Origin of the sequence: Rahnella sp. AN3-3W3, from assembly GCF_003263545.1 — a bacterium.
GTDB classification, from domain to species: Bacteria; Pseudomonadota; Gammaproteobacteria; order Enterobacterales; family Enterobacteriaceae; genus Rahnella; species Rahnella variigena.
Map to the genome: position 1 here is coordinate 1 of NZ_JYDG01000046.1, position 57,671 is coordinate 57,671.

The 57,671-nt window shown below is 50.7% G+C and carries 49 protein-coding genes and 1 pseudogene (1 of these 50 running past the window's edge); 30 read left to right on the forward strand and 20 right to left on the reverse strand.

All coding sequences use genetic code 11. The features are described 5' to 3' along the window. Nucleotides 1-484: 484 nt before the first annotated feature. Together serA and rpiA are read right to left on the reverse strand one after the other, a co-directional pair. A complete protein-coding gene (gene serA / locus UC15_RS13745) occupies nt 485-1,723 on the reverse strand; it encodes a phosphoglycerate dehydrogenase (protein ID WP_112288973.1) in 1,239 nt (412 codons plus the stop codon). Between the two features lie 338 nt (nt 1,724-2,061). Continuing rightward, entirely contained in the window at nt 2,062-2,724 is a 663-nt protein-coding gene (rpiA, locus tag UC15_RS13750) for a ribose-5-phosphate isomerase RpiA (RefSeq protein ID WP_112288974.1), read from the reverse strand. A 227-nt stretch (nt 2,725-2,951) separates the two neighbouring features. Here rpiA and UC15_RS13755 point away from each other — a divergent pair, with 227 nt between their 5' ends. Next, on the forward strand, nt 2,952-3,854 hold the full coding sequence (locus tag UC15_RS13755) for a LysR family transcriptional regulator ArgP (protein ID WP_112288975.1): 903 nt from the start codon (nt 2,952-2,954) through the stop codon (nt 3,852-3,854). Between the two features lie 63 nt (nt 3,855-3,917). Here UC15_RS13755 and UC15_RS13760 read toward each other — a convergent pair whose 3' ends face one another. From UC15_RS13760 to tkt, 12 genes are all read right to left on the reverse strand, one after another. Then, complete coding sequence (locus tag UC15_RS13760) at nt 3,918-6,701, reverse strand: M66 family metalloprotease (protein WP_112288976.1); 2,784 nt, start codon at nt 6,699-6,701, stop codon at nt 3,918-3,920. Nucleotides 6,702-6,948: 247 nt separating this feature from the next. Continuing rightward, a complete protein-coding gene (locus tag UC15_RS13765; protein WP_112288977.1) occupies nt 6,949-7,737 on the reverse strand; it encodes an oxidative stress defense protein in 789 nt (262 codons plus the stop codon). Between the two features lie 123 nt (nt 7,738-7,860). Continuing rightward, nucleotides 7,861-8,478, reverse strand: coding sequence for an arginine exporter ArgO (argO, locus tag UC15_RS13770; protein ID WP_112288978.1), 618 nt, complete (start codon nt 8,476-8,478; stop codon nt 7,861-7,863). 209 nt (nt 8,479-8,687) lie between these two features. Further along, entirely contained in the window at nt 8,688-9,575 is an 888-nt protein-coding gene (gene mscS / locus UC15_RS13775) for a small-conductance mechanosensitive channel MscS (RefSeq protein ID WP_112288979.1), read from the reverse strand. A gap of 135 nt (nt 9,576-9,710) precedes the next feature. After that, nucleotides 9,711-10,979 (reverse strand): MFS transporter, encoded by a 1,269-nt coding sequence (locus tag UC15_RS13780; RefSeq protein ID WP_112288980.1) that lies wholly within the window; start codon nt 10,977-10,979, stop codon nt 9,711-9,713. A gap of 59 nt (nt 10,980-11,038) precedes the next feature. Beyond that, nucleotides 11,039-14,137 (reverse strand): beta-galactosidase, encoded by a 3,099-nt coding sequence (locus UC15_RS13785; protein WP_112288981.1) that lies wholly within the window; start codon nt 14,135-14,137, stop codon nt 11,039-11,041. 149 nt (nt 14,138-14,286) lie between these two features. Beyond that, nucleotides 14,287-15,369 carry a LacI family DNA-binding transcriptional regulator gene (locus UC15_RS13790; RefSeq protein ID WP_112288982.1) on the reverse strand — a complete coding sequence of 361 codons (1,083 nt, stop codon included), beginning with the start codon at nt 15,367-15,369 and terminating at the stop codon, nt 14,287-14,289. Between the two features lie 24 nt (nt 15,370-15,393). Then, nucleotides 15,394-15,774: a lysozyme inhibitor LprI family protein gene (locus UC15_RS13795; RefSeq protein WP_112288983.1), complete on the reverse strand. Its 381-nt coding sequence runs from the start codon at nt 15,772-15,774 to the stop codon at nt 15,394-15,396. A gap of 133 nt (nt 15,775-15,907) precedes the next feature. Beyond that, nucleotides 15,908-16,987 (reverse strand): class II fructose-bisphosphate aldolase, encoded by a 1,080-nt coding sequence (fbaA, locus tag UC15_RS13800; protein ID WP_112288984.1) that lies wholly within the window; start codon nt 16,985-16,987, stop codon nt 15,908-15,910. A 129-nt stretch (nt 16,988-17,116) separates the two neighbouring features. Next, nucleotides 17,117-18,280, reverse strand: coding sequence for a phosphoglycerate kinase (pgk, locus tag UC15_RS13805; protein WP_112288985.1), 1,164 nt, complete (start codon nt 18,278-18,280; stop codon nt 17,117-17,119). A 72-nt stretch (nt 18,281-18,352) separates the two neighbouring features. After that, nucleotides 18,353-19,369 carry an erythrose-4-phosphate dehydrogenase gene (epd, locus tag UC15_RS13810; protein ID WP_112288986.1) on the reverse strand — a complete coding sequence of 339 codons (1,017 nt, stop codon included), beginning with the start codon at nt 19,367-19,369 and terminating at the stop codon, nt 18,353-18,355. A 501-nt stretch (nt 19,370-19,870) separates the two neighbouring features. After that, on the reverse strand, nt 19,871-21,865 hold the full coding sequence (tkt, locus tag UC15_RS13815) for a transketolase (RefSeq protein WP_112288987.1): 1,995 nt from the start codon (nt 21,863-21,865) through the stop codon (nt 19,871-19,873). Between the two features lie 248 nt (nt 21,866-22,113). Between tkt and UC15_RS13820 the strand changes: the two are divergent. The 8 genes and pseudogenes from UC15_RS13820 (at nt 22,114) to UC15_RS13855 (ending at nt 30,442) form a co-directional block, all read left to right on the forward strand. Beyond that, nucleotides 22,114-22,865: pseudogene (locus tag UC15_RS13820) on the forward strand (M48 family metallopeptidase). Between the two features lie 547 nt (nt 22,866-23,412). Continuing rightward, nucleotides 23,413-24,000 (forward strand): fimbrial protein, encoded by a 588-nt coding sequence (locus UC15_RS13825; protein ID WP_112288988.1) that lies wholly within the window; start codon nt 23,413-23,415, stop codon nt 23,998-24,000. An 84-nt stretch (nt 24,001-24,084) separates the two neighbouring features. Next, on the forward strand, nt 24,085-24,819 hold the full coding sequence (locus UC15_RS13830) for a fimbrial chaperone (RefSeq protein WP_112288989.1): 735 nt from the start codon (nt 24,085-24,087) through the stop codon (nt 24,817-24,819). Between the two features lie 40 nt (nt 24,820-24,859). Then, nucleotides 24,860-27,478, forward strand: coding sequence for an outer membrane usher protein (locus UC15_RS13835; protein ID WP_112288990.1), 2,619 nt, complete (start codon nt 24,860-24,862; stop codon nt 27,476-27,478). Nucleotides 27,479-27,509: 31 nt separating this feature from the next. Beyond that, nucleotides 27,510-28,088, forward strand: a complete 579-nt coding sequence (locus tag UC15_RS13840) for a fimbrial protein (RefSeq protein ID WP_112288991.1) — start codon at nt 27,510-27,512, stop codon at nt 28,086-28,088. A 44-nt stretch (nt 28,089-28,132) separates the two neighbouring features. Then, nucleotides 28,133-28,702, forward strand: coding sequence for a fimbrial protein (locus tag UC15_RS13845; RefSeq protein ID WP_232829883.1), 570 nt, complete (start codon nt 28,133-28,135; stop codon nt 28,700-28,702). Nucleotides 28,703-28,752: 50 nt separating this feature from the next. Next, nucleotides 28,753-29,334: a fimbrial-like protein gene (locus UC15_RS13850; protein ID WP_232829884.1), complete on the forward strand. Its 582-nt coding sequence runs from the start codon at nt 28,753-28,755 to the stop codon at nt 29,332-29,334. Next, nucleotides 29,327-30,442, forward strand: coding sequence for a fimbrial protein (locus UC15_RS13855; RefSeq protein ID WP_112288994.1), 1,116 nt, complete (start codon nt 29,327-29,329; stop codon nt 30,440-30,442). Before UC15_RS13850 ends, UC15_RS13855 begins: the two co-directional genes overlap by 8 nt. 84 nt (nt 30,443-30,526) lie before the next feature. Here UC15_RS13855 and speA read toward each other — a convergent pair whose 3' ends face one another. Then, a complete protein-coding gene (gene speA, locus UC15_RS13860; protein WP_112288995.1) occupies nt 30,527-32,509 on the reverse strand; it encodes a biosynthetic arginine decarboxylase in 1,983 nt (660 codons plus the stop codon). A gap of 880 nt (nt 32,510-33,389) precedes the next feature. Here speA and metK point away from each other — a divergent pair. From metK to ruvX, 15 genes are all read left to right on the forward strand, one after another. Continuing rightward, nucleotides 33,390-34,541 (forward strand): methionine adenosyltransferase, encoded by a 1,152-nt coding sequence (metK, locus tag UC15_RS13865; RefSeq protein ID WP_112288996.1) that lies wholly within the window; start codon nt 33,390-33,392, stop codon nt 34,539-34,541. Nucleotides 34,542-35,058: 517 nt separating this feature from the next. Then, entirely contained in the window at nt 35,059-35,799 is a 741-nt protein-coding gene (locus UC15_RS13870; RefSeq protein WP_112288997.1) for a fimbria/pilus periplasmic chaperone, read from the forward strand. A gap of 85 nt (nt 35,800-35,884) precedes the next feature. Then, a complete protein-coding gene (locus UC15_RS13875; RefSeq protein WP_112288998.1) occupies nt 35,885-36,388 on the forward strand; it encodes a fimbrial protein in 504 nt (167 codons plus the stop codon). Between the two features lie 88 nt (nt 36,389-36,476). Then, on the forward strand, nt 36,477-39,170 hold the full coding sequence (locus tag UC15_RS13880) for a TcfC E-set like domain-containing protein (RefSeq protein WP_112288999.1): 2,694 nt from the start codon (nt 36,477-36,479) through the stop codon (nt 39,168-39,170). Then, on the forward strand, nt 39,167-40,279 hold the full coding sequence (locus UC15_RS13885) for a CfaE/CblD family pilus tip adhesin (RefSeq protein ID WP_112289000.1): 1,113 nt from the start codon (nt 39,167-39,169) through the stop codon (nt 40,277-40,279). Before UC15_RS13880 ends, UC15_RS13885 begins: the two co-directional genes overlap by 4 nt. Nucleotides 40,280-40,507: 228 nt before the next feature. After that, the gene (locus UC15_RS13890; protein WP_232829885.1) at nt 40,508-41,497 is read left to right on the forward strand and encodes a CfaE/CblD family pilus tip adhesin; all 990 of its coding nucleotides are present in this window, start codon (nt 40,508-40,510) and stop codon (nt 41,495-41,497) included. A gap of 10 nt (nt 41,498-41,507) precedes the next feature. Then, entirely contained in the window at nt 41,508-42,662 is a 1,155-nt protein-coding gene (locus UC15_RS13895; RefSeq protein ID WP_112289002.1) for a CfaE/CblD family pilus tip adhesin, read from the forward strand. Nucleotides 42,663-42,683: 21 nt separating this feature from the next. After that, nucleotides 42,684-43,427, forward strand: coding sequence for a fimbria/pilus periplasmic chaperone (locus tag UC15_RS13900; RefSeq protein WP_112289003.1), 744 nt, complete (start codon nt 42,684-42,686; stop codon nt 43,425-43,427). Nucleotides 43,428-43,735: 308 nt separating this feature from the next. Beyond that, nucleotides 43,736-45,130 (forward strand): sugar porter family MFS transporter, encoded by a 1,395-nt coding sequence (locus UC15_RS13905; RefSeq protein WP_095924804.1) that lies wholly within the window; start codon nt 43,736-43,738, stop codon nt 45,128-45,130. Between the two features lie 90 nt (nt 45,131-45,220). Further along, entirely contained in the window at nt 45,221-45,742 is a 522-nt protein-coding gene (locus UC15_RS13910) for a SprT family zinc-dependent metalloprotease (RefSeq protein ID WP_112289004.1), read from the forward strand. Nucleotides 45,743-45,834: 92 nt separating this feature from the next. Next, the gene (gene endA, locus UC15_RS13915) at nt 45,835-46,548 is read left to right on the forward strand and encodes a deoxyribonuclease I (RefSeq protein ID WP_112289005.1); all 714 of its coding nucleotides are present in this window, start codon (nt 45,835-45,837) and stop codon (nt 46,546-46,548) included. 101 nt (nt 46,549-46,649) lie between these two features. Further along, nucleotides 46,650-47,381, forward strand: coding sequence for a 16S rRNA (uracil(1498)-N(3))-methyltransferase (gene rsmE, locus UC15_RS13920; protein ID WP_112289006.1), 732 nt, complete (start codon nt 46,650-46,652; stop codon nt 47,379-47,381). An 11-nt stretch (nt 47,382-47,392) separates the two neighbouring features. Then, entirely contained in the window at nt 47,393-48,343 is a 951-nt protein-coding gene (gene gshB / locus UC15_RS13925; protein WP_112289007.1) for a glutathione synthase, read from the forward strand. Between the two features lie 130 nt (nt 48,344-48,473). Beyond that, complete coding sequence (locus UC15_RS13930) at nt 48,474-49,037, forward strand: YqgE/AlgH family protein (RefSeq protein ID WP_112289008.1); 564 nt, start codon at nt 48,474-48,476, stop codon at nt 49,035-49,037. Continuing rightward, entirely contained in the window at nt 49,037-49,465 is a 429-nt protein-coding gene (gene ruvX, locus UC15_RS13935) for a Holliday junction resolvase RuvX (protein ID WP_013576828.1), read from the forward strand. The genes UC15_RS13930 and ruvX overlap by 1 nt, the downstream gene beginning before the upstream one ends. Here the strand turns inward: ruvX and UC15_RS13940 are convergent. Next, nucleotides 49,456-50,493: a type IV pilus twitching motility protein PilT gene (locus UC15_RS13940; RefSeq protein ID WP_112289009.1), complete on the reverse strand. Its 1,038-nt coding sequence runs from the start codon at nt 50,491-50,493 to the stop codon at nt 49,456-49,458. The genes ruvX and UC15_RS13940 overlap by 10 nt on opposite strands. Before the next feature lie 22 nt (nt 50,494-50,515). On the opposite strand from UC15_RS13940, the gene UC15_RS13945 reads away from it, so the two are divergent. The 6 genes from UC15_RS13945 to hemW all read left to right on the forward strand — a co-directional run bounded on the left by UC15_RS13945 (nt 50,516) and on the right by hemW (nt 54,891). Beyond that, complete coding sequence (locus tag UC15_RS13945; protein ID WP_112289010.1) at nt 50,516-51,235, forward strand: YggS family pyridoxal phosphate-dependent enzyme; 720 nt, start codon at nt 50,516-50,518, stop codon at nt 51,233-51,235. 72 nt (nt 51,236-51,307) lie between these two features. Continuing rightward, complete coding sequence (gene proC / locus UC15_RS13950) at nt 51,308-52,129, forward strand: pyrroline-5-carboxylate reductase (RefSeq protein ID WP_112289011.1); 822 nt, start codon at nt 51,308-51,310, stop codon at nt 52,127-52,129. Between the two features lie 158 nt (nt 52,130-52,287). Continuing rightward, the gene (locus tag UC15_RS13960; protein WP_013576832.1) at nt 52,288-52,842 is read left to right on the forward strand and encodes a YggT family protein; all 555 of its coding nucleotides are present in this window, start codon (nt 52,288-52,290) and stop codon (nt 52,840-52,842) included. Continuing rightward, a complete protein-coding gene (gene yggU, locus UC15_RS13965; RefSeq protein ID WP_112289012.1) occupies nt 52,827-53,132 on the forward strand; it encodes a DUF167 family protein YggU in 306 nt (101 codons plus the stop codon). The genes UC15_RS13960 and yggU overlap by 16 nt, the downstream gene beginning before the upstream one ends. Nucleotides 53,133-53,153: 21 nt before the next feature. After that, nucleotides 53,154-53,762: an XTP/dITP diphosphatase gene (locus UC15_RS13970; protein WP_112289013.1), complete on the forward strand. Its 609-nt coding sequence runs from the start codon at nt 53,154-53,156 to the stop codon at nt 53,760-53,762. After that, entirely contained in the window at nt 53,755-54,891 is a 1,137-nt protein-coding gene (gene hemW, locus UC15_RS13975) for a radical SAM family heme chaperone HemW (protein ID WP_112289014.1), read from the forward strand. Before UC15_RS13970 ends, hemW begins: the two co-directional genes overlap by 8 nt. Before the next feature lie 60 nt (nt 54,892-54,951). On the opposite strand, the gene UC15_RS13980 is transcribed toward hemW, so the two are convergent. The 4 genes from UC15_RS13980 to trmB all read right to left on the reverse strand — a co-directional run. Beyond that, nucleotides 54,952-55,686: a DUF2884 domain-containing protein gene (locus UC15_RS13980; RefSeq protein WP_112289015.1), complete on the reverse strand. Its 735-nt coding sequence runs from the start codon at nt 55,684-55,686 to the stop codon at nt 54,952-54,954. Nucleotides 55,687-55,710: 24 nt separating this feature from the next. Further along, nucleotides 55,711-56,637, reverse strand: a complete 927-nt coding sequence (glsB, locus tag UC15_RS13985; protein WP_112289016.1) for a glutaminase B — start codon at nt 56,635-56,637, stop codon at nt 55,711-55,713. 74 nt (nt 56,638-56,711) lie between these two features. Then, complete coding sequence (locus UC15_RS13990) at nt 56,712-57,038, reverse strand: YggL family protein (protein ID WP_095924788.1); 327 nt, start codon at nt 57,036-57,038, stop codon at nt 56,712-56,714. After that, nucleotides 57,038-57,671, reverse strand: partial view of a tRNA (guanosine(46)-N7)-methyltransferase TrmB gene (trmB, locus tag UC15_RS13995; RefSeq protein WP_112289017.1) — the 3' portion only. It continues 86 nt past the right edge of the window; only the last 634 of its 720 coding nucleotides appear in the window; its start codon lies beyond the right edge, outside the window — the gene reads right to left on this strand; its stop codon occupies nt 57,038-57,040. The genes UC15_RS13990 and trmB overlap by 1 nt, the downstream gene beginning before the upstream one ends.

A 57,671-nucleotide genomic window follows, 5' to 3' on the forward strand; every position in this document is an offset into this window, starting at 1 on the left:
AAAAAACACGTGAAACATGCCAAGAAAGCTGCTCCGGTAGCTCAGAAAGCTCAGGCTGCTAAAAAACACGTAAAACATGCTAAGAAAGCTGCTCCGGCTGCAAAAGCAACGCCAGCAGCATAAGAAGTAACGAAGAAGTCTTCGTGAGTATTACTGCTCACTCTTATCAAGACTGTTAATTTAACACCCGGCTCGCCGGGTGTTTTTTTCTCCGGTTTTTATTCTGAGGTACTGACAGATGACACTGCGCCGCTACCAGTTTGAAATCACCCTGTCATCATTGATCCTTTGTGGTCTGGTAGCCCTCTCCTTTTACTTCTGAATGCTTTTTACTTCTGAGTGCTTTTTACTTCTGAATGATTAGTCATCCCGGTAAGATCCCCTCCCGACATTCTTCACTTTCCTGATATCCCTTCTTTATTTCTCTGAAACCAGAAAGCAAAAAACCGCCTTTCGGCGGCTTTAATATTTACGACTGATTTAATCAGTACAGCAAACGTGCGCGGATGGTGCCCGGAATGGCCTTCATCAGTTGCAGCGCGGTAGTCAGCGTATTGATATCCGTTTCTGCATCAATCACCACATAACCGATTTCAGGGCTGGTTTGCAGGTACTGCGCAGCAATGTTGATACCCTGTTCCGCAAAAATCTGGTTGATGCTGGTCAGCACACCCGGACGATTTTCGTGGATATGCAGCAGACGGCTGGCTTTCTCAGTATGTGCCGGCAGAGAGGCTTCCGGGAAGTTAACCGCTGACAGCGTTGAACCATTGTCAGAGTACTTCGCCAGTTTGCCTGCGACTTCCAGACCGATACCTTCCTGCGCTTCCATCGTCGAACCGCCGATGTGCGGCGTCAGCAATACGTTGTCGAATTCACACAGCGGAGAATTGAACGGGTCGCTGTTAGTCGCCGGTTCTTCCGGGAAGACGTCGATAGCCGCACCGGAAAGATGTTTGTTACGCAGCGCATTGCACAGCGCAGGAATGTCGATGACCGTACCACGTGAGGCGTTGATCAGCAGTGCGCCCGGCTTCATCTGCGCCAGCTGCACTTCAGAAATCATGTCTTTGGTTCCGGCTGTTTCCGGCACATGCAGCGTGACGACGTCGCTGGTATTGAGCAATTCTTCCAGTGTGGCAATTGGCTGCGCGTTGCCTAAAGGCAGTTTGCTTTCGATGTCATAATAGAAGACGCGCATCCCCAGGCTTTCCGCCAGAATCCCCAGCTGCGTACCAATGTGGCCGTAACCGATGATACCCAGACGTTTACCGCGCGCTTCAAACGAGCCGACAGCCAGTTTGTTCCAGATACCGCGGTGCGCCTTGGCGTTAGCTTCAGGAATGCCACGCATCATCAGCAGCATTTCGCCCAGCACCATTTCGGCAACCGAACGGGTATTGGAGAACGGTGCGTTGAAGACCGGAATACCGCGACGGGTCGCCGCTTTCAGATCAACCTGATTGGTCCCGATACAGAAACACCCAACAGCCACCAGTTTTTCGGCTGCCTGGAACACTTCTTCAGTCAGCTGAGTACGCGATCGGAGTCCAACAAAGTGCGCATCACGGATCGATTCTTTCAGCGACTCCGTATCTAAAGCACCTTTGTGAAATTCAATATTGGTGTAGCCCGCGGCGCGGAGTGTATCAACCGCACTTTGGTGGACGCCTTCCACTAACAAAAATTTAATCTTGTCTTTCTCAAGTGATACTTTTGCCATTTCCCGACCCTATATTTTTCTGGCTGAAATCGAACTGCTAGGTGACTGCTCACAGTCAACATAACAAAAAATCCGCCATCATCAATACAAACGATTGCCTGACAGGCAGCAGAAGGCTCACCTCGCCAGAGGGTTTTCAGCATTTCATGCTGGTTAGATTTTATGGAGCCAGACGTTCAGGAGGAGAATTTCAGGAATGTGACATAAGTCACCAAATTAAGGCTTTTGAAGAAAAGATGATTCAGCCAGAAAATTATCATCTTCATAACATTGTGTTATGACAGGAGTGTGTCTGGCTGCTTTTATCTGAGCAGCCAGATCTTCTGCTTATCGCTGGATTATTTCAGCTTAACAGTTTTAACGCCTTCAGAAGTCCCGACCAGCGCCACGTCAGCACCACGGTTAGCAAACAGGCCGACGGTCACGACACCGGCGATCCCGTTGATCTTATTTTCCAGCGCGATGGCATCCATAATGCTCAGGTTATGCACGTCGAGGATCACGTTGCCGTTGTCGGTCAGGACATTCTGACGGTACTCCGGCAGACCGCCGAGTTTCACCAGTTCACGCGCAACATAAGAGCGGGCCATCGGGATCACTTCTACCGGCAGCGGGAATTTACCCAGCACATCAACCTGCTTGGAAGCATCCACGATACAGATGAATTTTTTGGCAATCGCCGCAATGATTTTTTCGCGGGTCAGCGCTGCACCGCCGCCTTTGATCATCTGCATTGCGCCGTTGATTTCATCAGCGCCATCAACATACACATCCAGCGAGTCCACTTCGTTGCTGTCGAAAACGTGGATGCCTAAGCTTTTCAGTTTTGCGGTAGAGGCGTCGGAGCTGGAAACCGCGCCTTCAATCTGGCCTTTGATGGAACCCAGTGCGTCAATGAAATGTGCGGCGGTGGATCCGGTACCGACACCGACAATGGTGCCCGGCGTGACGTAATCCAGTGCGGCCCAGCCGACTGCTTTTTTCAATTCTTCCTGCGTCATAATGGCTTCTCTGTCTGATAACACGAAAGTGGCGTGAATGCTTCGATGTAACGAATAGTGCCGGTGATTATAAAGCATGTCCCGCCAATATGGATAAACATCACCGCAGCCAGATCACACTTATTAAGTGCAATTGTGCAGCAAACACAAAGATTTTCCTCACCACAAATCCTGACAATCTGTGGCATAGTGTTCGGATAAAATTAAATCTAAGGGACAGAACTCCGATGAAACGCCCGGACTATAGAACGCTGCAGGCACTGGACGCGGTGATCCGCGAGCGCGGTTTTGAGCGCGCCGCACAGAAGCTTTGCATCACTCAATCGGCGGTCTCTCAGCGCATTAAACAACTGGAAAATTTGTTCGGCCAGCCTTTGCTGGTGCGTACCGTGCCGCCTCGTCCGACCGAGCAGGGTCAGAAATTACTGGCATTACTGCATCAGGTGGAATTGCTGGAAGAAGAGTGGCTGGGCAGTGACAGCAATAATGAAAGCAATGATACGCCGCTGCTGCTTTCGCTGGCGGTGAACGCCGACAGTCTGGCGACCTGGCTGTTACCGGCGCTGAAATCGGTGCTGGTCGATTCACCTATCCGCCTAAATTTGCAGGTGGAAGATGAAACTCGCACGCAGGAACGTCTGCGTCGCGGTGAAGTAGTCGGTGCGGTGAGTATTCAGCCACAGCCGCTGCCGAGTTGTCTGGTGGATCAGCTGGGTGCGCTCGACTATCTGTTTGTCGGCTCCAGGCCCTTTGCGGATCGCTACTTCCCGAACGGCGTGACACGCTCTGCTTTGCTGAAAGCGCCTGCAGTGGCGTTTGACCATCTGGACGATATGCATCAGGCATTCCTGCAACAGAACTTCGATTTGTCACCGGGCAGCGTACCGTGCCACATCGTTAACTCGTCGGAAGCCTTTGTGCAGCTGGCCCGTCAGGGCACCACCTGCTGCATGATCCCGCATCTGCAAATTGAGAAAGAACTGGAAAGCGGCGAACTGATCGACCTGACACCCGGCCTGTTCCAGCGCCGTATGCTTTACTGGCACCGTTTTGCGCCGGAAAGCCGCATGATGCGTAAAGTCACTGACGCGCTGATCGCCCACGGTCATCAGGTGTTGCGTCAGGACTAAAATGTCCTGATAAGCAGAAAACAAAAAACCCGCCTGAGCGGGTTTTTCATTATGGGGACGATATTAATAACTGCCTAAATATTCCCAATCGTCGTTTGACGTACGATTAGTCGGGAAGTACCAATAAGTTGGCGTTTTCAGCATGAAGTAATCCTGCGTTCCCTTATTAGCATTTTTATATAAATCGCCGACCGTATTATTGGTGGCATTACTGTGCCATGGCTTGAATTCGGTTTTGCCATACCATGACAATAGCTGTTGTTCCATACCCTCCTGTGAGAGTTGTTTCATTGTCTCGAGCGTTTTTTCATCACCAATATAATACCAGTCTGCATTGGATTTTTTATTGGTTGGGAAATAATGCCCTGACTTCTTGTTTCGTTGAAGGAAGTACTCCTTATCTTTGTTATAAGGATTTTGATAGACAAATATCTCTCTGTCCTGCGCAGTGGCATGTCTCTGAGACCAGCTAAAAATGGTCTCGCGGGAGAAGTATTTTTTCAGCAAATCTTCTGTGAGATGATTTTTATTGCTATGAGCAAACAATGGCGAAACGTCATTATGAACATATTGTGTCGCTGAACCTACATATCCCCAAACCCTGGTAGACTGCTGGCTGGTTGGGAAATACCAGTAGTTCTTTTGCTTGAGAATGAAATAGTCGCGGGTTTTCGTGTAGGGGTTTTCATAGGCATACAGATCACCCGGCTTACCATTGTCTTTATCTTTTGAACTCCAGCCTTTAATTTCACTTTTACCATAAGAAGCGCGAATATCTTTTTCGAAAGCTTCAACAGTGGCATAACTGTGAGGTTTCAGTTGAGCGTTTTGCTCAAACAATACCGTCTGTTCAAGCACCTGAGTGAAACCCTCTGATTTCCCGATGACGACAGCGGGCGCAGGTTCGACGGTGGCGGGTTCAATAGTACGCTGATCGAGTAATTCAACGCCCATACTGTCATAGCTTTGACCGGCGAGTTGTGCGGCGAAAAGATCGTTCAACGCCTTCTCATTGGTCAGATATTCCCAATCGTTATTACTTTGTGTACCCGCAGGGTAATACCAATAACCCGGATGTTTAAGCTTGAAATAGCGGCCATCGCTGTCGCGGTAAACATCTCCCGCAACACCATTTTTGTCGGCACTCCAGTTCTTAATTCTTTCCACGCCGAAGTAGTCATTTCTCCAGGTATCGTAAGCCGCACTCATATCTTCCTGCGGACAATTCACGGAGACGGATTGTGGGTTGCTCGCGGTTTCAACATTGAAATGGAATTTATTCATGCGCGCGGAATTATGTCTTGAACCTGCCAGCGGATAACGTTGTTTATGATTGTCGGCAAAGGTCACTTCCGCCCAGCATTGCCCCCCGTTCACCACCTGTGGCTCATAGACATAGCCATAACTGCTGGTCATCGGAGGATAAATATAACCTTTCACGTCTTTCGCGGGATCATAAAAACCGACCAGCGTAGTGACGGGAACGCCAAATTTCACCGGCTTGCTGCGGGCAGGATCATTACGTTCAACCATTTCATGCTTATCTTCATCCCAGATCAGATATCCAGAAGCAGCAGCCGCAGATATCACACCGGTCTTTTCCATTCCGGCCTGAATACGTTTTTGAGAATAGCCGGTATACAACGTATAGGCGGAATAAGGCGAACTGGGTACCCCACCAGCCATCGCATCGGTGTTGAAGCGATAGACACCCGCAAATGGTAGCGTGGTAACCCCTTCAGAAACCACATTCCCGTTTTTATCCCAGAAAAAGTTCGCGATAAAACGGTTATTAAAGCTGTCCCAACCCCAGCCGGAATTTTGGTTATGTGTCGACCACATACCGCCACCAGGATAATGGCCTAATCCGTATGCATGTCCAAGTTCATGGCTGAATTCATTACCCGTGGTCTGGGTCAATGTTGCCATCCCGTTCCCGCCGCTCAGGCCATGCTCAACGACACCGTTTTGGTAAAAGCCACAAGCCTCATGCACAGCATAAATATTAAACCACGCCGGCTGCCATTGCGTTGAACCTGCGGAATCATTAATGCCAAAGTTGGCATTATCAATACCCATTGAAATCAGGTTCTTAGCGATATCCTCACGCATATCACCACTGTACACATCCCCGTTGGTATCGCTTTGATAGTCGTAAACCTTGCCATCTGACAGCACAACTTTGGTCAGGTGCAGCGGGGAGTAATTCCCGACAATCAGTCGCGAGACCGGTATTTTCTGGAAATAATCCGCCGCTAAGGTGGAATTGCCCTCAAGTTCATTGGTTTTCGCCGGTTCAGTCAGCATTCCGAGCCGGATATTCTGGATCATGACCTCATTTTCAGCGCCCACATCAATATCAGTGAGCTGACCATTAAGGCCATTTTCATCAGAAATTGAAATAAACATACCGGGTTTAACCAAATCCCAGGGAAGTGTCACGCTATAAGCACTGTCGGAATACACTACGTCAGGATGCGTGCTGTCAGCCGTGTCCTCTTTATCGCTGGCAGGCAATGCGGAAGGCGGGGAAAGGGTAAACGGACCATAGCTGATGCCTTCTTTGTCCGTGATATGTAGGGTGTACTTCGTCCCTTTGCTGTCCGAGTGCGGAATAAACATAAACAGCGTATCACGCAGACTCACCAGGCGAGGCATTTCCTGCACACTATTATTAGCAGGATCAATAGTATGAGTTTGAGCAAATTTAACCTGTCCTTTTAGGGAACCTGACAGGCTGTTAACGGAATCATTTTGCTGATGAAAAACCAGAGGTGCGACGCTGGCATTGGCAGAGAAACTGCCAATGCTTATGACGATTGCCAGAAGTGTTTTATTAAAGTTCATATTAGTCCATTGTTTTATAAAAATAGCTGAGGTGTAATATCATTATTAACCCCTCCATCATTTTCCCTATAGATGCAATATTTTCATACTGAATAAAACATTAAGAATAATTAATATTATGGTGATCTCTATTTCCCTTGCCCACTTTAAAAATCAATGAATAAAAAAATAATAAGGATGAAAATTAATTTTGAATGAATAATAAAAAACCCGCCGTAGCGGGTTTTTCATTTTCACGGCGTCAGGTTTACTGAGCCGGTGCCGGTGCTGGTGCTGGTGCTGGTGCTGGTGCTGGTGCTGGTGCTGATGCTGGTGCCTGCGGCTGCAATTCGAACACCACATCGACCTGATCGTCGAAGTGAATACTCTGCTGCTCATAGGTCTGCGCGACATCGCTCTGCCCTGCGGCTTCGGCGGTTTTATACATACGCGCCACCGGCATTGGCTGGTAGTTAGCCACGTGATAACGAATGCTGTAAACCGGCCCCAGTTTGGTATTGAAGCCTTCAGCCAGTGATTTCGCCTGCTGAGTAGCGTTTTCGATGGCTTTCTGACGCGCTTCATCACGGAATTTATCCGGATTAGCCACGCCCAGTTCAACCGCACGCACTTCATTCAGACCTGATTTCAGTGCGCCATCCAGCAGTTCGTTCAGTTTATCCAGCTGACGTAAAGTCACCTGCACCTGACGCACAGCACGGTAGCCTTTCAGCTGTGAGGTGCCGTCTTTCAGGTAATTGTATTCCGGCTGAGTACGCAGGTTGGCCGCATTGATATCTTTTTTCTCAATGCCGTTTTTTTGCAGGAACGCATAATAGGCCGCTACGCGTTCATCAGCCTGTTTCTTGGCGCTGGCTGAATCATTCGCCGACACGCTGACTTCAATCGCCAGCGTCGCGATATCCGGCGTCGCATCAACACTCGCCGTGCCTGACGTCACCACGTGCGGTCCGGCAGGTAATTCCGCCGCCTGCAACGCCAAAGGTAATGTCCCTAATCCCAACATCGCTGCTACAGCTAATGCTTTCAGTTTCACAGTGCCTCCATTAATCATCAAAGATCTGGCAATAGATAGGTCAAAACAATCTGCGAAACCGTAGCATAATCCGTTACAACTGAAACTAAGATTAGTGACAAAAGCTGATTTAAGGCTAAAAACTTAAAGCACACCGGTCTGGCGAGCCAGTTGTACGGCAATGCCCCACATGATCACGCCAACGATAAAATTGATAACCCGCTGCACTTTGCCGGTATTCAGCCACGGCGCCAGCATCGCGGCGAGGATAGCCAGCCCGAAGAACCACATCACCGATGCACTGACCGCACCGAGCGCAAACCACGAACGCTCATCGGGGCTCAGGCTGCCACCCAGACTGCCGAGTACCACGAAAGTATCGAGATATACGTGCGGATTCAGCCAGGTGACCGCCAGCATGCTGACGACAATTTTCCAGCGGCTTTGCTTCGCCACTTCGGCCTGCGCCAGTTCAGGATTTTTGCTGAATGCGGTACGAAATGCGCCCCAGCCATACCACAGTAAAAACGCCACACCGCCCCAGCTCACCAGTAACAGTAATGTCGGAGATTGACTCAGCAGTGCGCTGCCGCCAAAGATGCCGCCGCAGATCAGCGCGATATCGCTCAGCGCGCACAATCCGGCAATCATCAGGTGATACTGACGGCGGATGCCCTGATTCATTACAAACGCATTCTGCGGGCCAATCGGTAAAATCATTGCGGCGCTCATCGCCAGTCCTTGCAGGAAAATAGCCAGCACGGAGAACTCCTTCGAGAGTTGATAACAGAGGGTTGATGACAAAGTGTTAATAACAAAGATTACGCGCAGTGTAAGGGCTTTGCTGGCATAAGAGGAAATGGATATTTCTAATCGCTCATTAGGCTGGCTTATCAGCGACGAGCTGAAACGTCAGGCATGAAAAAGGCGCCCGCAGGCGCCTGAGAAAATCGGAATCTGGCAGGAATGTGTTATTCGAACGAGCGACGTTCTTCCTGCTGGTTGCCTGCCGCATTCGCGACCTGATAAAGGTGAACATCCATCTGCGGATAGGCAATGTTGATGTTGTTTTTATCCAGTGCGCGTTTGAACGACTCAAGCAAATCCCATTTCACGTTCTGCGCATCACCGTTGCTGGTCCATGCGTACACGATGAAATTCAGGGTTGAGGCTGCCATTTCGTTCAGACGAACCACAACGTCTTTATCTTTCAAAACACGCGGATCGGCACTGACGATCTCGGTGAGGAGTTGCTTCACCAGATCGATGTCAGAGTCATAACCCACGCCAATGGTCAGGTCGATACGGCTTGTCGGTTCACGGGAGTTGTTGATGATGTTACCGGCAATGATTTTACCGTTCGGCACCACAATGATTTTGTTGTCCGGTGTGCGCAGGGTGGTGGAGAAAATTTGTACCTGAGTGACAGTACCCGCCACACCACCAAGGTCAACATATTCACCGGCACGGAACGGACGGAAGATCACCAGCAAAACGCCGGCTGCAAAGTTAGACAGTGAACCCTGCAATGCCAGACCGACGGCCAGACCGGCGGCACCGATAACCGCAATCACGGATGTGGTTTGCACGCCGATCCGTCCCAGAACCGCAATCAGCGTGAACGCAATAATGGCGTAACGCACCATGGCGGAAAGGAAGTCGGAAACCGTAATATCAATGCCACGAACCTTTAAAACCCGGCTGACGGCACCGGAAACGATGCGGGCGATAATCATACCGACAATCAGAATGAAAATAGCGGCCACAATATTCACAGCGTAATGAAGCAGTAAGGCCTGGTTTCTCACCAACCAGTTGCCAGCATTATTAATGCTGCCTACAACGTTCAAATCATCCATTTAAAGTACCCCAAAATTACACCCTGACGGGCTGCAAGAAACCAAAGCCGCCCGACGATACGGGCAGCAAGTGTGCTTTAAGGTTAACTAACAATGCGATGAAGTGCCAATCCTGTAGGAAAGACTTCAGATAAATTAAGAATTTGCGTGACTGTTTTTCAGCGACTCGGGCGTTTTGAAGGCCTGCAATGGCCCGCGACCACTCAGCGTAAAGGCTGAGATTATCGTGAAGGTCAGTGCGACCAAGCCCAGGATCAGATACGTTCCGTGGAAACCGATACGGTCATACATATTGCCCGCGAACACCGACATAAAGATGATTGCCACCTGTTTGAAGAAGCAGAACGTCACCAGATAAATCGTCGCGGAGAAGCGCACCTCAAATACGGACGTAATGTATTTAAAACAACCGACAATCAGGAACGGCACCTCGAACATATGCAGAGTTTTCAGTACCACCACTTCCAGCGGTGATGACGCGAAAGACGAGCCGATGATGCGTACAGACATAATTGTCCCGGCCAGCAGCAGCGCATTCTTGCCACCAATGCGGTTCACAATCAGCGGCGCGAAGAACATGATACAGGCGTTAAGCAGTTCGCCCATGGTGGTCACATAGCCAAAGACGCGCGTCCCTTCAGAAGATGATGTGAAGAACGAGGTAAAGAAGTTGGCAAACTGCTGGTCAAACACGTCGTACGTGCAGGAAACGCCGATGACGTACAACGCCAGGAACCACAGTTTTTTATCTTTCAGCAGTTCGACGGCCAGTTTGAGATTGAACGGTTTGCTGTTCGCGCCCAGTTCGTTAGCCACGCGGGCGCTGGAGGTAACTTCTGGTTTGGCTATCAGCAACAGAATCGCGAGGATCACCGCACAGCCGGAGCCAAGCCAGAACACGAACTCATTGTTGATGGTGAACATGATACCGACTACCGATGCACACAGCGCCCAGCCTACACAGCCAAACATGCGGGCACGACCAAATTCAAAGCTGCTGCGGCGGCTGACTTTCTCAATATAGGCTTCAATGGCAGGCGCACCGGCGTTATAAATCAGGCCAAGGTAAATTCCGCCAACGACCGAACCGAGATAAATATTAATTTTCAGTAACGGGCCAAACACGTAGATAAAGAAGGGTGCGAACAGGATCAACATGCCGGTGATGATCCACAGCAGATGCTTTTTCAGCCCCAGTTTATCGGCGAGTAAACCGAACACCGGCTGGAATAACAGCGAGAACAGCGAAATGCTGGCGAAGATAATGCCGGTGTCGCTTTTGCTGATCTGGTTAATATCATGCAGCCAGATCGGGAAAAACGGGAAGTATGCACCCATGATGAAAAAGTAAAAGAAGAAGAACAGCCCGAACATCCAAAAGTTAGTATTTTTAAGGTAATACATAAGCAGTTTCCTTACGTCTAAATATCGCGCCGCCGGGGATTAAACGGCGGCGCAGGCTGTCAGGCACGTTTCATAGTGAACGAATAATGATACTGACCGGCTGTCAGCAGGAAATCCGGGCTGACGCTCGGGCTCCACGAATCATCGCCGCCGACGCCCATATGGAAGCCGTCGATGTTCAGCCAGGTGCCCTCTTCTTCACGCAGTAAATGACGATGACTGGTCTCCATCAGCTGTTGCAGGCTGTAGCGGCTAAGACCAAAGTGGAAATTACCGCGCAGTTTCCATCCGGCATATTCCAGCTCACGGGTATCCCCGCGCAGGCCGTTTTCGGTCGGAAAAACGTAAGGGGTATAGAGTTCACTAAGTGGCAAAGTCCATCGCCCATGTTGTGCGGCCAGACGGCGATCCGGGTAGTTTTCGTGTGGCCCCAGCCCCAGCCAGCTGACGTTTTCTGCTGTTTCTGCCAGCTGACAGGTCAGGCCAATGCGCCCCGGCGACGGTACGTTTGCTGCCACGCGAACATCGGCACTGATATGTAGCTCGCCCTGATTATCGATGTGGAAAATTTTGCGGCTCAGCAGGCGCATTTCCTCGCCCGCCATAAACGCGTGCGTGGTAATAATCACCACGCCGTCCTGCAACTGATCGGTGGAGATAGTCAGCAGACGCGATTCCAGCTGATACATGCCGGCGGCTTTCCAGCGCTCCACCCAGGCATTCGGATCGATACGCGTGACTTCGCTGACGCCGATATCGTTATCTACCGGCGCACGGACAAACTGGTCGCGCAGTGCGCTAAGCAGGCGCGGCGTTTTGCCATCAAACCACTGTTCCAGCTGGCCGGTTTGCTGACTGAACTGCCAGCGTTGCGCGCCGTGTACTACGGAAATCAGGTCGCCCTGCTGATCCAGAACCGGCGCAGCGGCGGAGATTTTCTCCGGCACCGGCAAGGTCAGCGGCTGCGGCAGTTGCCATTGATCCCATGCGCTGCGATGCCCCGCTTCTGACCACGCAGTTGCCTGCGGCTGGTGTACTGCGACGTTCAGCCACAAATCGCCTTCTGCCTGCGGGATATCGCCCAGCTCTAACGTTTGTTTACCGCATGGCGCGATATTCAGTACCGTTTCGCCCTGCGAGATGACTTCGCCGTCACGTTCAATGCGCCAGACTAACTGTTCGTTATCGCTGTGACGGAACAGGTATTCACTGTGAATTTCCAGCGTCAGCGGCGAGGTGCCGGTCAGGGAGAACTGGAAGAATTGCTGAGCGCGTTGCGCTTCGAACAAGGACGGATGCGGCGTGCGGTCGGCAAATACCAGACCATTCATGCAGAACTGACGATCGTTTGGCGTATCGCCAAAATCGCCGCCGTAAGCCATATAACGTTCGCCGTCTTCGCCGGTACGCAGCAGACTCTGATCGACCCAGTCCCAGACAAAACCGCCCTGCAAGCGCGGGAACTGACGGAAGGCTTTCCAGTATTTATCGAAACCGCCGAAGCTGTTACCCATCGCATGAGCGTATTCGCAGAGGATCAGCGGACGTGTTTCATCCGGCATGCTGATCCACTTTTTAATCGACCATTTTGGTACCGCCGGGAACGGCTGATCTTGCTCAACGCGGGAATACATCGGGCAGATAATGTCAGTTGCAGCACTGTTAGCGCCGCCGCCTTCGTACTGCACAGGACGGGTCGGATCGACAGATTTGATCCAGCGGTACAGCGCGTCGTGGTTTGCGCCATGCCCGGATTCGTTACCCAGTGACCAGATGATAATGCACGGATGATTGCGGTCGCGCTGAACCATACGTGTAACGCGTTCGCTGAAAGCGTTGAACCATACAGGATCGTCCGACAAACGGTTCATCGGTTGCATGCCGTGGGTTTCGATATTGGCTTCATCGACCACATACAGACCGTATTCGTCACACAGCTTGTACCACAGCGGATGGTTCGGATAATGCGAGCAGCGCACGGCGTTAAAGTTGTGCTGTTTCATCAGCACAATGTCACGGCGCATGGTGGCTTCATCCATTACCTGACCGTTTTCAGGATGATGTTCGTGGCGGTTGGTGCCGCGGATCAATACCGGCTGACCATTCACTTTCAGCAGCCCGTTGCTGATTTCCACCTGACGGAAACCGACGTCACAGGCTTCGGCTTCTATAAGCTGACCTTGCGGAGAAATAAGGGAAATCACAGCACGATACAGCGCCGGTTGTTCTGCGCTCCATAAAACCGGCTGGCTGACAGGCAGGCGCAGCGTAGTGCGGTCATATGCCGCCCCGCGCTCATCGATAATTTCGCTGCCTAGCGGTTGCTGATGTTCTGCGACCGGTTTATCGCCCTGCCATAACTGGACACGCACCTGATAATCAGCCGCGTTTTCCTGCGGCACGGCGGCACTGACCTGCACTTCCAGCTCGGCCTGCGTGAAGCCATGGAACAGATGCGTGCGCACCTGGTAATCCGTAATCTGCTCCACCGGTTTATGCAGCAACGTGACATCACGGAAGATGCCGCTCATGCGCCACATATCCTGATCTTCCAGATAGCTGCCATCGCTCCAGCGAAGCACCATCACCGCCAGACGGTTTTCACCCGAGTGCAGCACATGACTGAGATCGAATTCCGCCGGTAAACGGCTGTCCTGCGAATAGCCGATCCACTGGCCGTTGCACCACAAATAGAACGCGGAATTGACGCCGTTAAACACGATGCGCGTCTGTCCGCTGTTCAGCCAGTCTTTATCCACAGAAACTGTGAGCGAGTAACAACCGGTGGGGTTTTCTTCAGGCACAAACGGCGGATTGACCGGGATCGGATACTGTACGTTGGTATAAATCGGTGCGTCATAACCTGCCAGTTGCCAGTTGGAGGGCACCTGTACGGGATCCGCATCCGCCAGATCCTGCTGTAACCATTGCTCCGGCACCGCTTCCGGACGGGTGAAATAGCTGAATACCCATTCGCCGCTCAGGCTGCGGATCCTTTCTGAAGGCTGATTTCCCCTGGCTTCTTGTGCATCACGCCAGCTGTTGAAAGGCGGGTGAGCGGGTAATCTGTTGCACTGCGTCGAGGCAGGTTTTTCCCAGTCACGGCGGGCCAGAACGGTGGCCAGTGATGATAATTTATCTTCCGCTGATGAAGTCATAATTTCTCCCCGGTAAATTGTTATGCGCTCACAATAATACAAACATGCTTAACCGGAGAGAGTAAGTAAAGCGCAGGGATGCGGGAAAGGGACGCGGATCACAAAATCCGCGACATGGACAATTAAATGAGGAACGGACTAAGAGAAGATCAGAGCGCGCTGAGCTGACGGGCGATGCGGATCAGTTCCTGCGACAACGCTTCCTGTGACACATTTTCTGCGCCAGGTCGGGCGGTGGTGTGGCGCTCAACCAGGGACGTGGGCAGCAACAGTGAGTCGCTGTGGTGATCGCTGTGATTATGCAGATGATCCACCAGCCGGTTGACGCTCTCGTGGCCGAGCAGACGGAAATCCTGTTTGATGGTGGTCAGCGGCGGGAAGAAAAAGGCGCTGTCTTCGGTATCGTCATAGCCAATTACCGAGATTTGTTCCGGCACCCGCAGGCCAAACTCGTGCACTGCGCGCAAGACGCCGAGCGCCATCTGGTCATTGGCGACCAGAATCGCCGTCGGGCGCACCGGCTGATTGAGCAGTAATAACGCCTGCTGATAACCCGACGCTGCGCTCCAGTCGCCGTGCTGAACCACACAGGGCCTAATATCGTGCGTCGCCAGCGTATTCAGCCAGCCTTCATAACGCAGGCGCGCTGAGATGGATTCAAGCGGGCCGGTCAGCACCGCGATCTGCTGATGACCTAGCGCCAGCAAATGCTCTACGCCCTGCTTCGCCCCGCAGTGCGGATCGAACAGAATTTTGAAGACGTCAGCTTCTGGATCCACATCCAGAAACAGCGCCGGTAAATTGCCACAAAGCTGTGCGATTGCAGCCGCATCGTCATTCGACAGCGGCACGTTAATCAGCACGCCGTCCACCCGCTGCGACATCAGTTCGTTCACCGCCGTGCGACAGGCGGCCAGACTCAGGTTATCAATCATCGAAATCACGACGTTGAAACCTAACTGGTTTGCGCGGGTTTTCATCGCCGACGCGATTTGTGATGGGGCATGCAGCGCCAGTTCGGTGGTCGCCAGTCCGAGGGTGAAGCTTTGTTTACCCGCCAGTTGCTGGGCAACGCGGTTCGGAACGTAATTGAGCGCAGCCATCGCCTGTTCGACTTTGTTGCGCGTTCTTACCGACACATGCGCTGCCTGATTCAGTACGCGCGAAACGGTCTGATAGGACACACCCGCGTGGCGCGCGACATCATCAAGGGTGACAGATTTTGGCTTCATGGCTTTCTACCTTCAGACTTCATGTTAAGGACAGCTTAAATCGCCTTCTTCGCAGTGCAGAATGTCATTAATTTCTTTGGTGCGCTGCTCGGTTTTCTGTTGCAGACAGCCGGAATAGATCATCGGCTGAACAGAACCCCCGTCAACGCCGGAAGACATAAACGCGCAGTCGTTGTCACGAAATGCAATCCAGCTGCGCTGGGCTGCTTTGAATTTGGTTTGCTGCTCCGGTGAAAGCTGCGCCATTTTTTGTTTGTAGGCCTGATTTAACAACGCATCACTGCGTTTGAAATCCTGTCCGGCACAGATGTTCATATCCATCTGCGTCGTGGCATTTTTACAGTCGGTTTCAGCAGCATGAACAAAAGAAGTCAGGGCAAATAACGCGAACAACGCTATGCGCATAATTTTCTCCGCCAGGGGCGTTTCCGTTAACAGGACTGACATTGTGAAGATAAAACGGGCAATAAAAAAGGGGCCGAAGCCCCTTTGACGATTATCCTCACATTCCGGTGGTCAAGCACCGGAAGCGTAAGAATTACAGTACGTCGATTGCGTTCAGTTCTTTGAATGCCAGTTCCAGGCGAGTCACCATGGAAGACTGTGCAGCACGCAGCCATACGCGCGGGTCATAGAATTTCTTGTTAGGTTTGTCCGCGCCTTCCGGGTTACCCAACTGACCTTGCAGGTAAGCTTCGTTTTTCTTGTAGAACTGCAGGATACCGTCCCAGTTAGCCCACTGGGTGTCGGTATCGATGTTCATTTTGATAACACCGTAGCCTACAGACTCTTTGATTTCTGCTGCAGTAGAACCGGAACCGCCGTGGAAGACGAAGTTCAGGCTGTTGTGTGGCAGGTTGTGTTTCTTGCACACGTATTCCTGAGAATCACGCAGGATCGTTGGAGTCAGTTTAACGTTACCTGGTTTGTAAACACCGTGTACGTTACCGAATGACGCAGCGATAGTGAAACGCGGGCTGATAGCGTTCAGTTTTTCGTATGCGTAATCAACGTCTTGCGGCTGAGTGTACAGTGCAGATGCGTCCATATGGCTGTTGTCCACGCCATCTTCTTCACCGCCGGTGCAACCCAGTTCGATTTCCAGAGTCATGTCGATTTTTGCCATGCGAGCTAAGTACTTGCTGCAAATTTCGATGTTTTCTTCCAGGGATTCTTCAGACAGGTCGATCATGTGTGAAGAGAACAGTGGCTTACCGGTTTTCGCGAAGTGAGCTTCACCTGCGTCCAGCAGACCGTCGATCCATGGCAGCAGTTTTTTCGCGCAGTGGTCGGTGTGCAGGATGACTGGCACGCCGTAATGTTCTGCCATCTGATGTACGTGGTGTGCGCCAGAGATTGCACCCAGAATTGCCGCGCCTTGTGGCACGTCAGTTTTCAGGCCTTTACCTGCGATGAACGCAGCGCCACCGTTAGAGAACTGAACGATAACCGGTGAACGGACTTTCGCAGCAGCTTCGAGAACGGCGTTGATAGAGTCGGTGCCTACGCAGTTAACCGCTGGCAGAGCAAATTTGTTTTCTTTAGCAATAGCGAAAACTTTCTGTACATCATCACCAGTGATAACGCCTGGTTTTACGAAATCAAAAATTTTAGACATAGTTCTTTGTCCTGTATTCGTCGGCCGTAGATGGATTGAATCGGTTTGCTATGTCGCGCGAGTTCCACTGTGCAGCCCCTCGCGCGGCAAAGAAGAACAGGAAGCCGTAAGCTTCCCGCTCAGGGTTCATTACTTCTTAGCACGCTCTTCCAGCATCACAACCGCTGGCAGTGCTTTCCCTTCAACGAATTCCAGGAATGCGCCACCGCCAGTGGAGATATAGGAAATTTTGTCAGCGATACCGAACAGGTCGATAGCCGCCAGAGTGTCGCCGCCGCCTGCGATAGAGAATGCTTCGCTGTCAGCAATGGCCTGCGCCACAATCTCGGTCCCTTTACGGAAGTTAGGGAACTCGAACACGCCTACAGGACCATTCCACAGAATGGTTTTAGCGTTTTTAATGATCTCAGCCAAGCGGTTTGCTGACTCGTCGCCCATGTCGAGAATTTGTTCGTCATCTTTGATGTCTTTAACAGACTTCACAGTTGCAACAGCTGTTTCAGAGAACTCAGTCGCCACGCGAACATCGGTAGGAACAGGAATGTCGCAGGTTTCCAGCAATTTGCTTGCGGTGCCGACCAAGTCTGCTTCGTACAGGGATTTACCAACGTTGTTGCCTTGAGCAGCCACGAAGGTGTTCGCGATACCACCGCCAACGATCAGCTGGTCAGCGATTTTGGACAGGGAATCCAGAACGGTCAGTTTGGTAGAAACTTTAGAACCGCCAACGATAGCCACCATCGGACGAGCCGGGTTACCCAGCGCTTTACCCAGTGCTTCCAGTTCTGCAGACAGCAGCGGACCGGCACACGCGATAGGCGCAAATTTGCCCACACCGTGAGTAGAAGCTTGCGCACGGTGCGCAGTACCGAATGCGTCCATCACATAGATGTCACACAGGGCAGCATATTTCTTGGACAGTGCTTCGTCGTCTTTCTTTTCGCCTTTGTTAAAGCGAACGTTTTCCAGAACAACCAGCTCGCCTTCTGCAACTTCAACGCCATCAAGGTAATCTTTGGCCAGACGCACTGGAGATTTCAGATGTTCTTTCAGGTAGTTAACAACCGGCAGCAGAGAAAACTCTTCGTTATATTCGCCTTCAGTCGGACGACCCAGATGCGAGGTAACCATCACGCGTGCGCCTTGTTTCAGGGCAATTTCGATGGTTGGTAAAGAAGCGCGGATACGTGCATCTGACGTTACTTTGCCATCTTTAACTGGCACGTTCAGATCGGCACGGATCAGTACGCGTTTACCCGCTAAATCCAGATCGCTCATCTTAATAACAGACATGGTGAATCCTCTCGTTGATTCTCTTTAAAGTTGCTTGAAGGCAATTTCGGCCAGAAGGCCGGAACAGCCGTACTAGAAACCGCTAGCGGACATTGCCAATGTTGTATCCAACATTCGGTTGGCAAAACCCCACTCGTTATCGCACCAGACAAGTGTCTTAATCAGGTGCTGTCCACTTACCCGCGTCTGCGTTCCATCTACGATGGCGCTGTGGGGATCGTGGTTAAAATCTGTCGAGACTAATGGTAGTTCGGTATAGTCAACTATACCACGAAAAGCACCTGTTGCGGCCTTTTGCAGCAGCTGGTTCACCTCGTCTACCGTCACAGAACCCTCGACAAATACGCTCAGATCAATGGCTGTGACATTGATTGTCGGCACGCGCACCGAGATCGCCTCAAAGCGATCGCAGAATTTAGGCATGATGCGCGTGATCCCTGCGGCCAGTTTGGTATCAACAGGAATGATGGACTGGCTGGCAGCGCGCGTACGGCGTAAATCCGCGTGGTACGCGTCGATGACCGGCTGGTCATTCATCGAAGAATGGATGGTCGTTACCGTGCCCGACTCAATGCCGAAAGCATCGTCGAGCAGCTTGATCACAGGGATAATACAGTTGGTGGTGCAGGACGCATTGGACACAATGCGGTGCTGACGTTCGAGCAAATCGTGGTTCACACCATAAACCACTGTGGCGTCAAGATCATGACCGCCGGGATGCGCGAACAGAATTTTTTTGGCGCCGGCCGCAAGCTGGGCTTCACCGTCTTCGCGACTGCCGTAAACGCCGGTGCAATCGAGCACCACGTCAATACTCAGTTCGCCCCAGGGCAACTGGCTGGCATCAGGCTGGTGAAGTAAACGGATGGAGTCATCGCCGACGTAAAGGTTTTCACCTTCCTGGCGGACATCCCAGGCGAAGCGCCCGTGGCTGGAGTCGTATTTGAGCAGATGCGCCATGCCTTCAGGGCTGGCGATTTCATTGATGGCAATGACGGAGATTTCCGCCCGACGCCCGGATTCGTATAACGCGCGCAATACGCTACGGCCAATGCGACCAAAGCCATTAATTGCAATACGTATTGGCATACATCTCCCTGTTACACGGTTGTTACTCAATTTCAGTAACACCTATAGTAATGCAGCGTGCGTTTACGGTGAATCACCATCGTCATCTGTCAGCACGATGCGTGCAGCAGAAAAATTTCAGTTTCCGGCACGATAACAACCTGGTGACGATGTTAAGCTCAAATAGCCCGACTGAAACGGTTCAGCTGAGAATAAACCAAACCATGAATAAAAGGAATAATTCGTCAGCCGCAGAGGCATTAATCGCGCCGAACGCTTAAAAAAACATCAGCCAATTCCGTGTATTCACAGTGATTTTACTTTTTCATCACCTTTTCGACAGTGATTATTCTCAAAAACCGACGGATTGAAACAGCGTCAGAATGCAGGGAGTTTAGCTGAGTCCGCAGCGGAAGGGTTTGACCTGCGTCATTTCGCGCGAAACTGAGAACCGGCGCATGAAATTGCAGGCGAAAAAAAAGCACCCGAAGGTGCTTTTAAGAAGCTTTTAAGAAAGCGGAATTACTTCAGTAACGCCTGTGCCTGAGCAACAACGTTATCAACAGTGAAACCGAACTCTTTGAACAGCAGATCTGCCGGAGCTGATTCGCCGAAGCTATGCATACCGACGATAGCGCCGTTCAGGCCAACATACTTGAACCAGTAATCCGCGATACCCGCTTCAACAGCAACACGGGCTGTCACGGCTTTCGGCAACACAGATTCACGGTAAGCCGCGTCTTGTTTGTCGAAGGCGTCAGTTGAAGGCATGGAAACCACACGCACTTTGGTGCCCGCAGCCGCCAGTTTATCAGCCGCTTCCACGGTGATACCGACTTCAGAACCGGTCGCGATCAGGATCACTTCTGGTGTGCCGTCGCAATCTTTCAGCACATAACCGCCGCGCGCCACGTTTGCTAATTGCTCAGCGGTACGTGGTTGCTGGGTCAGGTTCTGACGGGAGAAGATCAGGGTAACCGGGCCGTCGTTACGCTCAATTGCGTATTTCCATGCCACAGCAGATTCAACCTGATCCGCAGGACGCCAGGTGCTCATGTTCGGCGTAACACGCAGGCTGGCGATTTGCTCAACCGGCTGGTGCGTCGGGCCGTCTTCGCCCAGACCGATGGAGTCATGGGTGTAAACGAACACGTTGCGGATTTTCATCAGCGCAGCCATACGCACGGCGTTACGCGCATATTCCACAAACATCAGGAAGGTCGCAGAGTACGGCAGGAAACCGCCGTGCAGCGCGATACCGTTGGTGATGGCGGTCATACCGAATTCACGCACGCCGTAATGGATGTAGTTACCCGCCTGATCGTCGCCGATAGACTTAGAACCAGACCACATTGTCAGGTTGCTTGGTGCCAGGTCAGCAGAGCCGCCCAGGAATTCTGGCAACACTTTACCGAAGGCTTCCAGCGCGTTCTGGGATGCTTTACGGCTGGCGATGTTTGCAGGGTTTGCCTGCAGCTGTTCGATGAATTTCTGTGCTTCGGTTTCCCAGTTCGCTGGCAGCTCGCCGTTCACACGACGTTTGAACTCTTTTGCCAGTTCCGGATGCGCTTTAGCGTAAGCATCAAACTTGTCGTTCCACGCAGCTTCTTTCGCTTTACCGGCTTCTTTCGCATCCCACTGAGCATAGATATCTTGCGGGATTTCAAATGCAGCGTATTTCCAGCCCAGCGCTTCGCGGGTTGCAGCGACTTCAGCAGCACCCAGCGCAGCACCGTGTACATCGTGTGTACCGGCTTTGTTCGGTGAACCGAAACCGATCACGGTTTTGCACATCAGCAGGGATGGCTTATCAGTCACTTTATGTGCTTCTTCGATAGCCGCTTTGATGGCGTCAGGATTGTGACCATCAACACCGTGGACTACGTGCCAGCCGTAAGCTTCGAAACGTTTAGCCGTATCATCGGTGAACCAGCCTTCTACGTGGCCGTCGATGGAGATACCGTTGTCATCATAAAACGCGGTCAGTTTGCCGAGTTTCATGGTACCGGCCAGAGAACACACTTCGTGAGAAATGCCTTCCATCATGCAGCCATCGCCCAGGAATGCATAAGTCTGGTGATCGACGATGTCGTGGCCTGGTTTGTTGAACTGTGCTGCCAGCGTGCGTTCTGCGATAGCAAAACCGACGGCGTTAGCGATGCCCTGCCCCAGCGGACCGGTGGTGGTTTCAACGCCAGCGGTATAACCGTATTCCGGGTGGCCCGGGGTTTTAGAGTGCAGCTGACGGAAGTTTGCCAGTTCGCTCATCGGCAGATCATAGCCAGTGAGGTGCAACAGGCTGTAAATCAGCATTGAACCATGACCATTGGACAGTACGAAGCGGTCGCGGTCAGCCCAGTGCGGGTTTGTCGGGTTATGGTTCAGGTAATCGCGCCACAGCACTTCGGCAATGTCTGCCATGCCCATAGGGGCGCCAGGGTGGCCGGAATTCGCTTTCTGCACGGCATCCATACTAAGTGCGCGAATAGCGTTCGCAAGCTCTTTACGAGAGGACATGTTCTACTCCAGGTCGGATTAAAAAAGCAGTCAAGAAATTCATTTTCTCAGACTCGGCATTAAAACGGCAATCTCTAATCACTCTCGTGATTAAGTTCACAAAATCCGCTTTTAAATCAGTGCGTTTTTTCGGACTTACACTATAGATCGGGTGCTGCTAAAAACCTACCTTAACGCTATCCTTACAGTCAGGGTCTTTTTGTGACTGCTTTTCAACCTTTGCTTATCTTCTCTGGGAATCTGAACTGATGAAATTTCGTCCTGTTATGTTGAGTCTTTTTGCCGCGTCACTGGTCAGTGGCTGTGCAACCGTCAATACCGATACCTTAATGCAGTCCGGCGCGCAGGCTTATCAGGCGTATACGCTGAGCGATGCCGACGTCAAAACGCTGAGCGTGCAGTCTTGTGAAGAGATGGATAAAAAGCACAGATTGCTCCCGACGACAGTGAATACGCACAGCGCCTGAAAAAAATCTCGGCAGCACTGGGCGATAACATCAACGGCACACCCGCCAACTACAAGGTGTATCTGACCAAAGACGTCAATGCCTGGGCGATGGCCAACGGCTGTATCCGCGTTTATAGCGGCCTGATGGATATGATGAACGACAATGAAGTGGAAGGCGTGCTCGGCCATGAAATGGGACACGTGGCACTCGGCCATACCCGCAAAGCCATGCAGGTGGCTTACAGCGCGACAGCGGCGCGCTCTGCGATTTCGTCACTCGGCGGTGTCAGTGCCACATTGTCACAGTCGCAACTTGCCGATCTGGGCGAGAAATACGTCAACGCGCAGTTCTCGCAAAAACAGGAATCAGAAGCGGACGATTACTCGTTTGATTTGCTGAAAAAACGCGGCATTGATCCGACCGGTCTGGCAACCAGTTTTGAGAAGCTGGCAAAACTGGATCAGGGAAGCAGCATCGGCTGGTTTGACGATCACCCTTCTTCAGAAGCACGTGCTAAACATATCCGCGAGCGTATTGCTGCCGGGAAGTAATTCATCAATTGATGAGAGATGTATCGTGAGGTACATCTCTGAAATCCCCCTGGTTCGTTATTCTTCCTGCACATTATCACTGAGTATTCAGGCGCCCCAGTAGCCTTGATATTCTTTTTTCTTTCCTAATCTCGCCCTTCTCTTTGCCCGGAAAATAGCACAATCATGTCTATTCTCCCTCAATAGCACAATTTGTTTATCATTTTCATTGATCATAAATAAATACACATCACTAATTATTATGTTTATTTTTCAAAGCTTAGCTTTTTAATTAATAAAAATGATCCTGACGATCTTTGTATTTTATGGCGAATATCAATCTCGAGAAAAAAATACAACATGTGCAAACTTAAACATTAAATACAGTTTACTTATTAACACACTCCTACAGAATTATTTCGTTACATCCATTCTGCAATTTCCCTAATTTGATCTCTGCAACATCGATATTTATACTCCGCTCAAGTAAGCCCTTGAAAAGGCTTATTCAAATCACTAATCCTTTATTTTAAGTTTTCTGTTGTTTTAATAATGAAAAGGACATTTCATGAAAAACATTAAGACTCTCTTCCCTTTATCTGTATTTTGTCTGGCATTCGGTAGCTTATCTGCACAGGCAGCGGATGTTGGGTTAATTACGTTTGATGGTGCGGTGTCTGACACGACCTGTGAAATCACCACTAACAACGGTGTTGCAGCGAATAATGTCACTATCTCCATGCCTGTTGTGACGAAAGCGGCGGTAGATGCAACAACCCGCGCAGCTGGCGGTGTCGGGGGCAAAGAGTTCGAATTAATGCTGAATGACTGCGCAGAATCCGTGACCAAAGCCTCCGTCAGCTTCTCTTCACAGCAATTTGCAGAATTGTCCAGCGGCACGCTAAAACCTGACACCACGGTATCTGGCAGCGCGCAAAACGTCAGTGTTGCTCTTTACAACAACACAACGACCGACGTGAGCCAGGTTCTGATCGGTGATCCGACCGATGTGGCACAAAGCGTGACGCTGGTCGATGGCCGTGGTGTTTTTGCCTACAAAGCAGCCTACGTCCCAAGCGCTGACTGGTCTGCAACGAATAGTGTTCAGGCAGGTAAAGTGAATACTAACGTCACCTTTACGATGAATTACGAATAATAATTAATGTTATTTAATTAATGATTCAGCGTGCCCGAAAAATCATTGGGCACGCTTTTATTATAAAATTTGATAGAGAGAAACATGAATTTTATACCTACACGAAAAATAATTTCGTTTAGCCTTGCAGTGCTGGGGCTTATTGCTTTTGATGTCTGTGCAGATGTTGTCATCTCTGGCACCCGAATTATTTATCCGGCGCAAGCGAAAGAGATTACAGTGAAACTGGATAATCGCGGAGAAAAAGCCTTACTGGTTCAATCGTGGCTGGATGATGGTCGCGAAGATGTAAATCCGCAGGAGATGAAAATTCCTTTCCTGGTTACCCCCCCGATTTCACGCATGAACGCTAAGCAAGGCCAGACGGTGAAAATTGCCAGTCTCGGCGGTGAATTGCCAAAAGATAAAGAAACTGTATTTTGGTTTAACGTGCTTGAAGTTCCCCCTAAAGCTAAAAACAATACCGATGAAAATTTGCTTCAGCTGGCTTTTCGTACCCGCATAAAGTTGTTTTATCGTCCTGAGGGCCTGAAGGGTTCATCTGCTGAAGCAGCGACCGCCTTGTCATGGAAAATAGTGAAAAACGGTCAACAGGCATTTGCTGAGGTAAAAAATGCTTCCCCTTATTTTGTCACAGTAAATGAAGGTTTTCTGAACGCGAACGGCCGCAAGTACGAAATTGAGAAAAAAATGATCGCCCCCGGTTCCACCCAGTTGATGAAAATCGATGGACTGACGACGCCGGTGAGCACAGGGAAAATAAATTATACCGCAATTAATGATTATGGCGGAAATATACAATATGAAACATCCCTTTAAATAAGACCTTTTTCGCTACCTGACTGAAAACAGTAATATTATGAAAAAAAATAAAATCACAACGGGATTATTACTGCTTCCATTGACTTTAGGCGTGAGCGCTATATGGTCACCTTTGTCCGTGGCGGAAACGGCGGTTACCAATGATGACAGTGAGGATGATGATGAGAATATTGAGTTTGACAGTCAGTTTCTTTACAACACCTCCAACAGTGACAAAATAGACACCCGCCGTTTCAGCAAGGGAAACCCTGTCATGCCGGGCGTTTATAGCGTCGGTGTTTTTATTAATGGTTCGTTAAAACTCAATTCTAAAGTCACTTTCATTGATAACGGAACGAATATTGCAAGCCCATGCCTCACCCAAAAATTACTTGAGCAGTTAGATATCCTCATCGATAAAAACGATGTTGCAGATATCTCGCCGGAAGACGCGGAAACAACGTGCTTAAATTTGACTGAAAAACTCCCTGAGTCAAAGGTCAAATTTAATTCTTCGGAACAACGGCTGGATATTATCATTCCGCAGATTTATCTTGCCAAACACCCTTCTGGATATGTGAATCCTGCTCTATGGGAAGAAGGCATCCCGGCGTTCATGCTGTCTTATGACATGAATGCCTACCGTTCAACCGCTGACGGGGAATCCCGTGACAGCGCCTACGCCGGGTTGAATTATGGTGCCAACTTCGCTGGCTGGCGCTTTCGTGCCAGAGGTTCAACTAACTGGGATCAGGATAATGGCCTGTCCTATTCCAGTCAGGATGCTTATGTTCAGCACGATATCACTGCATTAAAAGCCCAATTCGTTTTGGGTGATACTTATACGCAGGGTGATGCCTTTGATTCCATTAATCTGAGAGGGTTAAGGATATTCAGTGACACCCGCATGCAGCCGGGCGCAGATAACAGTTATGCGCCCGTGATACGCGGCACCGCAAACAGTAATGCAAAAGTGACTGTCAGCCAAAGTGGTTCGGTGATTTATGAAGTGACGGTTCCTCCCGGCCCTTTTGCGCTTGATGACATTAATCCTACCGGCTATGGCAACAGTCTCGACGTAACCATAGAAGAGTCTGATGGCAGCAAACGGACTTTCTCTATGCCTTTCTCATCGGTTACGCAAATGCTGCGCCCTGGGAATGCCCGCTGGGATATAGGATTCGGCAAACTTAACGAGAGTTCCTACAGCGATTCCCCCGAAGTGGCGGTGCTGACAGGCTATTACGGCATTAATAATACCTTCACCGGCTATGCGGGTGTTGAGGCTATGTCATCAGACTACGTTGCCCTGCTGACGGGGCTTGCTATGAACACTCCGGTCGGCGCATTTGCCTTCGATATTACGCATTCCCGTGCAGATATCGAAAACAATGAGTCACTAAACGGTCAGAGCTATAGGATTTCTTACAACAAGCTGTTGACCGAAACCAATACGTCACTGAATGTTGCCGCTTACCGGTTTTCAACCCAGGACTATCTGAGCTTGCGCGATGCAGCTTCACTTCAGGATGAACTCAGTCAGGAGCCGGTCAATAAAGAAGAAACTTTCAAAAATTACGACAGAATGAAAAACCAGATACAAATTAATATCAATCAGCCTCTGGAATATGGTGAACAAAACTACGGTTCTCTTTATATGACGGGCAGTTGGGAATCTTACTGGAATCAGAGTAAAAAAACGTCTCAGTTCTCAGTCGGATATAATAATAGTTATCGTTGGGCGAATTACAGCATTTCGTTACAGCGTGAATATAACGAAAATGGTGATCAGGATAACCGCCTTTATATTAACCTGAGCATTCCTTTAGAAAACCTGTTTGCGCAGGGTAAACGTCCTGGTGGATTTACCAATCTGAATACCGGCTTAAGCACTGACTTTAAAGGTACATCGCAACTGGACATGAGCGCTGGCGGTTATAGCGAGGATAACCGCTATAACTACAGTGTTAACACGTCATCTTCACTGGCTGATGCCCAAAGCTTAAATCAGATTGGTGGATACGGAAGTTATAACAGCGCATATGGCCCAGTGAGTCTTTCAGCCTCTTTAACCGATGACGGAGGACGGCAGGCTTCCTTTGGTTCCAGCGGAGGCATGGTTGTTCACGCTGGCGGTCTTACTTTTGCACCCGGAAATATCAACGACACTGATACGCTCGCGCTGGTCAAAGCCAAAGGTGCAAGAGGCACAAAGATGAGTATAGGTGAAGGCCGGATTGACAGTAACGGGTATGCGGTAACCCCTTATCTTTCGCCTTATCGGGAAAACACGGTCGGTCTGGACATCAGCACACTGGAGGCGGACGTTAATATTGTTAACACCAGTACGATTACCTATCCGCGCAGCGGTTCAGTGGTATTAGTTAATTTCGAAACTGATGAAGGTCGCTCGGTTATTATGGAACTGCAGCGTTCCGATAACGGTTTTATTCCTTTAGGCGCGGATGTCTTTAATGACAAAAACGTCCTCGTCGGAAATATGGGGCAAGGCGGAAGGGCTTTCATTCGTGGTATTGACGATAAAGGAATACTCCATGTTGTTTGGGGAAGTGAGTCTGACCAGTCCTGTCAGATTAATTACTCTATTTCAGAGAACCCGGAAAAAGTTAACCTGACGGTCATGTTAAAAAATATCGCTTGTAAAATGACACACTGATATCTGAAAAAATGAATAAACAGGAGGGGAAATGATAACGGAATACAGAACATTATTATCATCATGCGCTATCTTATTTTTCGGCATGAATATGCCACTGATTCACGCACAAAATGTCAATGTGAATTTTAGCGCCAACATTCTTGAAACAACGTGTGAAATGAAACTGGAAGGCGGCTCAGGAAATGGTATCAACAATACTATTCCTATTGGTTCCGGCGGAAAGGTAAGTTTAGATAAAATCATTGCGGGAGATAATGCCGCCACCGCGACCTTCAAGATAAAAATGGTGGAATGCCCCGCGGGAATAACCTCGATTAAAACAACGATCAGGGGGACGCCATCCAGTTATGTCAATACGTTACTCGTCAATGGGACTTCAGGTGAAGGTTCCTCCTCCTTTTTGGGCGTTTCTATTGCGCGCGCCTCAGCGTCAAACCAGCCTTTTGTCATTAACTCCACAAATGACAGTCAGCGGCTGAACTGGAGTAGCGCAGAAATCAATGCTAAAGAGGTCGCCCTGGTTTCAAGACTGCAAGAAACACAAGCCAATAAAGGGACAACCGGTACTTTCAGTGCCGTTGCCACTTTTAACTTTAACTATGAATAACGTAGAAAAAACAGGTTAAACAGATCTGCATGGAGAAAAGTAACGTGAAAACCAATAATTTTTTACTGCTGTCAGCTGCATTCCTCGTGACATTTTCAGCGCACGCGGTTGAGCTCACGCCGACAGAAAATTTAACTGCCACCTTTACTTCTACCATTGAAGCCGGGACTTGTGCTGCCCAGATTCAGAATTCATCAGGGACACCGACATCCGCCATTGACTTTAATGATGTCTATAAATCAGAACTGAAACAGAAAAGTAAAATTCAGCCTTTTAAGCTTGTTTTCAGCGCGTGCTCGGGCGTTAAATCGGCCGATATTACGGCCAATCCAACGTCAGGGGGCTGTTCGGGCGCGGACTCAAATGGTGATTCTTTTGCCAATAACGGCGGCACAGCCTCCGCCGTCGCGGTCGAACTCTGGCGTAATGCACCCGACAGCGGGAATCAATTTAGTTGTGCGAACAGAGCCACACCACAAACCATCGCGCTTACCTCCGCAGGCACAACGTTGAATATGAATGCCCGAATGGTGATTGCGGCAGGCCGCACGATATCAAATGTCACTACCGGGAGTTTTATTGCACCGATCACGTTTGTGATTATCTATCAATAAATCGCCGAGCAAAGACTAATGGAAGGAATATGATAAATCACACGGTGAATATGAATAATACATTATTACGCTTGTTAACGGTATTAGCCGTGGGGTTTCCTTTCGTCACCATTGCGGAAAGTGATCTCAACATGAATATACAGGCTAATATTCTCGAGACGACCTGTCAGTTAACTGTACAGAATGGCGGCGCGATTCATTTACCCACCGTCAGCGTCAATTATTTTGATGATCGCGGTTCCTCGCCAGCCCCCATATTACCTACCGATCCACTGGGCGGTTATCCGTTTACTGTTAGCCTGAGTGAATGCACGGATGTGATTGAGAATGTTCATTTCAGTTTCGCCCCGCAGTCAGGTAATTTCGCATCGGGCTCTAAACAGGTATTTATCAGCGAAACTGATGGTGCAGCGGATGGCGCAAAAAACGTGGGTCTGGTGATATTTTCTCAGGAATACAATACCAATGTGCTGGAAACGGACGGTTCTTCCGATGTGAATTTCCCGATAAACGCTGCAACGCCCATTGCTGAAAAAACGGACTATCACTTCTATACCCGTTATCAACATACAGGTGCAGTCTCAGCCGGCCGCGTTACATCAAAAGTATTAGTGAGTGTTAGCTATGAATAATCATTTATCTTGTAATGCAGTGACGATACGCTCATCTCGTTTCATCTTCATATTCACTTTTATCGCATTATGGATGCTGGCAGAATGTTTATCCCTTAAAGCGGCCTATGCGGCAAGAGAATGTTATTTTTCAAACGCTCCTTTCACCACAACAATATCCCTTAGCAACGGTCCCGAGATTAGTTTACGTCCTCATATAACCACGAATTATATGCTCAGTAAGGATAATTTAGCGAACTCATCATGGGGTCTTCATTCTGATTGCCGAACTGGGAATGATGGTGAAAATTTATTTGGTAAGAAAGGCAGTGTTGCCCAGATAAGTTCTTACAATATGGGTTATTCATATCTTGCAGGATTATATGCCACGAATATACCTGGAATTCTCTATGCTGTAGCGATAATAAACTCAAAGGGTATAGCGGGTTATATTCCTTACACCTCCAGTACTGGCGAGATGCGTCTGTGGGATATGGAAAATTACGAACCTTACGTTGAAGATACAACTTGGAAATTTTATATTTCCCTATACCAAACACCTCAATTTGTTGGCATTCCTAAAGGCGTATCAAGCATTCACCCGTTGAACCAGGGGAATATCGGTGCATTCAGGTTAGGTGAAAGTGACTCGAATAACGGTTTAATCACTGTCATTATGGGGGATTTTTCTTTCCCTGTTAAAACCCCTACCTGTACCTCTCTGGTCAGCAGCGCGGGGGGCGGGACAATTCCTTTGGGTGATTACACACCATTACAGATAAAGTCCGGTTCTACAAAAATAGTAAACTTTACACTTAATACATCAGGTTGTACTAATGTAAGTATGTTTAATACGCGTGTGACCACAAATATTGTCTCGCCGGGAAATAGCATGTTGTTAGGCAATTCCGCCACTTCAAATGCAGCGACCGGTATCGGCGTAAAAATCACAACCGCCTCTGGTGGTCAGTTAAAACCTAACGATGCCAATTCAATAAATTCTGTGAGCGATACTAATATCCCTGCTTCCAAACAATTACAATTCAGTGCGCAACTGGTCGGCGATTCCAAAAATATTTCGGTGGGAAGTTTCTCGGCTACCGGCACTTTTGTTGTTAACTATGAGTAATTACAGGGATTAAAAACATGTAATTATAAAAACGCCCGAATAAACTCGGGCGTTGCACAGTCGTTTATTACACTTTATAAACGCTTATTCATCTTCTTCAAGATACGTATAACCGTATAAACCGGATTCAAACTCTTCGACGAACTGCGCCTGCAGTTCTGCATCCAGATCGGTTTCTTTGACCTGATCGCGGAAACGAGCCAGCAACACATTCGGATCCAGTTGTACGTACTCCAGCATGTCCGCCACGGTATCGCCTTCGTCTGACTGCTGCACTTCAATGCTGCCGTCAGGGAAGACAAATACATCTACCGCTGCGGTATCACCGAACAGGTTGTGCATGTTGCCGAGAATTTCCTGATAGGCACCGACCATGAAAAAGCCCAGCACCGGCGGATCCTCTGGATCGTACGGCGGCATTGGCATGGTCGTGGCTACGCCGTCACCGTCGATGTAGTGATCGATAGTGCCGTCGGAATCACAGGTAATGTCCAGCAGCACCGCACGGCCTACCGGCGGCTTATCCAGACCTTCCAGCGGCAGAACCGGGAACAGCTGATCGATACCCCACGCATCCGGCATAGACTGGAACAGCGAGAAGTTGACGTACAGTTTGTCCGCCATACGTTCCTGCAATTCGTCGATAATCGGACGATGCGCACGGTTGCTCGGATCCAGCTGATCCTGAATTTTATTACAGATATTGAGGTAGATGTCTTCCGCCCAGGCGCGCTGCGTCAGATCCAAAATCCCGTGCGCATATTGCGAATGGACGTCGTGCAAATCCATCTGGCTGTCATGCAGCCATTCACGCAGAGAACGGCGGTTTTCCGGATCGTGCATTTCGTTCCAGGTATCCCACATGCTGCCCAGTGCGCGCGGCGCGTCATTTTCAGGCGCCACCGGCTCTTTGAATTCGTTACGCTCAACGCCAATCACGTTGGAAACCAGCACGGTATGGTGCGCGGTCACGGCGCGGCCAGACTCGGTGATCACCGTCGGGTGCGGCAGGCCATGCTCATTACAGGCGTCGCCGATACCCCAGATGACGTTGTTGGCGTATTCATTCAGGCCATAGTTCACCGAGCAGTCAGACTGCGAACGGGTGCCTTCATAATCCACACCCAAACCACCGCCGACATCGAAGCACTGAATGTTGACACCCAGCTTGTGCAGTTCAACGTAGAAACGCGCGGACTCACGCACACCGGTGGAAATATCGCGGATATTCGCCAGCTGTGAGCCCAGGTGGAAATGCAGTAATTGCAGGCTTTCCAGACGCCCTGCTTCACGCAGCATTTCGACCAGTTGCAGAACCTGAGACGCCGCCAGACCGAATTTGGATTTCTCGCCGCCGCTGGACTGCCATTTACCGGAGCCCTGCGAAGACAGACGCGCACGCACGCCCAGACGCGGGATCACATTGAGACGCTCAGCTTCTTCCAGCACCAGTTTAATCTCAGTCATCTTCTCGATAACCAGATACACCTTGTGACCGAGTTTTTCGCCGATCAGCGCCAGACGAATGTATTCACGGTCTTTGTAACCGTTACAGACGATAACGGAACGGGTCATCCCGGCGTGCGCCAGAACGGCCATCAGCTCAGCTTTTGAGCCCGCTTCCAGACCCAGCGGTTCACCGGATTCCACCAGCGATTCAATCACTCGGCGGTGCTGGTTAACCTTAATCGGGTAAACCAGGAAGTAGTCACCCTCGTAGCCGAACGATTCGCGCGCACGTTTGAACGCGGCGTTAATCGAACGCAGACGGTGCTGCAAAATTTGTGGGAAACAGAACAGTGCCGGCAGACGCTGACCGTCCTGCTCACGCATGTCTTTCACCAGTTGTGCCAGATCAACACGGGCAGAAGGCACGTCAGGATCCGGGCAGACACTGATGTGGCCCAGTTCGTTGACGTCATAATAATTGTTACCCCAATAGGCAACGTTGTAAGTGCGCAGCATCTTGCTGGCATCACGATCGTTCACGGCAACCTCCTGCATGGAGCGCAAAGAAACAGTATCGCCCGCATGTGACGGACGGTGAGACTGGATGTCATCAGACATAGGTAAATCCTCTTTCTATACTGACAACATGGCCAGCCACTATCGCAGTAACAACAGGTGAGAACAACCCGCAAGGCTGGCTTTCAGACAGGATAAAACCCTGCGAGCCACAGCCACGGGACTGTTTTCCACTCATATCATTGTAAAACACGTTTTTAGACTCCGTGTAACGAGTCGGGAGAAATCAGGGATGGATGCCCCGGGAGATTGCAGGCTACATCAGTATTATGTCGGGATTGCGATGTTCACGCAGACCTGAGGTTACTGAGTAGCGTACCGATGTCGGCGACTGAGCTGTCTGTCGTCAGGCTTTCTGAAACATCGCAAAGAAGACAGACGCTTTTCTGAATCAAAGTCTGAAAGAAGTGCTGCAGAACGCAATGAAGGCTGCAGGGGATGCTGTTGAAATGTTACAAGCGGTAAAAAGTGGGTCATTAAACTAACCACCTCCACACGTGCCACGCATCACCCGCGGGCATTCGAGCTGAGAAAACAGTAATTACTGGAATACGCTGCTTCTATAGTGACTACAGAAATGTGCATTGCGCGCGCCGTTTATACCGGCAACCCGCTGTAATTGCAAAATGAAAATGAGGTGTAAATAGTTTCAGGCCGTGAATATCACTGCAAACCCGCACAATAACGCCCACTCTGTCACAAAAATGACTGGCATTCAGAACGTCTGCTATCCTAAAATAGCCGTCCAGATGTTAATCCGTCCGCACGCATGGGTGGTTTAACGCGCAAACTGCTTCAAGGCTTTGCCTAATGGGGACATGCAGGACGCATTGCGACAATGTCGAGCTCAGCTCCTCATCTGCCCGTCACCCCAGTGCTATGCAGTGATATCTAACCCGTCGTATGTAAGGTAAAGAACATAATGGCTAAACACCTCTTCACGTCCGAATCCGTTTCGGAAGGACATCCAGACAAAATTGCTGACCAGATTTCCGATGCTGTCCTGGACGCAATCTTAGAGCAAGACCCAAAAGCACGTGTTGCATGTGAAACTTATGTCAAAACCGGCATGGTCCTGGTTGGCGGTGAAATCACCACCAGCGCATGGGTCGACGTTGAAGAAATCACGCGTCAGACTGTTCGCGAAATTGGCTATATCCATTCTGACATGGGTTTCGATGCCAATTCCTGTGCAGTGCTGAGCGCTATCGGCAAGCAATCGCCGGATATCAATCAGGGCGTTGACCGTACTGATCCGCTGGAACAAGGTGCAGGCGACCAGGGTCTGATGTTTGGTTATGCGACCAACGAAACCGACGTGCTGATGCCAGCACCGGTAACTTACGCACACCGTCTGGTGCAGCGTCAGGCAGAAGTGCGCAAATCAGGTACACTGCCATGGTTGCGCCCGGATGCAAAAAGCCAGGTCACTTTCCAGTATGACGAAGGTAAAATTGTCGGCATCGATGCCGTTGTTTTATCTACTCAGCATTCTGAAGACATCTCGCTGAAAGATCTGCAGGAAGCGGTGATGGAAGAAATCATCAAACCTGTGTTGCCCGCTGAATGGCTGAACGCCGGTACCAAATACCACATCAACCCGACTGGCCGTTTCGTTATCGGTGGCCCGATGGGTGACTGCGGTCTGACCGGTCGTAAAATCATCGTAGACACCTACGGCGGTATGGCCCGTCACGGTGGCGGTGCGTTCTCCGGTAAAGATCCGTCTAAAGTTGACCGTTCAGCGGCCTACGCGGCACGTTATGTGGCGAAAAACATCGTCGCTGCCGGTCTGGCTGACCGTTGTGAAATCCAGGTGTCATACGCTATCGGCGTGGCTGAACCGACTTCCATCATGGTGGAAACTTTCGGTACCGGTAAAGTCTCCAACGAACAGCTGACCCTGCTGGTACGCGAGTTCTTCGACCTGCGTCCATACGGTTTGATCCAGATGATGGACTTGCTGCACCCTATCTATAAAGAAACCGCAGCCTACGGTCACTTTGGTCGCGAACATTTCCCCTGGGAAAAAACCGACAGAGCCGCTCAGTTGCGCGAAGCCGCGGGTTTATAAGAAACCCACGCGACATAAAACCTCTCAAACCCCGCCGCAAGCGGGGTTTTTTATTGCCCCCGCGTTTCTTTTTAATTTCTCATTCCTTTCTCTTTTATCATTCTGACACCCAAACGTCTTACAACGACAAGTAAAGTAAGATGTTATATCTCACTGATTTTAATGATGAATGTTAGAGCGCCGCTCATATGCATTTTACTTAATACATCATGTAGAAATGCGTCATACTGCATATTATCGCTCTCTTTTATTTAACATCCACGATAATAAAAACAAAACTCCTGATAAAAAACCTTCTTAATCAGCAGGGTGGAAATCATGCTAAATGTTATATTTATGTTGACTGTCATTTATATTAAAATGAATAACACAAATAGCTAATTTGCATACCATTGACCTGAACATTCATTGAATCTATTATTCACCCCATCGAAAGCGTCCAGACAAATATTTACTCAAAGGGAATTAACGAAATCTTCTTCAGGATAGCGACTTATTACACATTGAGAAAATGACAATGCCATCAACTAAATTAAAATCATTAATAATGATTTTAGCGGCCACCCCATTACTTTTATCAGCATCATCATTTGCAGGAATAAGCGTCTATCCTATTTCGGTTCCGATGCAAAAAAGCGGCGGCGCACAAATTAGCGTAACGACAAATTCCGCTACCACGGAATATGTAAAAACCACCGTAAAGAAAATTAATAACCCGGCAACGCCACAGGAAAATGAAACGACGATAAGCCAGTCATCTGGCAACGGTATTGTTGTTACCCCGGAGAAATTCGGCCTGGCTCCCGGCACAACGCGAATTATACGTCTGATAAATATTCAGCCACCGCAAACCGAAGAAGCCTACCGTGTTTATTTTGAGGGTGTGCCCGGGCTGGATAATAATGGCAAGAATGAACAAAAAGGCCCGGCTAAACTCGGCATCAGCATGATCTGGGGTGTACTGGTTACCGTCCCGCCGGCTGTACCGCGACTGGACTTCACGCTGGACCCGGCGAGCCGCGTGGTCAGCAATACGGGCAATATTCATCTGAAAATTAACAGTATCGGTTTATGCCCTCAGCAACTGACGGATGAGGGATGCAGATGGAGCAAACCAGTCAAAAACAGCATTTACCCCAATCAGCACGCAACATTAGATCCTGCCTTATTTAAAGGAAATAATTACAGTGTGGTGAAGGTGAAGTATTCCAACTGGACTGATAAGTCTACTGGTGTAAAAGAATTCAGCGCGAGATAGATATTTTATTTCGCACAAGCAATAAAGAATAACTCTCGTTATAAACCCTGCATATTGATATGCACCTCTCTATTAAGGAAGTAAAATGAAATCATTTATCAAACCATTGATGGCTACTGCAATTATGGGCCTGGCTATTAACGCTTATGCTGTTCAGAAAGATATTACTGTAACTGCAAACGTTGATGCCACACTGGATATGACCACTGACACCGGCGAAGTATTACCTTCTACGATGGAAATGCGTTATATGCCTGGCGTGGGTCTGGAACCTGTTAGCCAGATGACCAAAATCTTTTCAAACGATGCTGAAAAGGATGTGAACATCAACCTGGCAGGTACTCCGCAGTTAATGGATACCGTGGGTACCAACCCAAATATCCCACTGACTGTGAAATACGGTGATCTGACTCTGACTCAGGCTCAGCAGACCATGACCGCTACCACACTGTTCCCGAACGGTGACACCGCTAACGGTTCCATCATTCAGCCTCTGATGGTCAGCCAGACCACTCAGGCACCTGTTGCTTCCGGTAACTACAGCGGCGTTGTCAGCGTTGTACTGACTCAGGCAACTGAAACGCCATAAGCGTTCACCCCGCCTAAGTGACTCCTCATCGGCCTGTATATCAGGCCGATTCTTTTCTCCTCTCAGATTTTTGAATAAAGGAAAAATAATGAAACCCAATCTGAAAGTGTCCCTTTGCTTTCTGGCAATTCATTTTGCTTTATTCAGCAATCTTGCTTTAGCAGGCTCCGATGTGCCTCCCGGCTTTGAAGAGCTGGTCTCAGGTCAGAACGTCTGGCTGAACGTCAACCTGCTCGGCCAGTCAGCAGGATTATTTGAAGCTAACGTCACGCTCGAAACCGTCCAGTTCAAAGACCCTCAGTCGGTGCTTAAAGCCTTAAATCTGCCACTGAAAACCGGCACGCCGGAATATCAGCAGATGCTGGCGACCTTATCAGCACCACTTCCACGACACGGCAACCTGGCGTGTGGCAGCAATGCCAATGCCAAAGGATGCGGTTATCTGGAAACTGACTCCCTGGCACTGATTTATGATGAGAATAACAGCGCGGCCGACGTTTTCGTCAGTAAAAAACTGGTGCCAGATTCCGGCGGTAAAACGCTTTATTACACCCCGACCGCCCAGACTGAAAATGCGTTAATTCATCAGCAGACGTTAAACGTCGCGGCACAGGATGAATATCAAAGCCTGTCATTACAGGGCTCCGGCGCACTCGGCGTTCTGACGAATGGCTATGTCGGTTTTGACTGGTCACTGGATTCGTACAAAAGTGACGACAGCGACAGTCAGACCGTTGCCGTTGATGACCTGTATTTTCGTCAGAGCTTAGGTAAACGTCATTATGTACAGGCCGGACGGATGGATTCACGCGATCTCTCCAGCAATCTCGGCGGAAATATCAGTTTCTCACTGTTGCCGCTTAATGCGATAGATGGTGTACGTGCCGGGAGTTCCCTGAGCTACCTGAATCTTGATGAAGCCAGCAAGGGTTCCCCGCTGGTGGTACTGCTTTCTACTAAATCCCGCGTGGATGCTTATCGTGGCAATCAATTGCTCGGCACGTTCTACCTCAATAACGGTTCAAATACGCTGGATACCGGCAACTTCCCGAGCGGCAGTTATGCCGTCACCCTGCGAATTTATGAGAATAACCAGCTTGTGCGCACTGAGACTCAGCCGTTTACCAAAACCGGCGGGATCAATGACGGACATATGCAATGGTTTATACAGGCCGGTGAAACGGCAGATAACAAAGTCGTCAGCTCAACGGATGACGAAGACAATGACAGCACGTCACGTAAACCCGTGATGCAAGCCGGGGCGCGTCTGCCGGTATTTGCCGAACTGATGGCCACCGCGGGCGTCGCGAATACTGATAATGAAAATTATGGTGAAGCGGGTCTGCAATGGACGCACGGTTTTAACGGCAAACTGATCGACGGCGTACTGGATATGCAGGCCAACGTTTTCAGCGGCACCGACGGTTCGAAAGGTAACGTCGAGCAAATCAGCTACAACGACGGCTTTTCCATGAGCGTCTATCGCAATGCCGCCTACGGCAAAAGCTGCACCAGTGCCGATGTCGTGGAAAATGATTACGCGGATATTGGCTGCTACGAATCCGTTAACGCCACACTGTCCGTGCCGATCAAAGGCTGGTCCGCCTCACTCGGCTACACGTACAACAAAAATACCAGCCTCTCGCCAGACTCGTCGTCATACGATCCTTCAAAGCCTTTTGAAGACAACATGATCAATAACACCGAATCGCAGAGTACCTCGAATACCGTTCAGTTGAGCATGAACAAGAGCTTCAACTGGAAACAGATGACCATCACCACGCGATTCGGCGGTTACCGCCGTCAAAGCAGCAGCGACAGCGATAACGACAAAGGTGTTTACGTGGGCTTCTCCCTTTCACGCAATACGCCAAAAGATGCGCAGCTTCGCAGCAGCAATACCTCAATCAGTACGGATTATCAGGGCAGCCAGAATGGCGATGCACAGATGACCTACAACGCCAGCCAGAACTGGGACTGGGGCAGCAATAACGATCGTGAACTGGGTATTGATGTGGGTGGCACGGATACCGATAACGCTAACGCCTCGGTTCATGGCCGTCTCAATGGCCAGTATGGCAATGGCGAACTGACCGTTTCTGACAGCTATGACAATGAGCAAAAAACGCATCAGGGCGCGGTGACCGGCAGCTACAGCTCTTCCGTTGCCGTCTCCAAATCCGGCTTCTTCTGGGGGCCGGGCGGTACAGGTTCACCGGGCGCCGCCGTGGCAGTAAAAGTCAAAGGCAGCGAAGAAGAAGATCCGGATGCAGCGGATGACGCACTGATCGACGTTTCAGTTCAGGGCGGCGGTGCGGCCCACATGAAGCAGAACAGTAAAGCGCTGTTCCCGGTCACCGGTTTTGAAGAAGGCAAAGTCACGGTCAATGAAAGCCGTGATGTCAGCACCGGCAGCCAGGCCAGCATTACTCAGGGCGCAGGCAGTCAGAATTTATTCCTCCTGCCGGGAAAAATGAAACTGCGTGAAGTGACGATGGAATCGCATTACACCTACGTCGGTCAGCTGATAACAGCGACAGGTGAACCACTGAACACCGGCACCATGCTCAATGCCAATGCCTTTAGCAGTTCGGAAGATGGCGGCTTTACAGCCGAGATGACCTCATTAGCGAAAACGCTGTATGTCAAAAACGGTGAGCAAAACTACCAGTGTGCGGTCACCGTACAATCAAGCCGCGATGTGGTGCGCTATGTAGGTAAAACATTGTGCAAACCTGTTCAGCCTGCTGATTTAGCAGAAAATATTCGGAAAATAAAATGAAATTAGCTTCAAATTTAATCTGCATGCTGCTCTTGATGAGCGCACAGCTAGTGATACCGTCATTTACTTATGCTGCTGCGGTTGAACCCACTGGACGCGATACGACGGTTAGCACCAGTTATGATCTTTCTTCATCGCCATCGAATTTTAACATCTGGACACATGAAACGGGCGGATATAACCCCGATAATCCAGGATTGTGGGGCAGGAATAACTGGCGTTGTTTATCCAATACATCACCCTCTACCGGACAATGCAAAAGCGGTGAAGCAAAAAGTTCGCAGGGTGACTGGGGTACCGCAGGAACGACCACTATCCCGACCTTGTTCACGGAAAAAAGAACAGGACTCCAGGCCGTCATAAACCTGGAAGGTTATCATATTGGCAATGGAGGTAAAATTCTGGTCACCTCTGCTGATAATGCCGGAGCCGGGTCTGAACAGTTTTTAAATATCTACATAACCGCAGCTGAGTTAAAAAAAATACCTGTTGGCGGGATTTGGGAAGGCACACTGGCTCTTGATTTATGGCAATGGTCGCCCGGAAAAAAATTGGCCAGTTGGACGGGTCACATCACTCTCCACGTCACCGACAATAACAACCAGCAAATCTACCTGCCTGAATTTGGCGAAGCCGCACCGCGCGTTGACCTTAACATGCGCCCGTTGCCGGGAACCGGGGGTAACCAAACGCAAATGAACGGGGCTGCTACTATAGATATGTGTTTATACGACGGTTATGGCTCGAACAGTACCAGTTTCACCCTGAAATTTGACGATCAACAGCAGGGGACAATTCAGAGTAATAACGGATACTTCTCTATTTATTCTGATCACGGTGACGTTAATCTGGATTCCGGGCGAATTGATTATTACGTGAAAATGCAGGGCCCTGACGGCAAATACACCAGCGTGATACGCGGTGAAGATCTGGTGATCCCGGATATTCAGACAGCACGTGTCAGGCCGGTGCATCTGCCCGGGATCCCGCAGGCAGTATTGTGCGTCCCGGCACCGCTGCAGTTAAGTACTAAAACTATGGATATCAACAGTAAACAAGCCGGACATTATACCGGACACCTGATTGTGAACTTTACGTCGCAGCTCTAGATAACAAAAGGTAACAGGAAAAACCCAAATTAAATTCAGGCTATATTTAACCATAAATTATTGAAATATCTCCGAGTACCTGCTGAGTTTTACCAGGGAGCTTTTATTAAAATGAAAAAAATACAGAGTTGCATTACGACAGTCTCATATCTATGCATATCGTTTTTTTTTAGTACTACTCTCTATGCCCAGCCTCCTTCAGGAAGAGATACTACTGTTGAAGTCACTATGGATAAATCTGCACCAAAAGATGCTTATATCTGGAATGGTGAAAGTGGGGGTAGCCAGTCAGACCCTGCGACGTTTAAAAATAATTGGGTCTGTTTATCAAGTACTTCTCCAAATAATGGGCAATGTCCGACACAGACAGTGCAAGAAGGATCGTCAACCGCGACTTATGGCGCAAAATCAACCATCCCTTTACTATTTAAAGAAAAAAAGAGTGGCGTAACCGCTATCATTAATCTTACCGCGTACAGGAAAGTCGGTGGTTATGGCCCATGGATAATTAATGCCGCCGCAGTTGCCGGAAGTAGTTCGCCTGAAGCATTAGCTACTTTCTATGTGCCAAAAGAGGAAATTGCGAAATTTCCGTTTGGTGGTGACTGGCAAGCGGAGCTTAAAGTCAGCCTGATACAACATTACCCCAGTGATGCCAAGGCTGCCGACTGGATTGCCCATGTCAGTCTCAAACTTACCGACAATAACAACCAGCAAATCTACCTGCCTGAATTTGGCGAAGCCGCACCGCGCGTTGACCTTAACATGCGCCCGTTGCCGGGAACCGGGGGTAACCAAACGCAAATGAATGGGGCTGCTACTATAGATATGTGTTTATACGACGGTTATGGCTCGAACAGTACCAGTTTCACCCTGAAATTTGACGATCAACAGCAGGGGACAATTCAGCGTAATAACGGATACTTCTCTATTTATTCTGATCACGGTGACGTTAATCTGGATTCCGGGCGAATTGATTATTACGTGAAAATGCAGGGCCCTGACGGCAAATACACCAACGTGATACGCGGTGAAGATCTGGTGATCCCGAATATTCAGACAGCACGTGTCAGGCCGGTGCATCTGCCCGGGATCCCGCAGGCAGTATTGTGCGTCCCGGCACCGCTGCAGTTAAGTACTAAAACTATGGATATCAACAGTAAACAAGCCGGACATTATACCGGACACCTGATTGTGAATTTTACACCGCAGCTTTAGGCATCTCAAAATGGATAGAAAAGAAACATACTTTCCCGTCATCCTGTTACTCCTGTTTAGTGCCCTGACAATAACGTCAGCAAAGGCTGAAAGGGTAGAACCCACCGGGCGTGATACCCCCGTGACGGCCACATTTGATAAATCCAGCGCGCCTTCGCAAATTGACATCTGGAAAGATGAAAGTGGGGGAAAAGACACGGATGACGATTCTTTATGGGGCAGGAACACCTGGGTGTGTTTGTCGTCCTCTGACCCGGCCACCGGCCAGTGCAGGACATCGGTTACAGGGGTGCAAGATGGAAAAACCACTATCCCTATTGTGTTTACTGAGCAGCGCAGCCACCTGACACAGGTTATTAACCTCACGGGATATCACAATATCAGTGTGTCAGTCTCAAACGGCTGTTGGGGAACAGGTGTGATCGGCGGCCCCTACCAGGTTTATGCGGCCATGGAGAAAAATTGTTACGGTACCCTGCATAATGATGAATCGTTATTAACCGTTTACGTGACCAGTCAGGAGATGCAAAAACTCCCTTTCGGGGGCATCTGGAAAGCGGATTTAAAAATGAGCCTAATGCAATGGAGCCCGACGATTAAGCTAGCAGACTGGGCTGCCCATATCACTCTGAATGTCACCGACAATAATAACCAGCAAATCTATTTGCCTGAATTCGGCGATGCCGCACCACTGGTGAATCTCAATCTGCGTCCGTTGCCCGGCGCAGGCACCCAAAAAATGTCTTTTACTGGCAGCGCAAATATTGATGTCTGCTTGTATGATGGCTACAACGCCAACAGCAATACCTTTATGCTCACCCTTAACGATGACTTCACCGGACAGAGTGACCGTTCAGGCGTCAATTTTTCCATCGTCCGTCAGGGGGGCAATGTGAATGAAAAAAGAGATCGCATTGATTACACGATTAATATTCTCAACCCTGATACTAATACCATGCAAACCGTGAGCCGTACCCGTCAAATAAATTTCACAAACATACAACAGGCACATATCCGACAGGTACATTTACCGGGCATCCCGGAACCGGTCATTTGCGTGCCTGCGCCGCTTGAGCTAACTACCGATTATATAGAAGTGAGCAGTAAAAATGCCGGATATTACCGTGGCACACTTCAGCTTAATTTCACCCCGTCTCTTTACTAACTTCACCCGAAGGCAACATATATGCCACAAAGAAACTTGTCCGTCTCCGGTCTGAAAACACTCCCGCTACTGATGCTGGCAATGCCTGCCCTGTGTTTCGCCAATATCACCGTTTCACCGATGAAAGTGATGCTTAATGAGCGACATGCGACGACGCTGGTCATCAGTTCAAAAAGTGAAACGACGCAATATATTCAGGGAAAAATCACTGAAGTTCACAATCCGGGCACTGCTGAAGAAAACGAAACGCCCGCACCGCAAGGCGCGCAAAACAGCCTGGTGGTTTCACCGCTGAAGTTTGGCTTGCCTGCCGGTAACAGCCAGCCCGTGAGGATCGTCGGTCTGGGTGAAAGCAATGAAGAAAAAATCTATCGCGTTCATTTTCAGTCGATGACACCGGAAGAATTTAAAAATACGGAGAGTAATAAAAACTTCACCAGCGAACTGAGCCTGACCATTGTCTGGGGCGTGGTAGTGATGGTGCCGCCCGCAAAACCGGTCGCCAGATTGGGCTGGGATGCTTCCGCTCAGAAAATCACCAACACCGGCAATATCCATCTGCTGGTAAACCGCATCGGCCTGTGTGACAGCGACAAACCGGCGGCGAGCTGCCAGTGGAAAACCCTGAAAAAAAACGTCTATCCGGGCAAGCCATACCCTCCGGCCTTAACGTTTTCCACTTCAGCATCGTCTGAAAAAATCAGAATCGAGTATTTCAACGATTACACTCAAAAGCAGGAAGTGGAGAATTTTCCGTTTAAGTAATTGCCATAATGAAAACGGTTACAGAACATAACTTGTTATAATTTAATTAGTTATTTGTATATGTAAAAGTTTGAAACACTGTATTGATTGATATAAATCAATTTTCGGGCTATTACTCTGCGGCACATCCCCTTCCTGTTACGCTATCCGTTTGAAACCCTTCAAAAACAAGACACCCAATCACACCTATAAGTGTAAACGATTACAACACTGTGAGCGGGTTCACGTTAAGCTGTGCGCAGGGTAAATAACATAACAGCCTAAGCATTATTACAAACTCAAAACGATTGCATTATTTTGGAGACCGGATGAACAACTCAACTTCGACCAAGGGAAAACGCTCGAATAAAAGCGTCACTTTCTTTGTCTGTTTTCTCGCTGCACTGGCCGGACTGCTGTTCGGCTTAGATATCGGCGTCATCGCTGGTGCCCTGCCCTTTATCAGCCATGACTTCCAGATCACAAACCATCAACAGGAATGGGTTGTCAGTTCCATGATGTTTGGTGCCGCCGTCGGTGCTGTCGGCAGCGGCTGGCTGAACTTCCGCCTGGGACGTAAATACAGCCTGATGATCGGCGCGGTTCTGTTCGTTATCGGTTCCCTGTGTTCTGCCTTTGCGCCTAACGCAGAAATCCTGATTGTTGCCCGCGTTCTGCTGGGTCTGGCGGTCGGTATCGCGTCATACACCGCACCGATTTACCTGTCAGAAATCGCACCGGAAAAAATCCGTGGCAGCATGATTTCCATGTACCAACTGATGATCACCATCGGTATTCTGGCGGCGTATTTGTCTGATACCGCGTTCAGCTATACCGGCGCATGGCGCTGGATGCTGGGTATCATCACCATTCCTGCGCTGCTGCTGCTGATTGGTGTCTTTTTCCTGCCGGACAGCCCGCGCTGGCTGGCCGCACGTGGCGATGACGGCAAAGCGCGCCGCGTCCTGGAAAAACTGCGTGATTCCAGCGAGCAGGCAAAACGTGAACTGGATGAAATCCGTGAAAGCCTGAAAGTTAAACAAAGCGGCTGGGGTCTGTTTGTTAACAACAAAAACTTCCGTCGTGCGGTTTACCTCGGCATTCTGTTGCAGGTGATGCAGCAGTTCACCGGTATGAACGTCATCATGTACTACGCACCAAAAATCTTCGGCATCGCCGGTTTCGCCAGCACCTCTCAGCAGATGTGGGGCACGGTTATTGTCGGTCTGGTCAACGTTCTGGCGACCTTCATTGCTATCGGTCTGGTTGACCGCTGGGGCCGTAAACCTACGCTGAAACTGGGCTTCCTGGTGATGGCCGTCGGTATGGGCGTGCTGGGTACCATGCTGCATATCGGTGTTGAATCCGATGCGGCAAAATACTTCTCCATCGCCATGCTGCTGATGTTCATCGTCGGTTTTGCCATGAGTGCCGGTCCGCTGATCTGGGTACTGTGTTCTGAAATTCAGCCGCTGAAAGGCCGCGATTTTGGTATCACCGTGTCCACCGCGACCAACTGGATCGCCAACATGATTGTCGGTGCGACCTTCCTGACCATGCTCGACAGCCTCGGCAACGCCAACACCTTCTGGGTGTACGCCGCGCTGAACGTGGTGTTCATCTTCATCACCATTGCGCTGATCCCTGAGACTAAAAACGTCTCTCTGGAACACATCGAACGCAACCTGATGAAAGGCGAAGCCCTGCGCGATATTGGTAAATAAGCCTGTCATAAACAGGCCTGCCATTCCTCCCCTGCAAAGGGGAGGAATTCCATATTGCATCTCTCCCCCACCAGATTTATCCTTCGCCAGATGAAAACCTCACGTCTCCCCATCGCCCTGCAACAAGCCGTTATGCGCTGTCTGCGGGAAAAACTCCGGATGGCAAATCAGTTTTTGGGCACCGATTACACGGAGCCGGAAATCACTTATCAGCAACGCGGCACCAGCGCGGGCAGCGCCTATCTGCAACACTGGCAAATCCGGCTCAATCCGGTATTGCTGATGGAAAACCAGCAACCGTTTATCGATGAAGTGGTACCGCACGAACTGGCGCACCTGCTGGTATATCGCAGGTTTGGCCGGGCACCTGCGCCGCACGGCAAAGAGTGGCGCTGGATGATGGAACATGTTCTGGGCGTTTCAGCGAGCAGAACGCACAAGTTCGAAGTCGCCTCCGTGCAAAGCAAAACCTATCCGTATTTATGCGCCTGCCGTGACCATCAGCTGACCGTGCGTCGTCATAATAAAGTGATGCGCAAAGAGTCAGAATACCGCTGCCGCCATTGTGGCGAGCTGTTACGGTTCAATGCTAAAGGCACCACTAACTGCTGATTTTTCAATCACTCATCACGGCAAAGTCTCATTGTCACAGCCTGTGGTATCCGTTACCCTTCCGGCCTTTTAGTCTCAGGTCTTTCAGAAACATGTTTCGTAAAACGTTCTTATCTTTTCTGTTTATCGGCGCGCTGGCACCGCTGAGCGCCTTGAGCCAGTCTGGTCATGCCATCAATAATTTCTCTCAGGCCAAAGCCGCAGCGGTAAAAATTAATCAGGGTGCACCGACCTTTTATTGCGGCTGTAGCATCAGCTGGCAGGGCAAGAAAGGCACGCCGGATCTGCAATCCTGCGGCTATCAGGTTCGTAAAAGTGAACAGCGCGCCAGCCGGATTGAGTGGGAACATGTGGTTCCTGCGTGGCAGTTTGGTCATCAGATGCAGTGCTGGCAGGATGGCGGACGTAAAAATTGCGCGAAAAACGCGGATTATCGTCAGGTAGAAACCGACCTGCACAACCTGCAGCCCGCGATTGGCGAAGTGAATGGCGACCGTAATAATTTTATGTACAGTCAATGGAATGGCGGTGAAGGCCAGTATGGCCGCTGCGAAATGAAAGTCGACTTCAAGGCCAAGGCCGCTGAGCCGCCAGCCCGTGCCCGCGGTGCCATCGCACGCACCTATTTCTACATGCGCGATCAGTACAAACTCAATCTGTCCCGTCAGCAGACCCAGCTCTTTACCGCCTGGGATCGCCAGTATCCGGTCACCTCATGGGAATGTGAGCGTGATAACCGCATCGCCAGCGTACAGGGCAATCATAACCCTTACGTTCAGCAAGCTTGCGCACAACGAAAAAGCTAACTTAGTATTATCACGTCATCAGAGCACATTAGCTCGCGACAACGCGGGCTAATCACGCCAAAATAGCCCTCCAGAAAAGACTTTAAGGACAGCAGCCACACATGCGCATACCCCGCATTTATCATCCGGAAACCCTGACCGCTCACAGCGAGATTGCGCTGAGCGAAGATGCCGCCAACCATGTCGGACGCGTTCTGCGGATGCAGCCCGGTCAGGCGATCCAGTTATTTGATGGCAGCAATCAGGTTTTCGACGCCAGCATCACGCAGGTTGATAAGAAAAGTGTGCGTGTCAGCCTGAGCGAAGGCGTGCTGTCAGACAACGAATCCCCGCTGAATCTGCATCTCGGCCAGGTGATTTCACGCGGCGAGAAGATGGAATTCACCATCCAGAAATCTATCGAACTAGGCGTAAATACCATTACTCCGCTGTTCTCTGAGCGTTGCGGCGTCAAACTTGACGGCGAACGCCTGGAGAAAAAATTGCAGCAATGGCAGAAAATTGCCATCGCAGCCTGCGAACAGTGCGGACGTAACCGCATCCCTGAAATTCGCCCGGTGATGCAGCTTGAAGCCTGGTGTGCCGAACAGGATGACAGCCTGAAGCTGAACCTGCATCCGCGCGCCAGCCACAGTATTAACACCCTGCCGCTACCGGTGAGCCACGTCCGCTTACTGATCGGCCCGGAAGGCGGTTTATCCGCTGACGAAATTGCAATGACCTCCGGCTACGGATTTACTGATATCCTGCTGGGACCCCGTGTTCTGCGTACAGAAACCACAGCACTCACCGCGATAACGGCCTTACAGGTTCGTTTCGGCGATCTGGGTTAAGAGGAGACCAAATGATCAAGCTTGGCATCGTGATGGACCCGATTTCTTCCATCAACATCAAAAAAGACACCAGTTTCGCTATGTTGCTGGAAGCGCAGAGTCGTGGCTATGAGCTGCACTACATGGAAATGAATTCCCTGTATCTGCGCGGCGGCGAAGGCCGTGCGACTACCAAAAAACTCAGCGTGAAGCAGGATTACGACGGCTGGTATGAGTTCGGCACTGAGCAGGATATCGCCCTGCAGGAACTGGATGTCATCCTGATGCGTAAGGATCCTCCGTTCGATACCGAATTCATTTACGCCACTTACATCCTTGAACGCGCGGAAGAAAAAGGCACGCTGATCGTTAACAAACCGCAGAGCCTGCGCGACTGTAACGAAAAGCTTTTCACCGCGTGGTTCCCGGAACTGACGCCGGATACGCTGGTGACCCGCAATGCGGCGCAGCTGAAAGCGTTCCATAAAGAACACACTGACGTGATCCTCAAGCCGCTCGACGGCATGGGTGGCGCTTCAATCTTCCGTCTGAAACCAGAAGACGCGAACGTTTCTGTGGTGATTGAAACCCTGACCGAACACGGCAGCCGTTTCTGTATGGCGCAAAATTATCTGCCCGCCATTAAGGACGGCGACAAACGCGTTCTGGTGGTCGACGGCGAGCCTGTGCCTTACTGCCTGGCGCGTATTCCGGCGCAGGGCGAAACCCGTGGTAATCTGGCCGCCGGTGGCCGTGGCGAAGCCCGTCCGCTAAGCGAAAGCGACTGGGCGATTGCCCGCACCGTCGCGCCAATCCTGAAGCAAAAAGGCCTGATTTTTGTCGGTCTGGATATTATCGGCGACCGCCTGACTGAAATTAACGTCACCAGCCCGACCTGTGCGCGTGAAATCGAAGCGGCATTCCCGATTTCCGTCACCGGCATGCTGATGGATGCTATCGAAAAGCGTCTGGCTGCCCGATAAACTACCTGGCCGCATAATCTGATGGGTTGTTCAGCAATGCTGGATAACCCACTTTTTTTGCTGCGGATGACGTACTACACTGCCCTCTTAGCTGCATTTCAATTTTCTGAGGTTAAACATCCTGCTTACCATGAATCTACAACATCACTTTCTAATTGCGATGCCTGGCCTGGATGAACCCCAGTTCAAACGTTCGGTCGTCTATATCTGCGAACACAATGAAGACGGCGCTATGGGTCTGGTGATCAACAAACTGGTCGAAGATTTCACCGTTGAAAACGTCCTCGACAAACTGGACATCACACCCGAGCCTCGCGACCCGAACATCCGCCTCGACCGCCCGGTGTTTTCCGGTGGTCCGCTGGCTGACGACCGTGGTTTTATTCTCCACACGCCGCGTGAAGGGTTTGGCTCCAGTATCCGTATTTCGGACAGCACCATGATCACCACGTCTAAAGACGTGCTGGAAACGCTGGGCACCCCCGACCAGCCGAAAGATGTGCTGGTGGCGCTCGGGTACGCCGCATGGGAACAGGGCCAGCTGGAAAAAGAGCTGCTGGAAAATTCCTGGCTGACCATTGAAGCCAGCAATGACATTTTATTCCGCACCCCAATTGCTGACCGCTGGCGTGAAGCCGCGAAAATGATCGGCGTTGACGTCGGCCAGCTTGCCACCCATGCAGGGCATGCATAATGGCTAACCGCACGGTTTTTGCTTTCGATTTCGGTACCAAAAGCATCGGTCTGGCCATCGGTCAGGAAGTCACCGGCACCGCCCGCCCGCTGACGTCGTTTAAAGCGCAGGACGGGACGCCGGACTGGCAGAAAATCGAAAAGCTGCTGAAAGAATGGCTGCCGGATCTGGTGGTTGTAGGTCTGCCGCTGAACATGGACGGCACAGAGCAACCGCTGACCGCCCGTGCGCGCAAATTTGCCAACCGTCTGCATGGCCGTTTTGGCGTGCAGGTTGAACTGCACGACGAACGTCTGAGCACCGTTGAAGCCCGTGCTGATTTGTTCGATCGCGGCGGCTTCCGCGCGCTGGACAAAGGCAGCGTGGATGCCGCTTCTGCGGTGATCATTCTGGAAAGCTGGTTTGAAAAGCAATGGAGTCAGTCCTGATCTGCCGCCAGTAATCCTGCGCTTTCCCGCTGCTGGCGGCTTTGGGCAAACGTCTGCATTCCGGCCTGTGCGCCGGTTTGCAGGATATCCGCCAGCTGATGCGTTTTTCCTTCGCGGATCATATTGCACACCGCCGGTGTTGACGTCAGCACTTCGAACAGCGCCACTCTTACCGCTTTTTCATCATCCTTTCCCTGCCCTTCTTTCGATTTTTGCGTCACCAGTTTCTGCGCGACGACAGCCCTGAGACTGCCCGCCAGCTGAGCCCGCACAAAGGCTTTTTCTTCTGCCGGAAAGACATCAATCAGCCGGTCGATAGCCTGCGTGGCATTGCGCGTATGCAGCGTCGCCAGCACCAGATGCCCGGTTTCTGCCGCCGTCAGCGCCAGCCTGATGCTATCGGTGTCGCGCAATTCTCCCAGCAGTAACACGTCAGGATCCTCACGCAACGCGCCGCGTACCGCTTCACTGAATGAACGGGTATGCAGCCCCAGTTCGCGCTGCTGGATAAGGCAATGCCTGCTGATGTGGATAAGCTCAATCGGATCTTCCAGCGTAATAATGTGCCGCGTCGTATGGCGATTGAGGTAATCAATCATTGCCGCCAGCGTGGTGGACTTCCCGCTCCCCGTTGCTCCGGTGACCAGGATCAGGCCGTCTTCCAGCGTAATGATTTGCTGCAAGATATCCGGTGCCAGCAGCGTTGCCAGTTCAGGACAACGGGCGGGAACCGGCCTCAGCGCCGCAGACAAACCATGCAGTTGCTGAAACACGTTAAGGCGCATCCGCACGCCTTCCGCCAGCGTCAGCGCTTTATCGAATTGCCCGGCCAGTTGCAAAGTCGTCTGTTCTGCGACATTCAGCCACTGGCTGACGAGCCTTTGCATCTGCGATGCGTCGATCAGCGGCAGGTCCTCACAGCGGCATAATTCCCCTCCGATACGCAGCACAGGCCGATTGCCGGTACAAAGGTGCAGATCGGAGGCATTTTGCTTTACACTACGCCCCACTAATCCATCAATATCCATGTTGAAATCCTCCTGAGTCCCTATGAGCATTAGTCAGCAAAACGCTATTGAGCAGAACTTACACAATGTCCGTGAGAAAATCGCAGCCGCTGCACACCTTTGCGGCAGGCCTCCGGAAGAAATTACCTTGCTTGCAGTGAGTAAAACTAAACCTGCGAGCGCTGTCGAAGAAGCGATTACCGCCGGGCAGTTAGCATTCGGCGAAAACTACGTGCAGGAAGGCGTGGATAAGATTGCCCACTTTGCCGGACATCAGCCTGCGCTGACCTGGCATTTCATCGGGCCGTTGCAGTCGAATAAAAGTCGTCTGGTGGCGGAGAACTTCGACTGGTGTCATACCATTGACCGCCTGAAAATCGCCCAGCGCCTGAACGAGCAACGTCCGGCGGGTTTAGCGCCGTTACAGGTGCTGATTCAGGTGAATATCAGCGACGAAGCCAGTAAATCTGGTATTGCTGTGGGTGAAATCAACGAACTGGCGATGCAGATTATGGCGATGTCTAACCTGACGCTGCGCGGTCTGATGGCCATTCCGGCCGCAGAAACCGACTATGCGCGCCAGCTGGAAGTCTTCGGTCAGATGCGTGAAGCCCTGAAAGCTTTACAGAGCATTTGTCCGCAGGCAGATACGTTATCGATGGGCATGACCGATGATATGCCCGCTGCGATTGCCGCCGGAAGCACCATGGTTCGTATCGGTACCGCTATTTTCGGTGCCCGTGATTACAGCGTAAAACAGTAACCGCTATCTGTCGGTATACTGCTTTACTATTGATTGGCTCAGTTCAGCCCCCATTAAAAGCAAGGAGCATGAATGCAACATCGCAAAATATGTTTTATCGGTGCCGGTAACATGGCGGGCGCCATCATTTCAGGCCTGGTTGAAAGTGGTTATCCGGCCAATATGATCAGCGTTTGTGCCCCTTCCACCACCCATCGCGATGCGCTGGCCGCAAAATATGGCGTACAGAGCAGCAGTGATAACAACGCCTGTGCGAAAGCGGCAGATGTCGTTGTATTGTCTGTAAAACCGCAGATGATGGCGGATGTATGTAAAGCACTGCAAAAAGACGTGGATTTTAGCGACAAGCTGGTACTGTCGATTGCCGCAGGCGTCAGCGTGGCGCGCTTCTGCGAGTTGCTGGGCGATAATCTCAACATCGTGCGCATCATGCCTAACACGCCTTCGCTGGTCGGCCAGGGCATGAGCGGCTTGTATGCACCTGATCAGGTTTCGCAGACAGATCGTGATTACAGCGGCGAACTGATGACTGCCGTGGGCAAAATCTGCTGGGTTGATACCGAAGAAGGTATCAACCACGTGATTGCCGCCGCAGGCAGCGCACCGGCGTATTTCTTCCTGTTTATGGAAGCAATGCAGGCTGAAGCGCAGCGTCTGGGTTTCAGTGCAGAAACCGCACGGATGCTGGTTGAACAAGCCGCCAGCGGTGCCAGCGCACTGGTTGCGGCCAGCCCGGACACGCCATTGTCACAACTTCGTGAGAATGTGACGTCCAAAGGCGGCACGACCTTTGAAGCTCTGAAAGTGTTCACCGACCGACAATTACCGGAGATCGTTTCCGAGGCCATGCAGGCCGCCATTACCCGCGCGCAGGAAATGGAAAAACTGTTCTAATAAGAGCAAATAATAAAATAACACTGCCCAAAATCATTCGTGTTGCATCAAGGCGGCAACTGAGTCAAATCGCCGGGAGCATACATCAGTATGTGACCGGGGTTTGCGAAGGCAGCCAACGCAGAAGCAGCGCGAAGGATGAAGGGCATAGGAGAATTATGTTAACGCTGACTTTTCTGGTTAAAACCCTCATAGATCTCTACGTGATGGTTCTGCTGCTGCGCATCTGGATGCAATGGGCACGTACAGATTTTTACAACCCGTTTTCACAGTTCGTGGTGAAGATTACTCAGCCGATTATCGGACCACTTCGCCGGATTATTCCGCCGCTGGGCCCGATTGACAGCGCAAGCCTGCTGCTGGCTTTCATTCTTTGCACCATTAAATTCCCGCTGCTGTTACTTATCCAAAGCGGCGCTATCTTCTTTGGTCTGAGCAGTCTGCTGATAGGCCTGATAGGGCTGGTCAAAGCCGCGGGTTATCTGGTGTTCTGGCTGGTCATTATCCGCTCGCTGATGAGCTGGGTGAGCCAGGGCCGCGGACCAATGGATTATCTGCTGATGCAACTGACTGAGCCGCTGATGGCGCCAATCCGCCGCATACTCCCGGCAATGGGCGGCATTGATTTCTCAGCGATGGTCGTAATCCTGATCCTGTATATGCTGAATTATCTCGGAATGGATCTGTTGGGTGCGCTGTGGTTCCAGCTTTAAGCCCGGCGTACTGGCAATCTGACGCGCTGGTTTTGCGGCTGGTTATCCAGCCCAAAGCCAGCCGTGACAGCCTGGTCGGTTTGCATGGCGACGAACTGAAAGTCGCCATCACCGCCCCGCCGGTAGACGGACAGGCCAACACACATCTGGTGAAATTTCTCTCAAAACAGTTTAAAGTCGCCAAAAGTCAGATAAGCATCGAAAAGGGCGAGCTGGGCCGCCATAAACAAGTCCGCATTATCCATCCGCAAAATATCCCGACTGAGGTCGCGGTACTGCTCGCAGAATAACGTTTAAGTCAGGACTCTCCCATGCAGAAAGTCGTATTAGCTACCGGCAACGCCGGTAAAGTGCGTGAACTCGCACATCTTCTGGCCGATTTCGGGCTGGACGTGGTGGCACAAACCGAACTCGGCGTTGAATCCGCCGAAGAAACCGGTCTGACGTTCATTGAGAATGCCATCCTGAAAGCCCGCCACGCGGCGGCTGTCACCGGTTTACCTGCTGTGGCAGATGACTCCGGCCTGGCGGTTGATTTTCTCGGTGGTGCGCCGGGGATTTACTCTGCGCGCTACGCAGGCGTTGATGCCTCTGATCAGCAGAATCTCGATAAACTGCTGGTCGCGCTGAAGGACGTTCCACAGGGCCAGCGTAAAGCACAGTTCCACTGCGTGCTGGTCTATATGCGCCATGCTGAAGACCCGACGCCGCTGGTGTGCCACGGCAGCTGGGCGGGTGAAATCACCTTTGCCCAGGCAGGTGAAGGCGGCTTTGGTTATGACCCGATTTTCTATGTTCCTGAGCTGAGTAAAACCGCCGCAGAACTGAGCCGTGAAGAAAAAAGTGCGGTGTCGCACCGGGGTCAGGCATTGAAACTGTTGTTTGCCGCGATGAAAGAGGCAGTACAGAAGAATGCGTAAGTTACCGCCGCTGAGTCTCTACATTCATATTCCGTGGTGCGTGCAAAAATGCCCTTACTGCGATTTCAACTCGCACGCGTTAAAGGGCGAAGTGCCGCATGACGATTATGTCGCACATCTGCTGGCAGATTTAGATGCGGATCTGCATCTGGTGGGCGGACGCAGCGTAGGGACCATTTTTATCGGCGGCGGAACCCCAAGCCTGCTGAGCAGCGACGCAATGCAGAATCTGCTCGATGGCGTGCGTGCGCGGTTGCCACTCGACGCTCACGCTGAAATTACCATGGAAGCCAATCCCGGTACCGTCGAAGCAGACCGCTTCAGCGGCTACCAGCGCGCGGGGGTAAACCGTATTTCCATCGGCGTGCAAAGTTTTGATGCACAGAAACTGGAGCGTCTGGGGCGTATTCACGGCCCTGACGAAGCCAAACGTGCGGCACATCTGGCGACTGGCCTGAACCTGCGCAGCTTCAATCTGGATCTGATGCATGGTTTGCCGGATCAGACACTGGAAGAAGCACTGGACGATTTGCGTCAGGCAATCGCACTCAATCCGCCGCATTTGTCCTGGTATCAGCTGACTATCGAACCAAATACGATGTATGCCTCGCGTCCGCCTAAACTGCCGGATGATGACGCGCTGTGGGATATTTTCGAGCAAGGCGATCAGTTGCTGACCGCAGCCGGATACCAGCAATACGAAACCTCGGCGTATGCCAAACCGGGCTATCAGTGTCAGCACAACCTGAACTACTGGCGCTTCGGGGATTACCTCGGCATCGGTTGTGGCGCGCACGGCAAACTGACGCAGCCCGACGGGCAAATCCTGCGTACCGTCAAAACCAAACACCCCCGCGGTTACATGCAGGGTCGTTATATGGATAAACAGCATCCGGTGGAAACCGAAGATTTGCCGTTTGAATTCTTCATGAACCGCTTCCGCCTGCTGGAAGCCGCGCCGCGTGAAGAGTTTGGTCTGTATACCGGGCTGGATGAATCGGTGATCCGCGCACAGTTAGACGAAGCGATCGCCAAAGAATATCTGGTCGAAACCGACACGCACTGGCAGATCACCAGCAAAGGAAAGCTGTTCCTGAATTCGCTGCTGGAGCTGTTTTTGGCGGAGTAAGGTTTAGGGGCAAAAAAAAACCGCGTAATCGCGGTTTTTTTGTATCTGTCATTTGGCAACTTACTGTTTCAAATCTGCCAGCAAGGCTTTGTGCTGAGTATCCAGATTGGTCACGCGCTTACAGACGTCATCGCCAAAAGCTTTAAACTCTTTTTCCTGCTTGTTCCACTCTTCCTGAACGGCCTGTTGTAAACCGCCGAGATTACCCATCATCGCCTGCAGTGGATTTCCGCCACTCGTAGCCTGTTTGAGTCCCATCTCGTTGATGCTGTCCTGCATGACGCCGCCCATGGTTTGTTCCATCAGCTTCTGGCCATTTTGCTTCACCTGATCCACTGCTTTATGATGGAAAGTCAGGCCATCAGTGCGGTGTTCGATAATCAGGTTCATCTGCTCTTTCAGCTGCTTATCGAGCTTAACCAGGCGGTTACGCACGTTGCTGTCACTGCCCAGTTTTTCGACGATCACACGGTCAACCGCAACCCGGCCTTTTTCAAGATGCGCCGTCGCGCCCTGGTCAATCCACGGCAGGTCACGGCGTAAACCGGCCTGATAGTCGATGGCTTCCTGACGCTGTCTGGCGCTCAGGGTCATGTCTTTTCCGTTGAGGGTCACGTTACCGTTTGGTGTGATCAGCAGATCACCGCTGTTACCGACAACCTGAACGGTCTGCGGCTTGATGATCACGTCATCCTTAGGCTGGACGGCACACTGATAATCAGCCTGTGCGCTCCACGCGCTCAGCGCCAGTAACGCAGCAAGTCCGGTTTTTACCACTCCACTTTTTACTAACATGTACTCTCCCTTAAGACAGCAAACTCAAAAAATTGAACGGCCAATACGTTGCGCCAGTAATTCTAAGGCAGCAATACCTGCCAAAGAGTTCCCTGCCGCATCAAGTTCCGGTGACCAAACCGCAATGCACATCTCGCCAGGCACCACGGCAATGATGCCGCCGCCGACGCCAGATTTACCCGGCATACCGACGCGGTAAGCGAATTCACCCGCGCCGTCGTACATGCCGCTGGTGACCATCATCGCATTAATCTGCCGCGCCTGACGGGCATCGATGAGCGGTGTCTCGCTGCCCAGCGGATGCCCTTTATTGGCAAGATAAACAAACGTCCGTGCCAGTTCTTCACAGCTCATGCGCAATGCACAGTAGTGAAAGTAGGTATGCAAAACGGTGATGACGTCGTTGTCGAAATTACCGAAAGACTTCATCAGATAAGCAATCGCCGCGTTGCGGTCAGAATGCTCGAACTCTGAACGGGCAACGTGCCGATCGTAGTTGAGATCTGCCGATCCGGCCAGCTGACGCACCACTTCCAGCATTCTCTGTTTCGGTGCGGAGAGCCGGGTTTGCAGCATATCGCAGACCACCAGCGCGCCCGGATTGATAAACGGATTACGCGGTTTTCCCTGTTCAAGCTCAAGCTGAACCAGCGAATTGAACGGCTGACCGGACGGCTCTTTGCCGACGCGCTGCCAGATTTCGCTTTCCTGATAACGGGTCAGCGCCAGCGTCAGGCTGAGCACTTTTGAGATCGACTGGATCGAGAAACGCATATCGGCATCACCGGCACGAAAGATCTCCCCTTTCGTGGTACACACGGCAATCCCTAAATGATCGGGGCTGACTTCCGCCAGCGCAGGAATATAATCGGCAACGTTGCCACGGCCAATCAGCGGCCTGACCTGCGCCAGAATATCTTCCAGCAAACTGTTATCGAGTTCGGTACCCAACGTCCTGCCTCCAGATGTAACAAAGGTGCCGGAAGGCACCTTTCAAAGATTCAGAATTTATCTGACCGGTGGAATCAGTCCCACCAGATATCGAATAACTCAGAAACTTCCACGTCTTCCATTTTCTGGTCTTCTAACCATTTTTTGACCTGCGCGCGCTGTTCATCAGTGCAGTGACCGATGTCCTGACGGCAAACCAGACCTTCCCATTGCAGATAGCCACTGCCATCGAAAGCCAGTTTGTTTGGCTCGATCACACCGTCGATGAATTTATCCAGGGATTCATCAATGGTTTCTACCGCGGTACCTTCCGGGAAACGCCATTTTACAGAGAAGCCCAGTTCCTGGAACTCGGCAATGTGTAACTTCTTACGTAAACGACGACTGCGATTTGTAGCCATTATTGCTTCCTCTCAAACATCAGATCCCACACGCCGTGGCCTAAACGCTGGCCACGCATTTCGAACTTGGTTACCGGGCGCGATTCAGGACGCGGGACATAATTACCTTCCTGCGACAGATTCGCCCAGCTTTCTAAACGGGTCATCACTTCGAGCATGTGCTCCGCATACGGCTCCCAGTCGGTTGCCATGTGGAATACACCGCCCACTTTTAGTTTCTTGCGCAGCTTCTCGGCGAACTCAGGCTGCACGATACGGCGCTTATTATGGCGCGCTTTGTGCCACGGGTCAGGAAAGAATAGCTGCACCATATCGAGCGAGCCATCCGGAATCATTTTTTCCAGCACTTCAACCGCATCGTGACACATCACGCGCAGGTTGCTGACGCCCTCTTCGTGCGCCGTTGCCAGACACGCGCCAACACCCGGTGAGTGTACTTCAATCCCGATAAAGTTCTGGTCAGGATTCTGTTGCGCCATGGTGACGAGCGATGTGCCCATGCCGAAACCGATTTCCAGTACCACAGGTGCAGAGCGACCAAATAAGGCATCAATATCCAGGGATTCGGCCTGAAACTCCACGCCCATCACCGGCCAGAAGTTGTCCAGCGCGAATTGCTGACCTTTAGTCAGA

Excerpts from the sequence above, each read along its gene's own strand:
- serA (WP_112288973.1), bottom strand. The coding sequence starts at position 1,723 with ATGGCAAAAGTATCACTTGAGAAAGACAAGATTAAATTTTTGTTAGTG.
- rpiA (WP_112288974.1), bottom strand. The coding sequence starts at position 2,724 with ATGACGCAGGAAGAATTGAAAAAAGCAGTCGGCTGGGCCGCACTGGAT.
- UC15_RS13755 (WP_112288975.1), top strand. The coding sequence starts at position 2,952 with ATGAAACGCCCGGACTATAGAACGCTGCAGGCACTGGACGCGGTGATC.
- UC15_RS13760 (WP_112288976.1), bottom strand. The coding sequence starts at position 6,701 with ATGAACTTTAATAAAACACTTCTGGCAATCGTCATAAGCATTGGCAGT.
- mscS (WP_112288979.1), bottom strand. The coding sequence starts at position 9,575 with ATGGATGATTTGAACGTTGTAGGCAGCATTAATAATGCTGGCAACTGG.
- UC15_RS13780 (WP_112288980.1), bottom strand. The coding sequence starts at position 10,979 with ATGTATTACCTTAAAAATACTAACTTTTGGATGTTCGGGCTGTTCTTC.
- UC15_RS13785 (WP_112288981.1), bottom strand. The coding sequence starts at position 14,137 with ATGACTTCATCAGCGGAAGATAAATTATCATCACTGGCCACCGTTCTG.
- UC15_RS13790 (WP_112288982.1), bottom strand. The coding sequence starts at position 15,369 with ATGAAGCCAAAATCTGTCACCCTTGATGATGTCGCGCGCCACGCGGGT.
- UC15_RS13795 (WP_112288983.1), bottom strand. The coding sequence starts at position 15,774 with ATGCGCATAGCGTTGTTCGCGTTATTTGCCCTGACTTCTTTTGTTCAT.
- fbaA (WP_112288984.1), bottom strand. The coding sequence starts at position 16,987 with ATGTCTAAAATTTTTGATTTCGTAAAACCAGGCGTTATCACTGGTGAT.
- pgk (WP_112288985.1), bottom strand. The coding sequence starts at position 18,280 with ATGTCTGTTATTAAGATGAGCGATCTGGATTTAGCGGGTAAACGCGTA.
- epd (WP_112288986.1), bottom strand. The coding sequence starts at position 19,369 with ATGCCAATACGTATTGCAATTAATGGCTTTGGTCGCATTGGCCGTAGC.
- tkt (WP_112288987.1), bottom strand. The coding sequence starts at position 21,865 with ATGTCCTCTCGTAAAGAGCTTGCGAACGCTATTCGCGCACTTAGTATG.
- UC15_RS13825 (WP_112288988.1), top strand. The coding sequence starts at position 23,413 with ATGAAAAACATTAAGACTCTCTTCCCTTTATCTGTATTTTGTCTGGCA.
- UC15_RS13830 (WP_112288989.1), top strand. The coding sequence starts at position 24,085 with ATGAATTTTATACCTACACGAAAAATAATTTCGTTTAGCCTTGCAGTG.
- UC15_RS13835 (WP_112288990.1), top strand. The coding sequence starts at position 24,860 with ATGAAAAAAAATAAAATCACAACGGGATTATTACTGCTTCCATTGACT.
- UC15_RS13840 (WP_112288991.1), top strand. The coding sequence starts at position 27,510 with ATGATAACGGAATACAGAACATTATTATCATCATGCGCTATCTTATTT.
- UC15_RS13850 (WP_232829884.1), top strand. The coding sequence starts at position 28,753 with ATGAATAATACATTATTACGCTTGTTAACGGTATTAGCCGTGGGGTTT.
- UC15_RS13855 (WP_112288994.1), top strand. The coding sequence starts at position 29,327 with ATGAATAATCATTTATCTTGTAATGCAGTGACGATACGCTCATCTCGT.
- speA (WP_112288995.1), bottom strand. The coding sequence starts at position 32,509 with ATGTCTGATGACATCCAGTCTCACCGTCCGTCACATGCGGGCGATACT.
- metK (WP_112288996.1), top strand. The coding sequence starts at position 33,390 with ATGGCTAAACACCTCTTCACGTCCGAATCCGTTTCGGAAGGACATCCA.
- UC15_RS13870 (WP_112288997.1), top strand. The coding sequence starts at position 35,059 with ATGCCATCAACTAAATTAAAATCATTAATAATGATTTTAGCGGCCACC.
- UC15_RS13875 (WP_112288998.1), top strand. The coding sequence starts at position 35,885 with ATGAAATCATTTATCAAACCATTGATGGCTACTGCAATTATGGGCCTG.
- UC15_RS13880 (WP_112288999.1), top strand. The coding sequence starts at position 36,477 with ATGAAACCCAATCTGAAAGTGTCCCTTTGCTTTCTGGCAATTCATTTT.
- UC15_RS13885 (WP_112289000.1), top strand. The coding sequence starts at position 39,167 with ATGAAATTAGCTTCAAATTTAATCTGCATGCTGCTCTTGATGAGCGCA.
- UC15_RS13890 (WP_232829885.1), top strand. The coding sequence starts at position 40,508 with ATGGATAAATCTGCACCAAAAGATGCTTATATCTGGAATGGTGAAAGT.
- UC15_RS13895 (WP_112289002.1), top strand. The coding sequence starts at position 41,508 with ATGGATAGAAAAGAAACATACTTTCCCGTCATCCTGTTACTCCTGTTT.
- UC15_RS13900 (WP_112289003.1), top strand. The coding sequence starts at position 42,684 with ATGCCACAAAGAAACTTGTCCGTCTCCGGTCTGAAAACACTCCCGCTA.
- UC15_RS13905 (WP_095924804.1), top strand. The coding sequence starts at position 43,736 with ATGAACAACTCAACTTCGACCAAGGGAAAACGCTCGAATAAAAGCGTC.
- UC15_RS13910 (WP_112289004.1), top strand. The coding sequence starts at position 45,221 with ATGAAAACCTCACGTCTCCCCATCGCCCTGCAACAAGCCGTTATGCGC.
- endA (WP_112289005.1), top strand. The coding sequence starts at position 45,835 with ATGTTTCGTAAAACGTTCTTATCTTTTCTGTTTATCGGCGCGCTGGCA.
- rsmE (WP_112289006.1), top strand. The coding sequence starts at position 46,650 with ATGCGCATACCCCGCATTTATCATCCGGAAACCCTGACCGCTCACAGC.
- gshB (WP_112289007.1), top strand. The coding sequence starts at position 47,393 with ATGATCAAGCTTGGCATCGTGATGGACCCGATTTCTTCCATCAACATC.
- UC15_RS13930 (WP_112289008.1), top strand. The coding sequence starts at position 48,474 with ATGAATCTACAACATCACTTTCTAATTGCGATGCCTGGCCTGGATGAA.
- ruvX (WP_013576828.1), top strand. The coding sequence starts at position 49,037 with ATGGCTAACCGCACGGTTTTTGCTTTCGATTTCGGTACCAAAAGCATC.
- UC15_RS13940 (WP_112289009.1), bottom strand. The coding sequence starts at position 50,493 with ATGGATATTGATGGATTAGTGGGGCGTAGTGTAAAGCAAAATGCCTCC.
- UC15_RS13945 (WP_112289010.1), top strand. The coding sequence starts at position 50,516 with ATGAGCATTAGTCAGCAAAACGCTATTGAGCAGAACTTACACAATGTC.
- proC (WP_112289011.1), top strand. The coding sequence starts at position 51,308 with ATGCAACATCGCAAAATATGTTTTATCGGTGCCGGTAACATGGCGGGC.
- UC15_RS13960 (WP_013576832.1), top strand. The coding sequence starts at position 52,288 with ATGTTAACGCTGACTTTTCTGGTTAAAACCCTCATAGATCTCTACGTG.
- UC15_RS13970 (WP_112289013.1), top strand. The coding sequence starts at position 53,154 with ATGCAGAAAGTCGTATTAGCTACCGGCAACGCCGGTAAAGTGCGTGAA.
- hemW (WP_112289014.1), top strand. The coding sequence starts at position 53,755 with ATGCGTAAGTTACCGCCGCTGAGTCTCTACATTCATATTCCGTGGTGC.
- UC15_RS13980 (WP_112289015.1), bottom strand. The coding sequence starts at position 55,686 with ATGTTAGTAAAAAGTGGAGTGGTAAAAACCGGACTTGCTGCGTTACTG.
- UC15_RS13990 (WP_095924788.1), bottom strand. The coding sequence starts at position 57,038 with ATGGCTACAAATCGCAGTCGTCGTTTACGTAAGAAGTTACACATTGCC.